The following is a 56362-nucleotide window of genomic DNA, read 5'->3' as shown; positions in this document are numbered from 1 at the left end:
CCCTGTTCGGGCTTTTCACGTCGAAGCGCATGCGCCGCTACGAGCCGGGCCGGCAGCGGGTGTACTCGAGACTCTGCGTGGCCACGCTGCTGATGCTCGCCCCGGCCGGTCTGGGCAACATCCCCACCTCGACCGGCTCCCTGCTGGCCAACACCCACCGCAACGGCCACGGTCCCTCGGTGTACTGGGGCGGTTTCGTGTTCTTCGGCGCCGAGCCGCTCGCCATCCTGTCGCTGGTCCCGATCCTCGCGATCGTCGTCTGCTGCGTCTGGCCCCGGCGGGCACCCGTCCGCACGCCCACCACGGCCTGAGCGCGAGCCTCACCGTCGCGCCGGAGCGGAGAGTTCCGGTTCCCCCGGCCGGCGGCCCGATGCCGGCTGGTCCGGTCTCCGTCCCGGCGCGATGACGATGAGCGCCACCCCCACGGCGATCAGCGCGGTCGCGATCAGCACCCGGCCGTCGAGCGGCTCGTCCAGCAGCCACCAGCCGAGCAGCACCGCGACGACCGGGTTCACGAACGCGTAGGTGCCGGCGATCCGGGCCGGGACGTGGTCGAGCAGCCAGGTGTAGGCGGTGTACGCGACGATGCTGCCGAACACGATCAGGTAGGCGAGCGCGGCCGCCGACCGCGGGCCGGCCTCGACCCGGCCCGGCTCGCCGGACACGATCGCGAGGACGGTGAGGATGCCGCCCGCGCACAGCATCTCGGCGGCGCTGGCCACCAGCGCGTGCTCGGGCCGCGGCGCGTGTGTCGCATAGACCGAGCCGAGACCCCAGCACAGCGCGCCGCCCAGGGCCACCGCGATCGCCACCACGTCGGCGGTGCCGGTCGGCCGGGTCAGCACGGCCACCCCGCCGAGCCCGGCCACGATGCCGAGGCCGACCGGCCAGCCGATCCGCTCGCCGTCGCTGAACCGGCGCCCGACCACGATCCAGAGCGGGATGGTGGCCAGGAACAGCGCGGTCACGCCGGACGGCAGCGTCTGCTCGGCCCACGCCGCCCCGCCGGTGCCCGCGGCCGGCAGCAGCAGACCCTGGATCGCGGCGGCGCGCCACTGACGGCGATCGGGGGACCGCCATCGGCGGAGGCGGCAGTACGCGTACAGCAGCAGCCCGGCGATCAGGAAGCGCACGGCGTTCAGCGTCAGCGGCGGGATCCCGTCGAGGCCCACCTTCTGGGCCAGATAGGTCGAGCCCCAGACGACGTACACGATGAGCAGCGGTCCGGTCGAGGTCATACCCCTTCCTTGCCCGCCCGGCGATGGCACTTCTGCCATACATGCCGCAGTTCATGCCATGATGGTCGGATGCTCACCGATGTGGCGGTGGTCGTCGCCGAGCCGGTGCCCGCGTTCGAGCTGGGCGTCGCCGCCGAGATCTTCGGACTGCCCGGGATCGACCCCGAGCTGCCCCGGTACCGGTTCTCCGTCTGCGCCGAGCGCCGGTCGCCGCTCCGGACCTCGACCGGCTTCGGCATCACGCCGACCGATGACCTGGGCCCGCTCGAGGAGGCCGACCTGATCATCGTGACCGGTTCCTCGGCGCTCGTTTCGATGCCGGTCAGCCCGGCGCTCACCGAGGCGCTGCGACGGGCGGCCGGGCGCGGCGCCACGGTGGCGGCGTTGTGCACGGGCGCGTTCCAGCTGGCGGCCGGCGGTCTGCTCGACGGACGAACGGCAACCACACATTGGGCGTACGCGGAGGAGCTCGCCCGCCGTCACCCGCGGGTGACCGTCGACCGCGACCGCATCTACGTGGTCGACGGCCCGGTGGCGACCAGCGCCGGCTCGTCGGCCGCCATCGACCTGTGCCTGCACCTGGTGCGCCGCGAGTTCGGCGCCGACGTCGCCGGCCGGGTCGCCCGCGAAATGGTCGTCCCCGCGCACCGCAGCGGCGGCCAGGCCCAGTTCTCCCGCGTGCCGGTGACGCCGCCGCCGACCGGGCCCGTTCCCGGCCTCGCCGAGCTGCTCGACTGGGCCGGCGACCACCTGCACGAGGACCTCTCGGTCGAGGCGATGGCGGCCCGGGCCGCGATGTCCACCCGCACCTTCATCCGCCGCTTCACCGCCGCGACCGGCTCGGCCCCCGCCGCGTGGGTCCGTGAGCAGCGCGTGCGCCGCGCCGAGCAGCTGCTCGAGCTCACCCGCACGCCGATCGCCGCGGTCGCGCGCCGGTGCGGGTTCGGCAGCCCCGACACGCTGCGCCGGCACTTCCGGCGGGTGCGCGGCGTGACCCCGGAGGCCTATCGCGCCGCCTTCCAGGGCCGCCCCTGACCCCAGGCCCGGCCGCCCGTCAGCGCCGCGCGCGTCTCATGGCCGGCTCAGGACGCCCCGCAGCGCCTCCCGCAGCGCGCCGGCCGGGTCGGCGGGCAGGCCCTCGCTGCGGAAACCGACGTGGTTGTCCGGGCGCAGCAGCACACAGCCCGCGTCGCCGACCTCGCGCAGCCGCGCCCAGTCGCCGTAGACGTCCTCGTAATCGGCGCCCGGCCCGATGGTGACGGCCGCGAGCGGCACGCCCAGCTCGTCGCCCACGGTCTCGGCCGCGGCCGCCCACGCCTCGCCCCCGACCCCGGTCAGCACCGTGAACCGGCCCTGCCCGCCGAGATCCAGCGTCGACACCGTCGCCCGGTCGCGCACCACCCACGCGTGCGGCACCTTGGCGCCCGGCGCGGTGGTGGCGTGGTGGAACAGCTCCGCGTCGCGGGGATTGACCGGCGGCTCGGTTCCGTCCGGGCGCACGGCGCTCGACGCGTACCGCTGATCGAGCTCGACGCCGTGGGTGTTGAATTCGTAGTTCTTGAACTCGATCGCCTCGCGCAACGCCCGCCGCTGCTCGGCCGCCTCCGGGGTGGCCAGCTTGCGCGCCGCCATGTTGCGGCGCAGCTGGTCCGGGTCGCCGGCCGAGAGCAGGCCGAGCGCCTCGAAGATGCGGGTGGTCTCGCCGATGCTGCGGTTGGCCCGGTCGACGATCTGCTTGCCGATCGGCGCCCGCTCGGCCGAGTAGGTGTCGAGCAGCCCGGGACCGGCCGCGCCGCGCAGCACCAGGGCCAGCTTCCAGGCGAGGTTGTAGGCGTCCTGGATGGACGTGTTCGAGCCGAGCCCGTTCGACGGCGGGTGCCGGTGGACGGCGTCGCCGGCGCAGAACACCCGGCCCCGCTGGTAGGTCTCGGCGTACATGTGGTTGACCGTCCACGCCGAGGACGACTTGATGGTGACCGGCACCGAGTCGTCACCGATCAGATGGTGGGCGATGCGCCGGGCGTACTCCTCGGTGAGGTTCGGTGGTTTGCCGTCGATGTCGTAACCCCACACGATCAGCCATTCGTGCCACGGCCGCACGCAGCGGACCAGGCCCATCCCGATGCCGCCCACGTCCGACCCGGTCTGCAGAACCCAGTAGAGGGTGCTGGGCCGGTACGCCGTGTACCTGGTCAGGTCGGCCTCGAAGACGATGTTGATGCTGCCGGCCACGCCCATCGTGCCGACCATCGGCAGCCCGATGTCCTCGGCCACCTTGCTGCGGCCGCCGTCGGCGCCGATCAGGTATTTCGCCCGGATCCGGTAGTCGTCGCCGCGCAGCCGGTCCCGGACGGTCGCGGTGACCCCGCCGGCGTCCTGCTCGAGCGTGAGGTACTCGGTCTGGTAGCGGAACGACGTGCCGCGGGCGATCGCGTTCTCGACCAGCACCGGCTCCATCAGGTGCTGCGGCATGTCGCAGATGCTCGACGGCGAGGCGAGATCGTGGTCGGCCCGCCGGGACGGGTGCGTGTACCAGGTGTGCAGCCGGCCCAGCTCCTCGCCGGCCAGGCTCGAGCAGAACGTGGTGTCGCCCATCAGCCGCTGCGGGGTGGCCCGGGCGACGACCTGGTCCTCGATCCCGGCGTCGCGCAGCACCTCCATCGTGCGCTGGTTGGTGATGTGGGCGCGCGGGGTGTCGGAGAGGCGGCCGTACTTGGTCACCACGATGTTCGCCACGCCGTACGTGCTCAGCAGCAGCGCCGCGGCCCCGCCGGCCGGCCCGCTCCCGACGATCAGAACATCGGTCTCGACTGTCTCCACCGGCCCAGTCTCGGCGCGGCGGCGGCCGGCGATCCTGCACGATCGTGCTGAGCCGGCTGCACGAAAGGCGCGTCACGCGCCTCGGCGGACCGCCCCCGGCGTGGTGTGCAGATGGGTGCGCAGCACCCGGCTCAGATGCTCCTGATGGGAGAAGCCGCAACGCTGGGCGACCTCGGCGATCGGCAGCCGGCCGGCCCGCAGCAGCCGGGCGGCCTCGTCGACCCGCCGCTGGATGAGGAACTGGTGCGGCGACTGGCCGGTGCGCGCCTTGAACTGCCGGGCGAACTGGCTCACGCTCAGCCCGGCCGCGGCGGCCATGACCCGCAGCGGCAGCGGCTCGGCCAGGTGCGCCTCGACCAGCTCGCGCACGGCGGTCAGCTGCCGGTCGGCGAGCCCGGCCCGGGTCGCGGCCGGCGTGGGCCCGGCGGCGGCGCCGACGCTGTGCCGGCGGGCGAGCTGGGCGGCGAGCGCGTGGCCGAGGTGGTCGACGTAGGTGCGGGCGGACGGCTCCCAGGCACGCAACACCCCGTCCAGGGTGAGCAGCAGCTGCTCCAGCAGCGGATCGAGCGCGCCCAGCTCCTCGGCCAGCTCGACCGGCGCCCCCTCGTGGGCTTCCTGAAGGGCGTCGTCGGTGAGGTATGCGTGCACCGTGTCCAGCGCCCCGCCCAGCTCGACCGTGAGATCCTTCCCCGCCGGATGCACGAAGAGCCCACCCGGCGGCACCGTCCGCGACCGGGTCAGCCCCAGATGCCCGCGGCGAACCGTGACCGGCCCGTTGAGGTGCAGGATCACCAGGTGGCTGGCGGCGCCGCCGAACGACGCCTGGTAGGCCCGCTCGCTCTGGGTCGAGACGTAGAGCCGCTCCCAGCCGAGCCCGCGGCTGGTCCGCTCGGGCCGCACCCAGGGCTGACGGAGAATGCCGTTGGTGTCGGCCACCGTGAGCTCGGCCATCGCCACGTCATATCCCCTTCACCAGCGGCGGGTCAAGGGCCGGCCCGGCCCCGGCGCCGCTCGACCCGGTAGACGGCCGCGCGCAGCAGGGGCTCGCGGCAGGCGTGGGCCCGGGCGTTGGGCGACTCCGGGCCGTGCCGGCGCAGCATGTCGGCCAGGCGGTCCTCGAACTCCATGCCGTGCCCGTTCGGGCCGACGGTCTGATCGGCGTAGGTCAGCGCGTCGGCGACGGCCGACCGCTCCCGCGGGAACGACCCGAGCCGCTCGGCCAGGCCGCGGACCTCGGCGACGCACCACGCCTCCGAGTGGTGGGCGACCAGCCCGGCGATGCGGTCCGGCCAGCCCGCGGCCCGCAGGTGCAGGCCGCCGTCGAGAGGATGGAAGCCGCTGTCGTGCAGCGCCTCGGCGTACCCGATGTCGTGCAGCCAGGCCGCCGCCACCAGCGACCCGGCGTCCGCGTCGGCGGGCAGTGTGCCGGCGAGCTGCTCGGCCCGGGCGGCGACGCCGGCGGTGTGCCGCCACCGTTCCGGCAGGCCGGCGAGAAGCGTCTCGGCCAGGTCCCGGGCGTCGAGCGCCAGCGTGACGTCGCGATAGCCGGCCGCCGGCGAGCTGCGCACGTGCCGCAGCCGGTGCCGCGCGACCCCGGCCGCGGTCAGCTGCTCGGCGAGCGTCGTCGAGCAGTGGTCGAGGAACACCACCACCCGGTGGTCGTCGCCGAGGTGGCAGGCGGCGGCCACGGCCCCGAGGTTGATCGGATCGAGGTCGTCGACGTCGGACAGGTTGACCACCAGGAGCCGGGGCCGGGTGTGGCGGATGGCCTCGATCAGCGTGCGCCGCAGCTCGGCGGTGCCCGTGACGTCGACCTGGCCGTGCGGCCGGATGACGAGGGTGCCATCAGATTCGGTGGTGACGTCGACCCGGCTGGTCGTCATCGATTTACCTTCCGTTACCCAACGCTTTCCGAGTCGTAAAGGCTAGGGTCTCTCGCGAAGCCGGTCGAGGTCTATGGGGAAAAGTTCATCTGGTCACGGCCGGGCAACAACGGTCGACTGTGGTGCGGTGCGGAACGGAGGCGGCATGGCGGGCGAGGACGCCAAGCGGGCGGCCCATCGGGCCCTGGTGGAGCGCATTCTGCGCGGGCCGGGCGCGACGACCCCGGAACAGCGAGCGAGCGCGTACGAGAACGTGGACGTCCCGCCGCCGCTGCGGCCACTGATCGGCAAGGTCGCCACCGACCCCACCCAGATCACCGACGCCGACTTCGACACCGGCCTCCCGGACGATCAGGTGGTCGAGCTGGTGATCGCGGCCGCGGTCGGACAGGCCACCCGGATGTACGAGTCCGGGCTCGCCGCCCTCGCCGAAGCGACCCGCGACCGATGAGGCCGGAGATCCTCGACCGGGGCTACAAGCCGGCCACCAAGCTGCTGTTCGGCGTCGTCCGGTTGTTCTCCGGGCAGCCGCTCCCGGACGCGGCCAAGATTGTCTTCTATCGGCCGGACTACTACGGCAACCGGGCGAAGGCGTTCACCCACGAGGCGATGCGCGGCCCGTCCGCGTGGTCGGTCGCCGAGCGGGAGCTGATGGCGGCCGTCGTCTCGCACGCGAACGACTGCGCCTTCTGCGTCGGCGCGCACTCGGCCACCGCCGGCCAGGCCTACGGGGACCGGACCAAGGTCGAGGCCGTGCTGGCCGACCTCGAGACGGCGCCGATCGAGGAGGGGCTGCGGGCGACCCTGCGCATGCTGCGAAAGCTGACCCTGGCGACGGTCGACGCCGGCGACATGCGGACCGTGCTGGCCGCCGGCGTCTCCCCACAGCAGATCGAGGACGCCCTGGCCGTGGCGACGGCCTTCAATATCACCAACCGGCTCGCGGACGCGTTCGACTTCGCGGTGATGACCGGCGAGGGCTTCGCGGCGGGCGCGAAATACCTACTCAAGCGGGGCTACCGCTGAGCGGTGGTACAGGGCCGCACCACCTCGCCGCCCGGCGCGGCTACGGTCGGTCGCATGACCTCACGCCGGAGCACCGACCCCGCGGTCGGCGACCGGATCCGGGCGCGCCGGCTGCTGCGCGGGTGGAGCGTCCGGTACGCGGCGAGCCGGGCCGGCGTCTCGCACGCCACCTGGAGCCGGATCGAGCGCGGCCTCCAGGCGGCCGACAACCGGTTCATGCTGGCCGGCATCGCCGGGGCGCTGGAGTGCGCCGCCGACGAGCTGGCCGGCGTCGCGGTGCCGGCCGCCGACCGGGCGACCACCGCGGCCCGGGCCGGCGTGCTCGGCCTGCGCCGGGCCCTGATCGACATCGACCTGACCGAGCCGTCGGCCGGGGACGCGCCGCCGGTGGCCGAGCTGGGCCGCCGGGTCGCCCTGGCCGACGCCCTGCACAACGAGTGCGACTACGCCGGCGCCGCCCGGCTGCTCCCCGAGCTGCTGCGCGACCTGCACACCGAGACGGCCGGCCCGGACCATCGGGCGGCGCTGCGGCTGCTCTGCGAGGCGACCCACGTCGCCTGCTCGGTGCTGCGCAGCCTCGGCCATCCGGCCGACGCCTGGCTGAGCGCGGAACGGTGCCGCGACGCGGCGGAGGCGGCCGGCGACCCGGTGCTACGCGGGTTCGCGGCGTACGCGCTGGCCCGCGCGGCCGTCGCCTGCGGGTCGCACCAGCGCGGGCAGACCCTCGCCGAGCGGGCCGCCGACGCCCTCGGCCCGCACCTCGCCCGGCCCGGCGCCCTCGAGGTCCTCGGCTCGCTGCACCTGGTCGCCGCGATGGCCGGCCGGTGCCGGGGACGGCTCGACGACAGCCGGGAGTGGCTGACCGCGGCGGCCGCGCTGGCCGCCCGCACCGGCCGGGTCGACACGCTGGGCCTGTTCTTCGGCCCCACCAACGTGGACATCTGGCGGATGAGCATCGAGGCCGGCGACGGCGACCCGGGCCGGGTGGTGGAGATCGCCCGGCACACCGACCCGGCGGCGATCCCGTACGGCGTCCGCCAGGTCTTCTACTACGCCGACACCGCCCGCGCCCTGACCCGCATCGGCGGCCGCGACCGCGAGGCGATCCGCTTCCTGCTCACCGCCGAGCGGATCGCCCCGCAGCACGTGCGCACGTCGGCCGAGGTCGCCGCGACCACCCGGATCCTGCTCGACCGGTCCCGCCGCCAGGCCGGCGGGACCGAGCTGCGTGGCCTGTGCGAGCGCCTGCGAGCGTGAACCCCGCTATCGCCGGATGACGGTGAAACCGCCGGGCAACACGGTCGCCCGCGTCGACGACGTCCCCCGGAGCACTCCCGACGAGTCGTAGGTCTCGATGGTCGCGGACCCCACGACCACGGTCTGCGGCGTGCGGGCGGCGCTCCGCAGCAGCGTGGTCGTGCCGCCTCCGCCCGCGATCGTGTAGCGGGACACCAGCGGCTCGAGCATGACGGCGTCGATCACGGCGTCGCCGCCGCTCGCCGTCGCGACCAGATCGGTGGCGCCCGCCGGCAACTCGCGGGCGAGGGTGATCGGAAGCAGCGCGCCGGGCGCCGGCGAGTCGCCCTGAGGCCCGCCGCGATGCCGGATCTGTCCCAGCGAGGACCAGTGGGTCACCGCCGCGCTTCCCGGCTGGAGATCGACCACGGGGATGACCAACCGAGACTGGTCGGAGGGAGGCAGCTGCCATCGCACCGACCCGCCCGCCGGCACCTGGACGTACTTCCCGTCGCCGTACTGGGACTCGCCCGTCCACGCCGAGGGGGGAGTGACCACGGTGGCGCCCCCGCCGAGCGCTCCCGTCTCGGCTTCCACCGTGGTCAGCCCCACCCGATCCACGGCGCTGCCCTGGCGGGCCAGGACGGCCACATCGGGGTGGGCGTCCAGGGCCAGCATGCTGAGCAGCCCGTGGATGGTGGACTCGGCGCCGGCGTTGTGGTTGACCGTCCCGTCGCCGGCGATCCCGTCGACCGTCCGCCCGGTCGCCGGGTCGTAGGCGGGGACGCCCGCCGCGTTGGCCCCGAAGTACCAGGACGCCAGGATCCCGGCGAGGCGGCGGAACCCGGTGCGGCCGGTGGCGCCGGCCACGGCCAGCAGCGACTGCAGGCGCGAGTCCACCCCGTACGCGATCTGGCTGCGGTCGATCCGCGTCGGCAGCCGCCCGTTGTCCGGCCCGCCCGAGGTGAGCAGCCACGGCGTGAAGACGGCCGCGTCGGTCACGGCCGGGCGCACCAGGCCGGGATCGCCCAGCACCTGACCGGCCCGGGCCAGCGCCGCCGGCATCTGCGACGCCCAGGCGTGCCAGTCCGACAGCGACAGCGCCCAGGGGAGGACCGCCCCGAACGGCCAGTGCCGGGCGTCGCCGCCGGAGAGCGCCGCGATCCCCTCGGCGAGCTGCCGCAGCGCGCGCCGGGCCGCCGCGGTGCCGCCCGCGGACACGTACGCGGACAGACCCAGCACCGCCTCCGCGCTCGCGTCCGCGCCGTCGACGATCAGCCAGGCCGGCCGGCGGCGCCCGTCGACGTTCAACCATTGGCCGTACCGGGAAAGGTCCAGCGCCGAGATGGCCAGGTCGAGTCGCTGCTTGAGGAACGCCGCGAACGCCGGGTCCGACGAGCGGAAAACCGCATAGCCCTCGCCGAGCGCCCAGATCGCGCGGGCCATCCAGTAGGACGGCCCGCTGTCCGACGGATCGGGCGCGTCCGGCGGGTTCGCGCTGGGGTGGATCGTTCCATCCGGCTGCATCCAGAGGACGAAGTTCCCGTTCGGGGACTGCAGGTAGGTCAGGCCGCGCAACAGCTCGTACGCGACCTTCCGCGACGACGACGAGCCGTGCCGCAGATAGACGACCGCGGCGCGGGCGATGTCGTCGGAGTTGAACGCCCCCTGCCCGTACGTGTCGGTGGCCGCGTCGTAGGCCCCGCCGCCGATCCGCCGGTAGGTCCCATCCGGATTCGGCTCCGCATAGGTCCAGAGCACCCCGATCGACGGCGACGAGACGAGCCGGTAGGTGGTGTGCCCGGCCTGCGCGGGCGGGGCGACCGTGTCCCGCAGGAAGTCGAGGTGGGCGAGGTTAGTGAGGCGAGTCGGTGTGGACTTCAGCAGCGGGCTGGTCAGGACGAGGCCGCTGCCCAACAAGACGGACCGGCGCTTCATCGCGCACTCCTTCGGTGATGCGATCCAGGCGAGCCACGCCGATCTTGGAGTCCGCCATGCCGTAGAAGACGTAGTGGACGCCGTCGACCTGCTCGATGGCGGTGGGGAAGACGACACCGGGGACGGTTCCGTGCTGCTCGTCCTCGGTCTCCGGGGCAAAGATCGGTTCGGCCGTACGGTCGAGGACGCGACCCGGGTCGGCCGGGTCGAGCAGCATGGCGCCGGCCGCGTACGTCACCCGCTGGTTGGTGGGATCGAAGCCGGGCGGGATGTAGCCGGTGACCCCGTGATGGATCAGCAGCCAGCCCTCGGGCACGCGCAGCGGCGGCGGGCCGGCCCCGATCTTCAGCTCCTCGAACGGGAACCGGGACAGCGCCACGCACCGGTGGCTCCGCGGCCGGACCAGCGCCGTGAGGTCGGCCCGGGCCTCGTCGGCCGGGATGTAGGAGATCCAGATGCCGGCCCGCTCGTCGGTCACCCCGGCCGGCAGGTGCACGCCCTCGCCGGGCCGGAACCAGCCGAGGTCCCACATCGGGCGGTGCAGCATCGCGTACGACGGGCGCCCGTCCGGCCCCGGCACCGGCTCGGGGAAGAAGACGGCGTCCTTGTTCGGGAACAGGTTGAGGTCGGTGTCCAGGTCCGGCTGGTAGGCGAACTGGACCGGCCCGAGCCGTTGCCACGCCCGCAGATCGGCGGAGACGGCGAGGGCGAGCCTCGGGCCCAGCGGACCGTAGGCGACATACGTCATCAGATGCTTGCCCAGGCTCGGCACCCAGGTGGTCCGCGGGTCCTCGACGCCCGCGTTGTTCTTGCCGCGCTCCCAGCCCTCGTCCGGCGCCAGCACGACCCCGCGCCGCCGCACTGCGGACGGGACGCCGTCGCGAAGCTCCACTTCGGCCAGCCCGACCCGGGAGACGTTGCCGCCGGCCACCATGCGCGGCAGCAGGTAGAGCCTGCCGTCGGGCCCGCGGCCGCTGGCCGGGTTGAGAACTCCCTCCGCCTCGAGGGGATTGCCGGGCTCGGGCGCCATCAGGACGCCGAGCCGGGTCATCGCGTAGGGAACCATGTCACCCTTTCACGCCGGAGCCGATGTCGGTGGAGATGAACTGCCGCTGGAACGCGATGAACAGCGCGACCGCGGGGGCGGCCAGCACGCAGGCGCCGGCCAGGATCGCGCCGAACGGGTTCGTGGCCCGCGCCGACACGTTGCTGATGTAGTTGGCCAGCGAAACCGCCAGCGGTTGCATGTCCGCCTGCTTGGTGACCAGGAACGGCCACAGGAACTCGTTCCACGGCCCGATGAAGGTGAGCAGCACCGCGGTCAGCAGCGCCGGGCGCACCAGCGGCAGCGCGACCGACCACAGGATCCGCACCTCGCTCGCGCCGTCCAGCCGGGCCGCCGCGAACAGGTCGTCCGGCAGCTGCAGGAAGAACTGCCGGAAGACGAACACCGCGGTCGTGTTGATGGCGAACGGCAGAATCATCCCGAGGTACGAGTCGGCCAGCCCGTAGCCGCGGACGATCAGCACGTACAGCGGGATCAGCAGCAGCTGGAACGGGATGACCTGCACCAGCAGGACGAGCACGAAGAGCGTGCCCCGGCCGCGGAAGCGCAGCCGGGCCAGGGCGTAGCCGGCGAGCACGCCGAACACGACCGTGCCCAGCAGCACGCCGCCGGTGAAGATGCCCGAGTTCACCAGCGAGCCGACCAGGTCGACCCGCGAGTTGATGTCGGCGTAGTTCTGCAGCGTCAGACCGTGCGTGGGGAAGGCGCCCTTCACCGACGTGTCCGGCTCGGCCTGCAGCGAGCCGATCAGCATGTAGTAGAAGGGAAACAGGAAGATGAGCGCGCCGAGGAAGAGGCCGGCGTAACGCAGGACTTTCATGTCAGTCCCTCTCGATGAACCGGCGGTTGAGGTACGCGACGACCAGCACCCCGATGACCAGGAGCACCCCGAGTGCGGCCGCGAAGTCGGGCTCGCCCTGCTGGAGGCCGCGCTGGTACATCACCAGCACCGGCGACGACGAGGCGCCGTCCGGGCCCCCGCCGCCGGTCAGCAGGTAGGGCTCGGTGAACAGGTTGGCGCCGGTGATGAGCGCCAGGATCACCACGAGCGCCGTGGCCGGGCGTACCGCGGGCACGGTGACCGACCAGAACCGGTTCCACGCTCCGGCGCCGTCGACGGACGCCGACTCGTACAGCTCCTTCGGCACGTTCTGCAGCGCCGCGAGGTACAGCAGGATGAAGAAGCCGAGCTGCTTCCAGGTCACGAAGACGGCGATGACCGGCATCGCCAGGTGCTCGTTGATGAGCCAGGACGGGTTCGGCGCCAGCGGGCCGAGCACCTGGTTGACCAGGCCGTCCGAGTTGAACAGGAACAGCCACACACCGACCACGGCGACGCTGGCCGTCACGTACGGGACGTAGAACGCCACCCGCAGGAACGCCCGCCCGTGCACCGCCCGGTTGAGCGCCACCGCCAGCAGCAGCGCCAGCGCGGTGGTCAGCGGCACGTTGATGACCAGGAACACCACGATGTTGCGGAACGCCTGGCGCACCCCGGGATCGGAGAGCACCGCCTTGTAGTTGTCGAACCCGACGAACGGATGGTCCACGATGGCCCCGGGCGCCGCGAAGAAGTAGTCGTGGAAGCTCATCCACACGGCGAACCCGAACGGGTAGGCGAAAATCACGGCGAGATAGACCGCGTACGGCGCGGCCAGCACCATCCCGACCGGGTGCCGCCCGAGCACCCGGTCCCGCGTGGCCGCCGCCATCAGGAGCCGCTGGCCAGCTGGTCGACCTTCGTGGCCGCGGCCGAGAACGCGTCCGGCACGGGCTGCTTACCGAAGATCACCGACGAGGAGTACGCGTCCCGGAACGCCTGCCAGATGGCGACCGAGTTGGGCACGTTCGGCACCTCGACCGTGCGCGCGGCCTGGTCGGCGAACTGCTTGTAGGCCGGGTTCTTGGTGAAGTAGTCCGGGTAGGCGGCGGCCACGTCCTTGCGCAGCGGCATCTGCCCGGTCTTCTCCAGCAGCGCGCCGTCCTGGTCCTTGCTGGTGGCGAACTTCATGACCTCCCAGGCGGTGGCCCGGTTCTGGCAGGCGCTGTACATGGCCACGTTCTTCGCGTCGCTGAACGTCTTGATCTCGGAGGCGGGCTTGCCGGTCGAGGTCGGCACCGGCACCGCGCCCCACTTCACCTTGCTGCCGTAGACGGCGATGGCCCACGGGCCGACGATCGCCATGGCGGCCTTCTTGTCGGCGAACGAGTCGCCGTTGTACGTCTCCTTGCCGGCCATGCCCTCGTCGTAGAGGGTCTTCCAGAACGCCGCGACCTTCTGTCCCTCGGGCGAGTTGAACTGGGCCTTGTTGTCCTTGACCAGCTGGGTGCCGCCGGTCTCGGCCAGGAACAGCGGGTAGAAGTCGAACCAGGACTGGAAGAACTCGCTGGTCGGCGCCGGGTAGATGGCGAACTGCGCGGCGTTCGTGGACTTGATCTTTCGCGCGGCCGCGAGCACATCGTCGTACGTGCTCAATGCCGGCTTCTCGGGGTCGAGGCCCGCCTTGGCGAAGATGTCCTTGTTGTAGAAGATCATGACGGGGTTGGACTTCCACGGCATCTGGTAGAACTTGCCGTCCGGCGACTTGTACTGCTCGGCCGTCTCGCCGGTGCGGTCGCTGATGTACTGCGCGGCGCCGTCGAAGGTGTCGAGCGCGACGAGGCCGCCCTGCTTCTGGAACTGCGGCACGGCGGCCGGCGACGTGTTGAAGATGAGGCAGGGCGCGTTGCCGGCGGTGATGGCGGCCCCGATGACCTCTTCCGAGCTCTTGCCGGCCGGGATCTCCTGCGCGGTGATCTTCTGGTCGGCGTGCTGGGCGTTCCAGGCCGCGACCATGGCCTTGCCCCAGGCGAGCTCCTCCTCGTTGTTGGAGAGCCAGACGTTGATGGGGCCGGTGGCGGCGTTGGCCTTCTTGGCGTCCCCGCCGCCGCCACCGCAGCCGGCGGCCGCGATCGCGAGGGTGAGGGAGAGACAGATGGCCGGGAGGGTGCGTTTCATGGTGTCTCCTAGGTGCGGCGTCTCCGGTGGGAGGTCGGTGGCGGCGCGGTGGACGCGCGGACGATGAGCTGGGCGAGGGGAGCGGGAACGTCGGCCGAGGCGCCGGGCTTCTCGATGAGCTGCAGCAGGGCCTCGGCGGCGGTCTTTCCCCAGAGGTACGGGTCGGTGCGCACGGTCGTGAGCGGCGGGCTCACGTAACCGGCCAGGTCGGTGTTGTCGAACCCGGTGACGGACAGCTCGGCCGGGACGGCGATGCCCAGCTCGAGCGCCACCGCGAGACCGGCGATGGCCATGAGGTCGTTGGCGTAGACGATCGCCGTGGGCCGGTTCCCGGCGGCCAGCAGCGTCCGGGTGGCCCGGGCCCCGCCGGCGGCCGTGAAATCGGCCTCGATCACCGGGCCGGCGTGGGCGCCCGCCGCGTCCGCCCAGGCCTGGCGCCGCCGGTGACCGTGCAGGAAGTGGGCCGGCCCGGCGACGTGCGCGATCCGCCGGTGCCCGAGCTCGGCGAGGTGACGCACGGCGGCCTCGATGCCCGGCCGGTCGTCGACCAGCACGGCCGGGAAGTCGCTGGGCACGTCCGGCCGGGCGATCGTCACCGCCGGCAGGTGCAGCGAGCGCAGCAGCGCGATGCGCGGGTCGGCGACGCGCAGGTCGAGCAGGAACACCCCGTCGACCCGCTTGGCGTCGGCCAGCCGCCGGTAGCCGGCCTCCTCCTCGTCCTCGGGCACGACCTGGAGCACGAGCGCCTGCCCGCGGTCGGAGAGGGTGCGCTCGACCCCCGCGATGAAGGCCGGGAAGAACGGGTCGGCGCCGAGCAGCTCGGGCGGTCGCGCGAGGACCAGCCCGACCGCGAAGGCCCGGGAGACGGACAGCGCGCGGCCCTGGTGGCTGGGTGTCCATCCGAGATCCCGGGCGGCGTCGAGGACGCGCTGCCGGGTCTCCTCGGCCACGCCCGGCCGCCCGTTGAGGGCGAACGAGACGGTGCCTTTGGACACCCCCGCGATCCGCGCTACATCGCGGATCGTGGGCCGTTCCGGCCTGGTCATCCCGCCTCCAGGGGGTACGTCTGAACCGGTTTGAACGTCAACCTAAACCGGTTTGAACGACCCCGCAAACGGAGACGGCGAAAATATTCGACCCGGTGATCGCCGCGCGTTTCGTTCAAGGCCGGGGCGGCGCGGGGGCATACGGTCGGAGGCGCTTCCCCACCCGACAGCGAAGGAGCCACGCCCGATGATCCTGGTCACCGGCGGCCTCGGCATGATCGGCGCGCACACCGCCGGCGCGCTCGCCGACCTCGGGCACAAGGTCGTGGTCACCGCTCATCACCGGGCGCAGGTGCCGTCCTTCCTGGCCGGCCGGGTCACGGTCGAGCGCCTCGACGTCACCGACCGGGAGGCGTTCCTCGCCGTCGCCGATCGCCACGACGTCGGCGACATCGTCCACCTGGCCGGCAGCATCCCGGCCGGGGACCCGGTCGGCTTCTTCCGCGCCGACCTGGCCGGGCTGCTCAACGCGCTGGACGCGGCCCGCGCCCGGGGCGTGCGCCGGTTCGCGGTGGCGAGCAGCCTCGGCGCGTACATCGGACGCGGCGAGATCCCCTGGCACGAGGGTCTCGCGCTGCCGGCCGCGTCGCTGCCGCACCCGATCATCGCGTTCAAGAAGGCCGTCGAGCCGCTCACCACGCACGGCCTGGCCGGCAGCGGCGTCCAGCCGGTGGTGCTGCGGATCGGGAGCACGTGGGGACCGCTGATGGACCCCGAGTCGCCGTTCAACTCCATCCCGCCCTTCATCAGCGCCGCGCTGCGCGGGGAACAGCCCCGGCCGACGTACGCCGGCGACGGTGGCGACTTCTGCTACGCGCCGGACGCCGGGCGGGCGATCGCCCTGCTGATGACCGCGGACGAGCTGCGGCACGACACCTACAACGTGTCCGGCGGACGGCCGTTCACCAACCGGGAGCTCGCCGACGCGGTCGAGGCGGCGATCCCCGGCCGGCGGATCGAGCTGCGGCCCGGGCGGCGGCACGGCCCCGGCGCCGACCCGTACGTCGACATCGCCCGGCTCACCGCCGACACGGGCTTCACGCCCGCCTTCGACGTGACCACCGCGGTGGCGGACTACGTCCGCTGGCGCGCCGGCAACGACCGCTGACAAGGGAGAATCCACATGGCCATCCAGCGCATGGACAACGTCCTCATCGTCGTCGAGGACATCGACGCCGTCATCGCGTTCTTCGTCGAGCTCGGCATGGAGCTCGAGGGCCGGGGACCGGTCGAGGGAAAGTGGGTGGAGCGCGTCATCGGGATCGACGACGTCCGGCAGGAGGTCGCCATGCTGCGGATCCCGGGCGCCCCCGGCGGCATCGAGCTGGCGATGTTCCACACGCCGAAGGCGATCCGGTCCGAGCCGGTCGACGCACCGGCGAACACGCTGGGCATCCGCCGCGTCATGTTCGCCGTCGACGACATCAACGACGTCGTGGCCCGCCTGCGCACCCACGGCGCCGAGCTGGTCGGCGCCGTGGAGCGCTTCGAGGACATCTTCCTGCTCTGCTACGTCCGCGGCCCCGAGGGCATCGTCGTCGGGCTGGCCGAGCAGCTCGAATAGGCCTTACTGACGGGCGATGGCGATGCGCAGGCGCTCCTCGGGGTCGATGGCGTGCCCGTGGTCGTCGTCGCCGACGTCGAGCCGCACCTGGTGGATCTTTCCGGTGAAGCGGCTGGTCGCGGTGGTGTAGGCGGGCGTGACCGGGGTGCCCGACTCGTAGCCGATGTCGGTGGTCTCGTCGGCCGAGAAGACCATCGGCTGGGTTGCTCCGACCCGGCCGGCGCCCACCTGCGTACCGTCATAGGTAAGGGTGACCGCGCCGCCCTTGGCCAGCCCGCCGCCGTCGTAGGCGAAATGCATGCGCACCTCGTGGCGTCCCGCGGGGATCGCCGTGTCGGCCTCGGTGACGAACTCCTGGATGCCGAGCACGTTGTAGACGAACCGGGCCCGGCCGTCGCGGACGTGCACGCACCAGCCGCCGAACCGGCCGCCCTGCGCGATGATCACGCCGGTGCCGCCGCCGTCGGGAACCGTGACGTCGGCGGTGATCGTGAACGACTTGTTCTTGACGCTCACCACGCTGTTCTCGGAGAGCCGCCCCATGCCCGGGTAGAACACCTGCGATCGGCCGCGGACCAGGGTCGGGCGCCCGGCCATCCCCGGGTCGATCCGCTCGGCGGTGCGGTCGTCGAGCGGCAGGGCGTTGTACTTCACCGCCTCGATCAGCCACAGCCGTTGCAGCCGGCCGAGCATCTCCGGCATCTTCGCCGCCAGGTTGTCGGCCTGGCTGTAGTCGTCGCTGCCGTCGTAGAGCTCCCACAGGTCGTCGTCGAAGGCCGGCATCGCCCCGCCGACCATGACCCACGGGGTGCGGTGCTTGGTCACCGCGCTCCAGCCCCGGTAGTAGACGCCGCGGTTGCCGAACATCTCGAAGTACTGCAGGTCGTGCCGCTCCGCGGCGCTCGCGTCGCCGAAGCTGTAGAGCATGCTCGTGCCCTCGATCGGCGACTGCTGCACGCCGTTGACCATCGTCGGCTCGGGCAGGCCGGCCGCTTCCAGAATGGTCGGCGCCACGTCGATGACGTGGGTGAACTGCGACCGCAGGCCGCCGCGCTCGGCGATGCCGGCCGGCCAGTGCACGATCGTGCCGTTGCGGGTTCCGCCCCAGTGCGACGCCACCTGCTTGGTCCACTGGAACGGGGTGTCCATCGCCCACGCCCAGCCGACCGAGTAGTGGTTGTAGGACGTCGGGGAGCCGAACTCGGCGACCTTGCCGAGCAGGAACTCGGGGGTCTCCAGCGCCGCCATCCCGTTGAAGTTGGCCATCTCGTTGAAGGCGCCGTTCATGGTGCCCTCGGCCGACGCCCCGTTGTCGCCGACGATGTAGTAGATCAGCGTGTTGTCGAGGATGCCGAGCTCCTCGATGGCGTCGATCACCCGGCCCACGTGGTGGTCGGTGTGTTCGAGGAAGCCGGCGTAGACCTCCATCTCGCGTGCCAGCACCGGCTTGAGCTCGTCCGGCATGTCGTCCCAGGCGGTGATCTCGGCGTGCCGCTCGGTCAGCCGGGCGTCCGCCGGGATGACGCCGAGCTCCTTCTGCCGGGCGAAGGTCCGCTCCCGCTGGACGTCCCAGCCCTCGTCGAACTGTCCCCGGTACCGGTCCGCCCACTCCGCGGGCACGTGGTGCGGCGCGTGGGTCGCGCCCGGCGCGAAGTAGACGAAGAACGGCTTGTCCGGCATCAGCGCCTTCTGCTGGCGGATCCAGTTGCGGGCGCGGTCGGCCAGGTCCTCGGTCAGGTGGTAGCCCTCCTCGGGGGTGGCCGGCGGCTCGACCGGGGTGGTGCCGTCGTAGAGCGCGGGATCCCACTGGTTGTTCTCGCCGCCGATGAAGCCGTAGAACGTCTCGAAGCCGCCGCCGGCCGACGGCCACGCGTCGAACGGGCCCATCGGCGAGGACTGCCAGACCGGCACCTCGTGGCACTTGCCGAACTGGGCCGTCGAGTACCCGTTCAGCTTCAGCGTCATCGCCAGCGGCGCCTTCGTGTTCGGCCGCAGCGAGCTGTTGCCCGGCGCCGACGTCGCGGTCTCGGTGATGCTGCCCATCCCCACCGAGTGGTGGTTGCGGCCGGACAGCAGCGCGGCCCGCGACGGCGCGCACAGCGCGGTGGTGTGGAAGCGGTTGAACTTGAGGCCGCCGGCCGCGAGCCGCTCGGCGGTCGGCGTCCGGCACGGGCCGCCGAACGCGCTGGACGCGCCGAAGCCGACGTCGTCGAGCAGCACGATGAGGACGTTCGGCGCCCCGGCCGGCGGCCGCAGCGGCTCGATCGGCGGGTACCGCGTGTCCGGGTCCTTGGCGTCGTAGGTCGTCAGGCCGGGCGCCGGGCGGTCGGGGATCGGCAACATCGTCCGCGCGTGGCGATCGGGTCCGTCGGTCATCATCGGCCTCCCGGCTCGGCTCGTGGTTTCGCCGAGTGTCCGGGCTGGACCGGGCCGCGTCCTCATCCGTCGCGGGTGAGGACGCCGGCCGCACCCGCCCGCGACGATTGCTGCCGTGGACCCGCACGCGTGCTGCACCCCGAGCCGGGGGCCGGATGCGCCGGCCACCGCCGTCCGCCGCGACCGCCCGCCCGTCCGGGGAACGCACGGCATCGAGCAGCGGCCCGTCCCGGCGCAGACCTTCCGGATGGGCGACCGGCACGGCGACGACCGGCACGGCGACGGCGAGACGCCGGCGCACGAGGTCACGCTGGGCGCGTTCGCCATCGACGCCACCACCGTCACGAACGACGACTTCGGCGCGTTCGTCGCCGACTCCGGATATGTCACCGAGGCCGAGCGGTACGGCTACTCCGCCGTCTTCCACGGCGCGGTGGCCGCCGACCACGCCGACATCATCGGGCCGGCCGGCGGGGCGCCCTGGTGGTTCGGCGTGCGGGGCGCCGACTGGCGGCACCCGGGTGGCCGGCGGTCGAGCCTGCACGGCCTCGCCGACCACCCCGTCGTCCACGTGACCTGGCACGACGCGGCCGCCTACTGCGCCTGGGCGGGCCGCCGGCTGCCGACCGAGGCCGAATGGGAGTGCGCCGCCCGCGGCGGCGTCGCCGGCGAGCGCTACCCGTGGGGCGACGACCTGGCCGCCGACTGGCCCTGCAACATCTGGCAGGGGGCGTTCCCCCGGCACAACTCCGGCGCCGACGGGTGGATCACGACGGCGCCGGTCCGGGCGTACCGGCCCAACGCGTACGGCCTCTGGCAGCCGGTCGGCAACGTCTGGGAATGGTGCGCCGACTGGTGGGACCGCGACTACTACGCCGTGTCGCCGGCGGCCGACCCGGCCGGCCCGCCGACGGGGGAGCAGCGGGTCATGCGCGGCGGCTCCTACCTCTGCCACGAGTCGTACTGCAACCGCTACCGCAACTCGGCCCGCTCGGCCAACACCCCCGACTCGTCGACCGGCAACACCGGCTTCCGCACGGTCACGGCTTGAGGACCACCTTGATGCAGCCGTCCTGCTTGTTCTTGAAGATCTCGTACGCGTGCGGCGCCTCCTCGAGCGGCAACCGGTGCGTGACCAGGTCGTCGACGCCGAGCGGGTCGTCGTCGCCGGTCAGCAGCGGCACGATGTCGTCGACCCAGCGCTTGACGTGAGCCTGGCCCATCCGCAGCGTGACGCCCTTGTCGAAGAGATCCATCATCGGGAACGGGTCGGCCTGGCCGCCGTACACGCCGATGATCGACACCGTGCCCGCCCGGCGCACCGCACCGAAAGCGTCGGTGAGCGCGGCCATCCGGTCGATGCCGAAGGTGTCGATCGCCTTCCGGGCCAGAGCGTCGGGGAGCTTGCCGGCCGCCTTGACCGCCGCCGCCTGCACCGGCGAGCCGTGCGCCTCCATGCCGACCGACTCGACGACACCGTCGGCGCCGCGCCCGCCGGTCATCTCCAGCACCGCCGCCGGGATGTCCTCGACCGAGGACGTGTCGAGCACCTCGATGCCGTGCCGGGCCGCCATGGCCAGCCGCTCGGGCACGTTGTCGGAGGCGATCACCCGCTCGGCGCCCAGGTGGCGGGCGATGCGGGCGGTCATCTGGCCGATCGGGCCGAGCCCGGTGACGAAGACGGTGTCGCCGGGCCGGATGTCGGCGTATCGGGCCGCCTGCCACGAGGTGGTGAGCACGTCGGAGAGGAAGAGGAACCGCTCGTCGGGGACGCCGTCCGGCACCTTGATCGGCCCGAAATGGGCCTGCGGGACGCGCAGGAGCTCGGCCTGGCCGCCCGGCACCTGGCCGTAGAGCCGGGTGTAGCCGAACAGCGCGGCGCCCTTGCCCTGGTCCTTGACCTGGGTGGTCTCGCACTGGGCGAAGTAGCCGCGGGAGCACATCCAGCAGCGGCCGCACGAGATGTTGAACGGGATGACCACCCGGTCGCCGGGCCGGATGTGGGTGACCTCGGGACCGACCTCCTCGACGATGCCCATCGGCTCGTGCCCGAGGACGTCGCCGGGGTCGAGGAACATCCCGAGCACGTCATAGAGGTGCAGGTCGGAGCCGCAGATGGCGGTCGAGGTGATGCGCACGACGGCGTCGGTCGGCTCCTGGATCTGCGGGTCGGGGACCGTCTCCACCGAGACCTTGCCGGTGCCCTGCCATGTCAAAGCTCTCATGGGTCTCCGGGGTGCCCCGGACCGGCCCGGTTATTCCGGTGTTTGCAATTGTTGTCATTGGGCAAGTTTAGGTTCGTGCAGCTGACCGAGGATCTGGACCTGGTGGCCGGCCGGTACCTGTCCGCCCGCGAGCAAGCCGGCGACCGGCGCCGGGAGCGGCTGCGGGACGAGTTCGTCGGCCACTGCCTGCCGCTGGCCGGGCGGCTGGCCCGGCGGTACGGCGGCCGCGGCGAGGCGGCCGAGGACCTGGAGCAGGTCGCCCGGCTCGCGCTGGTGAAGTCGGTCGACCGGTTCGACCCGGAGCGCGGCTCGTTCACCGCGTACGCGATCATCACGATCACCGGCGAGCTCAAGCGGCACTTCCGCAACCACGGCTGGGGCGTCCACGTGACCCGCCGCCTCCAGGACCTCATGCTCGAGGTAAGCCAGGCGACCCGGACGCTCACCGCCGAGCTGTCCCGCCGGCCCACCGACGACGAGGTCGCCGCCCGGATGGGCATCGCGGTGGAGGACGTGCGCGACGCCCGGTCGGTCGCCGCCGCCTATGCTCCCGGCTCGCTGAACGCCCCGGCCGAGGGCTACGAGGCGCGGGAGGTCGGCGACCTGCTCGGCGACCTCGACCCCGAGCTGAGCCGGATCGACGACCGGCTCACCGTCGAGCGGCTGATCTGCCACCTGCCGGCCCGCGAGCGGCGGATGCTGGCCCTGCGCTTCTACGGCAACCGCAGTCAGGCCGAGATCGCCGAGGAGCTGGGCATCTCGCAGATGCACGTCTCGCGGCAGCTCGGCCGGGCGCTGGCCTGGCTGCGCGAGGCGATGCTCGGCGACGAGATCCCGCCGTGGTCGGGCGTCGACCGCACCGATCGCCGGTTCGTCCTCGCCACCTCCTGGCACGGCAACGACCTGCGGCTGGAGGTGCGCGGCGAGGTCGACCGGGACAACGCCGGCCTCCTTCGCGACGAGCTGCTGGCGGTCGTGAGCGCCGAGCAGCGCCTGGTGGTGGATCTCTCGGGCGTGCCGGCGCTGGACGCGGCCGGCATCGGGGTGCTGGTGGCGCTGCACGAGGCGGCGCGGGCGCGGGGCGCGGAGGTGCGGGTCGAGGGACTTCGGCCGTACGCGTACCGGATCGCCGCCACCACCGGCCTGCGCGACGTCCTAGGGCAGTAGCACCAGCTTCCCCGCGGCCCGGTTCTCCTCCATGTGCCCGTGGGCGGCGGCCACCTCGTCCAGGGCGAACACCCGGTCGACGTGTGGCCGGTGGACGCCCGCCTCGACCTGGTCGACGATCCGCTGCAGCACGGCCGCGGCCCCCTTGAGGTCATCGCTGTGGAAGGCCGTGAGCCGCGTCCCCGACGGGATCATCGCGATCGGCTCGAAGTCCGGGACCAGCCAGCCGCTGAGCGAGCCCGCCACGCACACGGTCCCGCCCCGGCACACCCGCCGCAGCGAGTCGGCCACGGTGCGGGCCCCGACCAGGTCGAGCACGTGGGTCGGCCGGCCGGGCAGGGCTTCGCCCTCGAGGAAAATCCGCCCGCCCGCCTTGGCCGGCGACCGGGTGGTGGCCCAGACCTCGACGCCGGCCGCCGCCGCGATCGACGCGGCCGCCAGGCCGACCGACGACGTCCCGCCCCGGATCAGCAGCCGGTCGCCCGGTCCCGCCCCCAGCGCGTCGAGGGCGCCCCGCGCCGTCAGGTACGTCTCCGGCAGCGCCGCCAGCACCTCCCACGGCAACGTCGTGGCGACGGGCATGAGCAGCGGGTTCGGCAGCAGCGCGTACTCGGCGTAGCCGCCGTCGAACCGCCGGCCCATCTCGCCCATCACCGCCGCCACGGTCGTGCCCTCGAGCAGTGCCGGATCGGTCGAGGCGGCCACGGTTCCCACGCACTCGATGCCCAGCACCCGCGGGAACCGCACGCCCGGTGAATGCCCCTGCCGGGTCCGCAGCTCGGACCGGTTGAGCCCGGCGCCGCGCACCCGCACCAGGCTCCAGCCCGGCCGGACCGCCGGCACCGGCAGCTCACGAATCTCCAGGACCTCCGGGCCACCCGCCCGCACACAGACCGCCGCACGCATCGTCGTCATGCCTTGCACGGTCGCTCGCCGCCGACGTGGCCGTCCACCGGTAGAATGCCAAGTCATGCCCATAGCCCGCCAATCCCGGATCTGGCCATCCGGCGGCGTCCATCTCTGGCCGTCGGGCGGCGCCAGCGCCGAGCATTCCCACCCCCGCGGCCACCTCGTGTACGCGGCGAGCGGCGTCCTGGCCATGCACACCGAGCGCGGCACCTCGATCGTCCCGGCCAACCGCGTCGCCTGGATCCCGGCCGGTTCCGCCCACCACCACCGCGCGCACGGCGACACCGACATGCGCATCGTCTTCCTGCCGGCGTCCCTGGCCCGGCGCGCCCCCGGCGGTCCGGCCGTGTTCGCGACGTCCGGCCTGGCCCGTGAGGTGCTGCTCACGCTCACCGGCGACCGCACCTTCGACCGGGCCGCCCGGGGCCGCCTGCACCGGGTCCTCGTCGACGAGCTGCGCGAGGCCCGCGAGCAGCCGCTGCACCTACCCGCGCCGCGCGACGACCGGTTGCGGGCGGTGGCCCGCATCCTGGACGACGATCCCGCCGACAACGCGACCCTGGCCGCCTTGGGAAAGAAAGTGGGGGCGGGCGCGCGTACGCTCAGCCGCCTGTTCCGCGACGAGCTGGGCATGACGTTCTACGAGTGGCGCACCCAGTTGCGGGTCTGCCACGCGCTGGTGCTGCTGGCCGAGGGCCACGACACCACCCGCGTGGCCGCCGCCTGCGGCTGGGCCAACCCGAGCCACTTCATCGCCGCCTTCACCGCCATCGTCGGCACCACCCCGGGCCGCCACCGCACCGGCGGCTAGACCGCGCCGACCTGCTGGCGGGCGGCCAGCCAGCCGGCCGCGAACTCGTCGCCCGGGACCGGGCGCGACCACAGGAAGCCCTGGCCGTACTGGTAACCCATCTCCCGCAGCATGGCCGCCTGGGCGGGCGTCTCGATGCCCTCGGCCACCGAGCCGAAGCGCAGCGCCGTCGAGATCTGGCTCACCGCGTGCGCGACCGCCATCGGGCGGGCCTCGGTGGTGACCTCGCGGACGAACGAGCGGTCCAGCTTCAGCGCCGTCACCGGGCAGGTCAGCAGCAGGCCCAGCGACGACGCGGCGGTGCCGAAGTCGTCGAGCGCCACCGCGACGCCCAGCGCGCGCAGGTCGTGCAGGGCGGCCACGGCAGCGTCGTCGTCGAAGACGGCGCTCTCGGTGACCTCGATGGTCAGGCTCTCGCCGGTCAGGCCCGCCTCGGCGAGCGCGTCGCGCACCTCGGCCACGAAGCCGGGCTCGCGCAGCTGCCGGCCGGCCACGTTGACGCCGACCCGCATCGTCGCCGCGGCCGGGAACTCCCGCCGCCACGCCGCCATCTGCCGGCAGGCCTCGCGCAGCACCCGGCGGCCGAGCGGCACGATCAGGCCGCTCTCCTCGGCGATCGGGATGAACTCGTCCGGCGGCACCGTGCCCAGCTCCGGCCCCGTGTGCCAGCGCAGCAGCGTCTCGGCGCCGACCAGGCCGCCGCCGTCGAGCCGGACGATCGGCTGGAACACCAGGCGGAACTGGTCCGAGTCCAGGGCGTCGCGCATCCGGGCGGCCAGGTCGGCGGTGCGGCGGATCCGGCCGCCCAGCGACGGCGTGTAGCGGACCCAGGTCGCCCGGCCGCGGGACTTGGCCTCGTACATGGCGATGTCGGCGTCGCTCATCAGCTCGGCCTGATCCTTGACGCCGTCGCTGCGGGCCACGCCGATCGAGCAGCCCACGGTCGCGTCGTTGTGCAGCAGCGGGAACGGCCGGGCCAGCTCGGCCAGGATCCGCTCGGCGATGCCGTCCGCGTCGCCGCCGGTGACCAGCACCGCGAACTCGTCGCCGCCCAGCCGCGCCACCAGCTCGGTCTCCCGCACCACCGCGCGCATCCGGCCGGCCACCTCGACCAGCAGCGCGTCGCCGGTGGCGTGGCCCATCGTGTCGTTCACGGTCTTGAAGTGGTCGAGGTCCACCAGCAGCAGCGACACCGGTCCGGCCGCCATCGCCCGGGCCACCTCGTCGGTGAAGTGCACCCGGTTGGCCAGCTTGGTGAGCCCGTCGTAGAGGGCCTGGTCGCGCAGCCGCACCTCGTGCCGGCGCAGCTCGTCGATCAGCGCGGCGTTGTCCTGGAACGCGACCAGCTGCCGGGCCACGACCAGGGCCACCACGGCGATGGCGCCGGCCACCGAGATCCACACGCGGGTGCCGGCGCCATCCGGCAGGGTGGTGACCAGGGCGATGAAAACCACGATCACGGAGACGTACGGGGCGAGACTGTACGGCTTGCGACGGCGCGGCCCGAACGGGTTCGCCGCGTCGCGCAGGAGCAGCTGCTGGATCCGCGGTCCGGCCGCGACCAGCGGCGACGCCAGCAACTGCACGGCCAGCATGACGGTGGACGCGTGGTCGCCCGTCGGGGGGACGAGCAGCCCGGCGCACAGCAGGAGCGCGGCCGTGACCATCGGCGCCGCCGCGGCCCGGTGCATCGGCCCGTTGCCGGAGAGCACCATCTTGACCGCGGCGAACGTGGAGACGGCCGCGACGATCGCGGTGGCCATCGGCGCCGCCTCCGGGCGCCCGGACGGGCCGACCACGAAGCAGCAGGCCACGATGGTGCCACCGACCAGCACCGTGGCCGAGTCGAGCCAGCGCGCCAGCCGGGTCCGCCCGCGGTCGGCCACCGGGTGGGTGAGCATGGTGACCGTGACGGCGAGCTGGCCGACCGCGAGCAGCGCCGACTGCGCGACGCCGGGCGCGAGCGAGCCGGCCGGGTCGACCAACGCTTGGACCGCTTGGACGCTGTCGCCGACCACGAAGAGGGCGGCGGCCGCCGCCATCACCCGCCAGAACCGGCGGGTGGCCTCGCCGGTGACGGCCGCCACCCGCCAGGAGCACCAGGCGAACGCGAGGTCCATCGGCGGCTGGGCCACCCACAGGATCTGCGCCTGCCGGCTCGCCTCGCCGGACATGACGGCGAGCAGGACGACGGCGATCAGCGACCAGAGCGCGAGGAACCGCAGCAGCGGGTCTCGCGCGAGCGCTCTCCAGGGGGTCATGGAGCCTTCCGGGCGGGAACGGTTTCCAACCCCTGACATGTCGGCAGCGAGCACCCCGACCTGAGCGGTCAGTACGGGTCGCCGGTCCCGGGCAGCCGCCCGCGCAGCAGCCCGGCCGGTCGCCCGGGCCGGGCCGGATCGCCGGAGAGCGGCGGGCTCGGCGCGTGGGCCCGCTCGGCGATCCCGGCGACCAGCTCGCGCAGGGCCGAGACGGCGTCGTGGCGGGGCTGCCAGCCGAGCTCGCCGGTGGCCCGCCCGGTGGACATCAGCGGCGCGGCGAGGGCCAGGTGCACCCAGCCGGCGTCGACCGGTTGCAGCCGCAGCCACCAGGTGAGCGCGGCGGCGCCGGTCAGGGCGAATCCGGGCACGGGCACGCGTACGCCCTGGAAGATCCGGGCCGCCAGGCGCGGGTCGAGCACCGGATCGGCCGCCACGTTGTACGCGCCTCGCGCGTCGGACAGCACGATCCGGGCATACGCGTCGGCCACGTCGTCGGCGTGCACCGCCTGCAGCCGCAGCCGCGGATGCGCCGGGATCAGCGGCACCCGCTGGGGACGCAGCAGCGGGGCGGGCAGCAGCGGGCCGGCGAAGTACCGGGAGATCTCGGTGCCCGCCTCGCGCTGGAAGATGAGGCCGGGACGCACCCGGACCACCCGCATGGCGGGGTGGTCGGACTCGACCTCGTCGAGCATCCGTTCCACGAGCGCCTTGTGCCGGCTGTACGACGACCGCAGGACGCCCCGGCGCGGGTAGTCCTCGGTGACCAGGTCGTGCTTGGGGCCGGGCGAGTAGACGCCGACCGAGGAGGCCTGCACCAGCGCGTCCACCCCGGCGCGCAGGGCGGCCCGGGCGACCGCGGCCGCGCCGAGCACGTTGGTGCGGAACAGCCGCCGCTGGTCGTGGCTGGGCTGGATCTGCCAGGCCAGGTTGACCACGGCGGCGGCGCCGCGGAAGACGTCGGTGAGCCGTTCGTCGGCCCGTTCGCCCGCGACGTCCACCGAGTGCCACTCGACGCCGTGGTAGACGCCGGTGTCCTCGGGGAGCCGCCGGGCCACCCCGGCGATCTCGAGACCGGACTCCGTTCGCAGGCGGCGCAGGAGTGCCGTTCCCGTGTTTCCCGTCGCTCCGATGATCACTACGCGCATGGTCTCCGCTTACCCGGCCATCCGCGTCCGAACCACCCTCAGCCGGCCAGCGCCTTCTCCAGCTGCGCCTTCGTCATCGAGGAGCGGCCGTTGATGTTGCGCTTCTTCGCCTCGTTGTAGAGCTGCTCCTTGGTGCGGCCACCGGCCCCGGTGTGCGACCGCTTGCCGCCGCGGTGCCCGGAGGAGACGTCCTTGATCGAGGACCGGCTCGCCGTCTTCGACTCGCCGGCGCGGGCCCGCTCCTTGTTGACCGTGCGCGCCGCGATCTCCTTGGCCTGCTTCTCCGAGCCGCCGCGCTCCTCGACGCTCTCCTTGATGTGCTCGTACTGCCGCTCCCTCTTCGGGCTGGAACCTGCGGGCATGCGCACCTCCTTCGTCTTCCGCGAAGATGCCCCACGGTTCACTCGGCAAACCTCAGCCGAGCAGGGGGAAGCCCGCCACCAGCTGCCGCAGATGCATCACCTGACGGGGGATGAACTCGGCGATGGTCAGGCCCACCACGTCGGCCGCCGAGCTCAGGTCGGCGACGACCCGGCGCGCCTGGGCGCCGGTCAGCCCGTCCGGCTCGGCGCCCAGCCCGAGCACGACCTCGTTGCTGTCGACGGTGTCGACGTCGAAGTGCAGCGCGATCTTCGAGCAGCCGGTCGCCGCCAGCCACTCCAGCAGCGGCTGCGACGTCGTGCGCAGGTCGGCCGGGGCGAAGTCGTGCACGCCCCAGGCGTCGAGGTTGCGGTGCTCCTCCTCGTTCCAGGCGTGCAGGCCGGCCACCGCGACGCGGGACGGCGGCACGGTCGCCGGGAGCAGGCCCAGCACCTCCGGGTCGCCGTGGCCGGTCAGCGCGCCGAGCGCCATCGCGTGGAAACCCGGGTAGTCGCTGGCCGGCGTGCCGCAGTCGGGGTGTGAGTCGACCCAGACGATCGCCAGGTCGTCGCCGTAGCGGGCGGCGAGCGACGCGAACGGCGCCACGCTGACCGCGCACTCGCCGCCCAGCGTGACGATCCGCGCCGGGTCGTGCCGACGGATGACCTCGAGGGCCCCGGCCAGCTGGGTGACCACCACGTCCTTGGCCTCGATGCCGTCCCGCAGCCCGAGCCCGGTGTCGTCCATGGCGACCGGCACGGCGGCGGTCGGGCCGTCGTGCGGCGGCAGCACGGCGGCGAGCACCGCGGAGCCGACGGCGTAGCCGCGGCGGGCCACCTCGAACGGGAACTCGGGCGCAAGCTCGCGGACGCTGGACGTGCCGGCGCCCTGCCACTGCGGCCAGATCAGGCGCAACGTCGAAGTCATGCCTCGGTTCTACCCGCCCGGCGTGCGGACGGCGAGCCGGTCGGCGGCGCGGCGGCGGGGCAACAGCAGCGGGCTGGCCAGGATCAGCAGCCCGGCGAAGCCGATCGCCGCGCGCGGGCCGGTGACGCCGGCGAGCACCCCGAAGAGGGCGCTGAGCACGGCGATGGCGCCGCTGGTGCCGATCGACCAGGCGGTCAGCGTGCGGGCGACGAGCTCCCGCGGCGTCGCCTCGAGGCGGTAGGTGGCCAGCACCGGCGTGTACAGGCTCATGCCGATGATGATGGCGAGCTCGACGGCGATCACCGTGACCAGACCGGCGACGCCGGGCCGGATGAACACCAGGCCGATCAGCCAGACCGCGCGCAGCGTGCCGGCCACGCGCAGGACCCGGTCGCGGCCGTGGCGCGCCACGGTGCGGCGGGCCAGCCGCGAGCCGATCAGGCCGCCGAGGCAGGGCGCGGCGAAGGCGAGCCCGTACTGCCAGGGCGGGAAGCCGAGCGTGCGCAGCATCAGCACCGCCAGCAGCGGCTCGGTGGCCATGATGAGCCCGCTCACGACCAGCTGGTTGAGGTAGAGCGGCCGCAGATCGGGGTGGGTGAGGATGTGCCGCCAGCCGTCGAGCACGTCGCCGGGCCGCAGCCGGCCGGCCGGGCGCTGCGCCGGCTCCTCGCGGTGCCGGATGGCGGTGATGCCCAGCGCCGAGAGCAGGTAGCTGACCGCGTCGGCGAGCACGGTGGTGACCGGTCCGAACAGGCCGATCGCCGCCCCGCCCAGCGGCGGCCCGACCGCGATCGAGCTCCAGTTCGTCGACTCGAAGCGGGCGTTGGCGACGAGCAGATCGGCCGGCCGGACGAGCGCCTTGAGGTAGGCGCCACTGGCCGCGTTGAAGGCGATCTTTGCCGTCGCGACGACGGCCGACACAACCAGCAGTTGCGCGAACGAGAGACGATGCAGCGCGTACGCGAGGGGGATCGTCATCATCGCGGCGAAGCGCGCGAGGTCCGTCCCGATCATCACCGACCGCTTGCGCCGGAACTCCACCCACGGCCCGAGGGGCATGGCGACCAGCGCGCCGACCGCCGGGCCGACCGCCGAGAGAGCCGACACCTGGGCCGGCCCGGCGTGCACGACCAGCACCGCGAGCAGCGGGAGCGCGCCGAAGCCGAGACCCGAGCCGTAGGCGCTGACGGCGTAGGAGGCCCACAGCCACCCGAACGGCCGGCCGAGCGATCGTCGCGACATCGGGTGATCGAAGCAGGGCCGGCGGCCGCGATCAAACAACCGGCCCGGCGGCGAGCCACAACCGTACGTTGTCTGGCATGGTTTGCCGCATGGATCTCGACGCCGTGCGCACGTTCGTCGCCGTCGCGGACGATGGCCAGTTCCAGGAGGCCGCGGCCGCCCTGTCGATCACCCAGCAGGCCGTCTCGAAGCGGATCGCCGCGCTGGAGAAGGACCTCGAGGTGCGGCTGTTCACGCGCACCGCCCGCGGGGCCCGGCTCACCATCGACGGCCAGGCCTTCCTGCCGCACGCCCGCGAGCTGCTGCGGGCGGAACGACGGGCCGACGCCTCGGTGCGACCCGGCCGGCGCGCCCTGCGGGTCGACGTGCACAGCCGCCGGACCGCCCCCGGCGTGCTGCTGCAGGACTTCTACCGGGCCCATCCCGGCGTCGACCTGGACGTCGTGACGCTGCTCGACGCCGACGTCGGCGCGGCCACCGAGGAGGTCGCGGCCGGGACGATCGACGCCACCTTCCACGCCGTCACCCAGCCGCTGCCGCCCGGGATCGAGGCCGTGCGGGTCATCGACGAACGGCACGAGCTGCTGGTCGGGCCCCGCCACCCGCTCGCCGGGGCCGCGTCGGTCACGCCGGCCCGGCTGGCCGGCCACCGGATCTGGATGCCCGGCATGGCGCCCGGCACCGAGTGGTCCGACTACTACGACCAGCTCGCCGCCGCGTTCGGGCTCACCATCGACCGGGTCGGCCCGGTCTTCGGCTACGAGGCCCTGCTCACCGAGATCGCCGACTCGGCCGAGCTGGCCACCCTGGTCGGCGAGAACTCGCGCTACCTGTGGCCGGACCGCTACGACCTGCGCCGCATCCCGGTGCGCGACCCGGCGCCGATCTACCCGATGTCGCTGATCTGGCGGGCCGGCAACCCGCACCCATCGCTGGCACGCCTCCGCGACTACCTGGTCGCTCGGCTCGTGCCCGCACCCCCGGCGCAGCAATGGCTGCCCGACTGGGGTAGCCGGTGGTGCCATTGAAGCTGCCGCCGCCGCGGACATCCCCAGAACGTCCCGCCCACCGTCAGCCGGTGGTCAATCGCCGCCGCCAGCCGGCCAGCAGCACGCCGCACGACTCGGGCGACGGGTGCGCAAACCGGAAGTAATCACGGACCACCCGGTTGGAGGTCGCCTCGCACCGATCGATGCCCGACACCAGGTCCTGCGGGACCACGTAGTGGAAACCGCGTTCCTCGGCCCCCAGCACCGCGTACAGCGCGCAGCACTGTAGTTCCACCCCGCCGATCACCAAGCCATCGATGTCCCAGTCCGCCAGGACGTCGAGGAATTGATGACTCTGCCAGATGTCGAATCGGTGCTTGACCACGACGCGCGCCGCCGGAACCGGTGGCACGAACAGCTCGGCTCCGGCCGACCCCGCCACGCACATCGTGCTGCCGGCCTCCCACCGTCTCTGCCGCTCGGTCAGCCGATCCACGTCGCAGCTGGTCCACCCGGCTGACCACGTCGGCTTCGTCCACGCCGTCCATCCTCGCGCACGCGCAACCACGCAACGTCCCGCCACCAGCGGGTGGGGAACCGGGCGGGGCGGGTGGGTCAGTCGCGGGTCGGGGCGACCGGTGCGCTCAGGCCGACGGTGAACAGCCGCGCGTCGACCTCGTTGAGTGCCAGCCGCAGGGCGCCGAACGCGACGCTGTCGGCGCCGAGCGTGGACGCCCGCACCTCGGGCACGCGCAGGACCAGTTTCTCCAGCTCGCGTCGCAGCGGGTCGAGCACCAGGTCGGCCGAGCGGGAGAAGCCGCCGCCGAAGATGACGACCTGCGGGTCGAGCGCGAGCACCAGGGCCGCGGTGCCGACGGCTATGTCCTTCACGAAGCGGTTGACCGCCGTCCGGGCGTCGCGGTTGCCGTCGCGGGCGGCGTTGAAGACCCAGGCCGCGGCGTCGTCGGGGCTCACCGTGGCGGGCACGCCGGGGCACTTCTCGAGGTGCGCGGGAGCGGCCAGCCACCGGACGGCCTTGAGCGCCCCGATCTCGCCGGCGGCGCCCCCGAAGCCGCGCCGCAGCACGCCGTCGATGATCAGGCCGGCGCCCATGCGCATGCCGGCCAGCAGGTAGACGATGTCGTTCGCGTCGCGGGCCGCGCCCTGCCAGCGCTCGGCCAGCGCGGCGAGCTTGCAGTCGTTCTCGACCACCACCGGGCACGGGAAGCGACCGCTCAGGTGCGCGGCGAGGTCGACCGTGCGCCAGCCGGGCAGCGGGGTGAACAGCGTGGTCCGGCCGCTGTCGTCGACCGGGCCGGTGACGCCGACGGTGACGGCCCAGATGTCCTGCGCCGACTTGCCACTTTCGGCCAGGCAGGCGGCGAGGATCTGGTCGAGGGCGGCGAGACGCGCGGACGGGTCGGCGTCGGCGGCGACCGACACCCGTACGGTGTGCTCGACGTTGCCGTCCAGGTCGGCCAGCAGGGCCAGTATCTTGTGCGCGCCCACGTCCACGCCGATGACGTGCCCGGCCGTGGCGCGGAAGCGGTAGCGCCGCGCCGGCCGGCCGACCGTGCTGCTGCCGCCGGGCTCGACGATCGTCGCCCAACCGCTCGCGACCAGGCCCTGGGCGATCACGTCGACCGCGGGCCGGGAGAGCCCGGTCAGGTTGGCGAGCTCGGTGACCGTGGTCGGCGGCTGATCACGCAGCGCGCGCACGACGGTCAGGGAGTTGAGCTCACGAAGCCGCGTCAGGTCCGTTCCCGAGATGACCTGATCCGTCACCGGCCCACCCCTTGACGTGTCGTGGCGACTCCCGCCCAATATCGCTATGGAGTTTACAAAGTACCCGACGGTTGGCAAGCCCACGCTGGCGGTGGTGGGTGCGGGCATCCGCGGCCGGCAGTACTCCCGCCTCGCCGAGGAGAGCGGGCGGGGCCGGGTGGTCGCGGTGGCGGAGCCGGATCCGGCCCGGCGAGCGGCCTTCGCCGAGGCGTACGCGCTGCCGTCGTCCGCCGTTTTCGCCGGTTGGCGGGAGCTGGTCGCCGCCGGGCGGGTCGCCGACGCCGCCGTCATCACGACCCAGGACCGGCTCCATCTCGACCCGGCCGTGGCGCTCGCCGGTCAGGGCTACCACCTGCTGCTGGAGAAGCCGATGGCGCCGACCGAGCAGGAGGCCGCGCGCATCCGGGCCGCGGTCGACGAGGCCGGCGTCATCGGCGCGGTGTGCCACGTGCTGCGGTACACCGGCTACACCCGCCTGCTGAAGGACCTGCTCGACTCGGGCCGGATCGGCGAGCTGGTCAGCGTGCAGCATCTGGAACCGGTGGGCTGGTGGCATCAAGCGCATTCGTTCGTACGGGGTAACTGGCGCAACGAGGCCGAGTCCGGTCCGATGCTGCTGACCAAGTCCTGCCACGACCTCGACTGGCTCGCCTACCTCGTGGGGGACGCCCCGAGCGCGGTGGCGTCGTTCGGCGGGCTCGCCCACTTCCGCCCGGAGAAGCGCCCGGCCGGCGCCGCGGACCGCTGTGTGAGCTGCGCGGTCGAGCCGGACTGCCCGTACTCGGCGGTGCGGCTCTATCTCGGCTGCCTCGGCGACGAGCGGCGGACGGTGTGGCCGCTGGGCGCGGTGACCGGCGACGCGACCCGCGAGGGCGTTCTCGAGGCGTTGCGGGAGGGCCCGTACGGCCGATGCGTCTACGACTGCGACAACGACGTGGTCGACCACCAGGTCGTCGCCATGCAGTATCCGAACGGGATGACCGCGACGTTCACGATGACCGCGTTCTCGGCGATGGGCCGCCGCCAGACCCGCCTGTTCGGCAGCCACGGCAGCATCGAGGGCGACGGCCAGGTGCTGCGGGTGACCGATTTCCGCACCGGCGAGACCGAGACGCTCGACTCGGCCGGACCGGGCGACGGGCACGCCGGCACCGGCCACGACGGCGGCGACGGCGGCCTCGTGGAGGCGTTCCTCGCCGCCGTCGGGGCGGGCGATCCGGGTCTGCTCAGCTCCGACATGGCGACCAGCCTGGCGTCGCACCGGGTGGTCTGGGCGGCCGAGCGGGCCCGGAAAACGGGAACGGTGGTCAACCTCAGCTACTGACCGAGAAGCCGTCGACGGCGAGGACGTCGACGCACGGATCAAACCTCCACGCGAGGAGAGCGGGCGTCCTCGTCGGCATTCGATTACGCGGAGGTGTTGACAAAGTTTCCATGAGCTTCATCATTATTAGCGCCCGCCTCGAGCCCGCCGCAAGACGCAAACCTCGAAGATCTTCGATTGACGAAAAGAGGTCGGATCGTGACGCTCAACCCCGTCGCGGTGACCGTCCCGCCGGATGAGCCGCCCGCCGCCGTGGCCGCCACCGGCTCCCGCCGGCCACGCGACGACCGCCGGGTCGCCTGGCTGTTCCTGCTGCCGGTGCTGATCGGCTTCGCGGTGTTCTACCTGTACCCGACGATCCGTGGCGCCTGGTACTCGCTCACCGACTACAGCCTCCTCAGCGCCCCGAAGTTCGTCGGCGCCGACAACTACGCGCACCTCGCGACCGACCGCCAGTTCTGGGACTCGATGCGGGTGACGGCCTACTACGTCGTGCTGAACATCGGCTCACAGACGCTGCTCGCGCTGGGCCTGGCCGCGCTGATGCACCGGCTCACCCGCTCGCTCGTGCTGCGGGCCACGCTGCTGCTGCCCTGGCTGGTGCCGAACGTGACCGTCGGCCTGCTCTGGATGTGGCTGCTGGACGCGAATCTCGGCTTCGTGAACCACCTGCTGACCGCCGTCGGGCTGAGCAACCAGGGCTTCCTGACGTCGCCGGGCTGGGCGCTGCCGTCGATCGCGGCGATCAACAGCTGGGCCTACACCGGGTACACCGCGCTGCTGCTCTACGCCGGGATGCTGCAGATTCCCCAGCACCTGTACGAGAGCGCCGCGCTGGACGGGGCGGGCGAGCTGAAGATGTTCCGCAAGATCACACTGCCGCTGCTCCGGCCCGTACTGGCGCTGGTGCTCGTCGTGTCCTTGATCGGGTCTTTTCAGATCTTCGACACCGTCGCCGTCACCACCCAGGGCGATCCGGCGGGCGCCACCCGGGTCATCTACTACTACATCTACCAGCAGGCATTCACGTACTTCCACATGGGCTACGCCTCGTCCGTGGCCATGGTCCTGGTGGTCATCCTCGGCCTGCTGACCGCCGTGCAGATGCGGTTGCTGCGCGCCTCCCGATCCGATCTGACCTGAGGGGCAGCGATGCGACTCAACCCCGGCCGCATGGTCGCGTGGACCGTGCTGGCCGTCTTCCTGGTCGTCACGATCCTGCCGTTCTACTGGATGATCCGCACGGCCATCACGCCGGCCGGCGACATCTTCACCGACAGCACCAACCTGCTTCCCGCTCACCCCACGATGATCAATTTCTGGCGGATCCTGGGCCTGGTCGACGCGCAGACCGCGCGGGACGCCGGCGGCTCCGGCGCTCAGATCAACTTCCTGCGGTACACCCTCAACTCCGCCATCTACTCGCTGGTCATCGCCGGCGTGCAGACCTTCTGCTGCGCCATGGCCGGGTACGCGTTCGCGCGGCTCCGCTTCCCCGGCCGGGACGTCGTCTTCGCCGTCATGATCGCCGCGCTCATGGTTCCGCCGATCTTCACGCTGCTGCCGAACTTCACGCTCGTGAAGAACCTCGGCCTCATTGACACGTTCGCCGGCATGGTCGCCCCGGCGCTGCTGATGACCCCGTTCGCCGTCTTCTTCCTCCGCCAGTTCTTCCTCTCGGTGCCGCGTGAGGTCGAGGAGGCGGCGGTCATCGACGGCGCCGGCCGCTGGGGCATCTTCTGGCGGGTCGTCATACCGATGAGCCGCGGCCCGCTCATCACGATCGCGCTCACCACCTCGGTGTGGGCGTGGAAGGACTACCTGTGGCCGCTGCTCGTCGGCCGCGGGGAGCAGACCCGCGTGCTGACCGTCGCGCTCGGGGTGTTCCTCCAGCAGTCCCCGAACACCCAGCCGGACTGGACCGGGCTGATGGCCGCCTCCGCGCTGTCCGTCCTGCCGGTCCTCGCGCTGCTCGTCTTCCTGGGCAAGCGCCTCGTGCAGTCACTCAATTTCACCGGCATCAAGTAACTTCCCCGAAAGGAAACTCCCCGTGCTCCGTCGATCCCTGGCGGCGGCGCTGACCGCCGCTGCCCTCGCCACGTCCCTGGCCGCCTGCTCGGACGGATCCACCTCCGACGACTCCGGCCCCGTCACCCTCAACTACTGGCTCTGGGACGACAAGCAGTTGCCCGCGTACCAGGCCTGCGCCGACGCCTTCACCAAGGCCAACCCGGCCATCACCGTCAAGTTCACCCAGACCGCCTGGGACCAGTACTGGCAGAACCTCACCACCCAGCTGGCCAGCGGCAGCGCCCCGGACGTCTGGACCGACCACGCGTCCTACTATCCGCAATTCGTCTCGAGCAACCAGATCCTCGACATCCAGCCGTACGTGGACAAGGACAAGGTCGACCTGACCCAGTTCCAGGCGGGCCTCGCCGACCTGTTCGTCAAGGACGGCAAGCGATACGGGCTGCCGAAGGACTGGGACACGATGGCGCTGGTCTACAACACCAAGCTGGTCAAGGACACCAGCGGCCTGGACGGGCTGACCTGGAACCCCGCCGACGGTGGCACGTTCGAGAAGGCCATCGCGGCGGCGACCGTCGACGCCGCGGGGCACAATGGACTCGACCCCGCCTTCGACAAGGCCCACGTCAAGGTCTACGGCTTCCTGCCCGAGTGGGCGGACGGCGCGCAGGGCCAGAACGGCTGGGGTGACCTGGCCGTGTCCAACGGGTTCAACTACCTCGACAAGAACCCGTGGGGCACGCACTACAACTACGACGACCCGAAGCTGACCGAGACGATCGCCTGGTTCAAGCACCTCATCGACGCCGGCTACGCGCCCAAGTTCGACAAGCAGTCGACGCTCAGCCGGGACGCCGTCATGGAGTCCGGCACCGGCGCCTTCACCGTGGCCGGCTCGTGGACGATCGGCACCTACCTCGGCGACGCGGCCAAGCAGAAGTACGCGTTCGCGCCGCTGCCCACCGGCCCGGCCGGCCGCAAGACCGCCATCAACGGCCTGTCCGACGCCATCTACGCCGGCACCAAGCACCCCGACCAGGCGTGGGCCTGGGTGAAGTTCCTCGGCTCGCCCGGCTGCCAGAACCTGGTCGGCGACAAGGCCGTCGTCTTCCCCGCCATCAAGTCCGGCACCGACAAGGCCCTCGCCGCGCACAAGGCGGCCGGCCGCGACGTGCACGTGTTCACCGACGAGGCGACCGCCTCGGGCGGCACGTTCTTCCTGCCGATCACCGACCACGGCAACGAGGTGAGCCAGATCGTGCAGGACTCGATCCAGTCGATCGTGCTCGGGCAGGCGCCGCCGGCCGACGCCCTCAAGAAGGCCAACGACCAGGTCAACGGCCTGCTCCAGTAACTGCTCGGCACAACCGCACAAGGAGAATCATGGCTGAGCTCGTGCAGCTCGACGGACGTCCCTTCGCCTTCCAGCACTCCGGCGGCGGGACAGCGCGGCCCGCACCCGGCGGCGTCCTGCTCCCTCCGGGCCGCGTCGCGATCCTGCACGGGCTCGGCGATGCCTCGTTCTATCGCCACGGCCAGAACTCGTGGAGCCCGTGCGGGTGGCGGCGGCTGAGCGAGCCGCCGCTGCGCATCCCGAACCCGGAACGGATGGTCACCGCCGACGACCCGCGGTTCGACGACCCGGCCCGGCACCACGGCTCGGCGGTGGCGGCCCTGCGCGGCGAGGACGGGCGCACGCTGCTGCTCGGCGCGCTCGGCCGGGACACGCCACGGCTCACGGCCGACCGGGACACCCTGGCCGGCTGGTACTTCTCGGGGGGCGGGGACTGGTTCCTCGCGTACGGGGAGGAGGACGTTGTCTTTCGCTCGTACACCGACCTGCTGGCCGAGCGCTTCGGTGGCGTGCGGCGGCGGGCCGGGAACGTGTGGTGCAGCTGGTACGCCTACTACGAGAACATCACCGAGACCCAGCTCGCCAAGGACGTCGGCGACCTGGCCGGGCTGCCGTTCGACGTCGTGCAGATCGACGACGGCTGGGAGGAGACGGTCGGCGACTGGCGGCCGAACGCGAAGTTCCCCAGCGGGATGGACGCGCTGGCCGGCCGGATCGCCGACGCCGGTTTCACCCCCGGCCTGTGGCTCGCGCCGTTCATCGCACTGCCGCACTCCGAACTGGCCCGGGAGCGCCCGGACCTGCTGCGGCCCGAGGTGGCCGGCTACAACTGGGGCGGGCCCTATCACGCGCTCGACCTCGCGCTGCCCGAGGCCCGCGAGCACGTCGCCGCGCTGATCCGCACGGTCGTGCACGAGTGGGGCTTCCGCTATCTCAAGCTGGACTTCATCAACGCCGCCGCCCTGGGCGGCGAGGAGGTCTACCGCTCGGCGCTCGAACTGGTGCGCGAGGCCGCCGGCGACGACGTCTACCTGCTCGGCTCGGGCGCGATCCTGCTGCCCTCGCTGGGGCTGCTCGACGGCCTACGCAGCGGTCCCGACGTGGCGCCGATGTGGGACAACTACGCCTCGGCCGACCCGTCCGACGCCACCGCCCGCAACGCCGTCGTCAACAGCGTCCACCGGCTGTGGTGGTCGCCGCTGGTCGAGGTCGACCCGGACGTCGTCTACTTCCGCGGCAAGCTCAACCTGCTGACCCCGCAGCAGCTCGGCTGGCTGCGCGACCTGGCCGACATCTGCGGCTTCCGGGCCGTCTCCGACCCGCCCAGCTGGCTCACCGCGGCCGAGCTCGAACAGCTCCGGGAGTACCTTTCGGCGCGACCGGAGATTCGGCGGCTGTCCCGCTACCGGTTCACGGTCGGCGGCCGCGAGGTCGACTTCGGACCGGCGGTGTCCGGCGACAGCGGCGGCCAGCTCTATCCGATCTCGTGACGCTCTTGCCGGCGCTGCGCCACCGCCGCATCGTGGCGCTGCTGGAGCGCCGGGAGTACGCCACGGTGGCCGAGGTCCGCGCGGTGACCGGCACGTCGGCCGCCACGGCCCGCCGCGACCTGGCCCGGCTGGCCGCGGCCGGCCACCTGACCCGCGTCCACGGCGGCGCCATGCGGTTGAGGTTGCCCCACCCTGTTCGGGTGATGTCGCCGCCACTACCGGCCCGGACGGGCATCATGACCTGGTGACGGACACCTGGAACGCGATCCGCGCCGAACGGGCCGCGCTGGCCGACGCCCTGGCCGCACTTCCGCCGGACGCCTGGGATCATCCCTCGCTGTGCGCCGGCTGGTCGGTGCGCGACGTGGTGGCCCACCTCGTCGCCACCGCCCGGATGACCCCGCCGGCCTTCTTCGGCCGGATGATCGCCAGCGGCTTCAACTTCCAGGCGATGACCACGGCCAACATCCGGCGGGTGGCGGACGGCCGCGGCAACACCGATCTGGTGGCCGACTACCGCACGCTGGTCGACGCCCGCACCGGCCCGCCCGGCCCGGCCACGTCCTGGCTGGGCGAGACGATCGTGCACGGCGAGGACGTGTTCCGCGCCCTGGGCGGATACCGCGACCACCCGGCCGAGCACCTGGTCGCGGTGGCCGACTTCTACGCCGGCAGCAACATGCTGATCGGCGCCAAGACCCGCGTCGCCGGCGTCCACCTCCGGGCCACCGACGCCGACTGGTCGCACGGCGACGGCCCCGAGGCGGCGGGCCCGCTGGTCGCCCTCGTGCTGGCGATGACCGGCCGCGTCCAGCCGCTGGACGACCTCACCGGCGAGGCGGTGGCGGTCCTCCGCGGCCGGACGTGACCGGCCGGCCGCCGACTCAGCGACGGATGGCCTCGGGCAGCACGCCGGGGGCGATCGGGCAGGTGATGATGCAGCCACCGCCACCACCGCCACCACCACCGCCGCCGCCGCCTCCGCCTCCGCCGTTGAGGATGGCGGCGCACTGGTCGGTGGTCACCGAGGACTGGGCGGAGATGTGGATGAGGCCGACGGGCGGGTAGTAGCCCGCCGGGAAGTAGACCCACGCCTCGGCCGATGAGAGCCACGGGCCGGCGGCGCACGGGCCCTGCGGGTAGGTGTCGACCTCGCTGGTGTCCCAGTGGGCCAGGTAGGGCTGGGACTCGACGATGCCGCCCCAGTAGAGGGTGTGGGTCTGGGCGATCTCGGCGACCCGGTTGGTGCAGTGGGTGACGCCGGTGGCCACGACGATGGGGTAGCCGGCGCCGTCCGGGGCGGCGTAGGGCGCGCCGGTCGAGATGCGGCAGGTGATGGTGCGCGGGAGGTCCTCGCCGGCGGTGGCGGCGAAGCCGCTGTCGGCGACGGCCGTGATGGTCGTCGTGTCGGCCGCCTGCGCCGGATCGGCCAGGGCGACCGCGAACAGGGTGGTGGCCGCGCCGAGGGCGACGGCCAGGAGTCGTGCGGCTGTTCTCGACATATCGACAGGGTTGCGCCCGGCTCTGACGCGGCCCTGAAGCGAGCCTGAAAACGGTGGATGGCCCCGGCCTGCGCCGGGGCCATCGTTCACCGGGTCAGTCCGACTCGGCCGCCGGGACGAGCGCGCCCGGCACCTGCGCCGGGGCGACGATCGCCGACTCGCCCGGATAGGGCTTCTTCCAGTCGTGCGACTGGTACCAGGAGAAGTGGTTCATCTGGGCCGGGTTCGCGAAGTCGGCCTTCGCGGTCGGGCCGGTCAGCCGCTGCTGCACCCGCCACGCGTCCCACTGCGCCGCGATCTGCTTCTTGTCCGCCGGCACGACGCCGGTGGGTGCGGCGGCGGCCGTCGGGTCCTGCGCGGCCGGGACGTCGGCCCCGCAGGCCGGCAGGGTGGTGAGGCCGGCGGTCAGCGAGGTCCGGTTGGCCAGCGCCGTGAACGGCGTGTAGTTCGGCTTCGCGGTGAACGCCGCCGTCATCGGGGTGGCCGCGCTGTCCTTCTGGTTCATCGGGTGCACGCCGAGGATCTGCTCGATCGTACGGACCATGGTGATCTGCGAGTAGTAGTGGTTGTCCACGACACCGCGCTTGGCGTACGGGCTGATGATCTGGATCGGCGCCCGGTGGCCGTCGATGTGGTCGAGGCCCGCCTGGGAGTCGTCCTCGACCACGAAGATCGCGGAGTCCTTCCAGTACTTGCTGTGCGAGATGGTGTCGACCAGCTTGCCGACCGCGAGGTCGTTGTCGGCGACCTGAGCGGCGCCGTTCGGCGGGCCGCCGGTGTGGTCGCTGGAGAACCAGAACATGTTCAGGTTCGCGGGGCCGTTCTTGAGGAAGTCCTTCTTCCAGATCTCGTACCGGTAGAGGTCCGGCACGTCGGTGTCGAACTTCGGGAAGCCGGGCACCGAGACCGCGTTCAGCGACGGGATCGGCGAGGAGGAGACCAGCGGGTACGCCGTTTCCGCCCCGGTCGTCATGTTCTTGCTGTCGCAGTAGAGGTTCTGCCAGGTCGCGCCCGCCGGCTTGGTGAGGAACTGGTGGAACTCGCCGAAGTCGCGGACGGTCTTGCCGGCCGCCTGGGCGCCGGTCCAGATGAAGCCGGACTTCTGGTGGCCGAGCGCGTCGTCCTCGGTGTCGTAGCTGCGCAGGTACTCACCGGCCGAGGACTCGGTGTACTCGGGGTCGTCGGCCTGCATCAGCCAGTTGTGCCCCTCGGCCGAGTTGGTGCCGATGTCGTACGTGTTGTCGTAGAGCCCGAACTGCTGCACCAGCGCGTGGTTGTTGGGCGTCACGTTCTCGCCGTACTCGGCCAGGGCCGGGTCGCCGTTGCCGCTCGCGATGTCGCCGAACATCTGGTCGTAGGTGCGGTTCTCCTTGACGACCAGGAAGACGTGCTTGATCGTCGACGGGTCGCCGAGCCGTGCCGGGACCGGGGTCGCCTTGGTGTGGCGCGATCCGTAGGTGACCGAGCCGGGCGTCCAGCCGTTCTGCGCGAACACCTTGCCGGTCGACTCCCGGATGACCCGGTCGCTCGGCAGCGTGAACTTCACGACGCTGGAAGTGGTGTCGTGGGTGCCGTGCCCGGCGGCCGTGGTCGGCCGGCGGGCGTCGATGCCCCGCGTGTTGGAGACCAGGATGTCCTTGCCGACCGTGGCGAGCTCGGCCGGGAAGTAGTCGGCCGGCAGCAGGCCGATGTAGCTGACCGGGAACTGCGGGCTGAAGTAGCGGTAGACCGCGATCGCGTTGGCCCGGCCGAGCGACACCAGCAGGTGCCCGTCGCCGGTGAGCGTCACCGCGTCCGGCTCGTAGCCGACCGACGCCTCGGGCCAGGGCCGGGTGGCGATCGTCTGGACGACCTTGTTGCGGTTGGTGTCGATGACCGACACGTCGTTGGTGGCCGTGTTCGTGACGAAGACGGCGCCGCGCGCCGCGTACACGGCGGTCGGGTGCAGGCCCACCTTGATGCTCTGCACGGCCGCCGACGGGTTCGCCACGTCGATGACGCTGACCGTGCCGGTGGTCGTCGACGCGGTCACCGGGTCGGCCGGCACCGGGGTGTTGTACGAGTTGATGGTCGTGTCGCCGGCCTGCGCGGTGCGGCCGCCCTCGTTGCTGACGTAGAGCCGGTGGCCGACCATCGCGATGTCCCGCGGCGCGTTGCCGACGGCCCAGGTCCGGGTGATGGCGCCGGTGGCCGCGTCGATGGCGACGACCTTGTTCTGGCCGTTCACCGCCGAGTAGACGGTCGCGCCGTCGGCCGAGAAGACGGCCTGGGCCACGAGCGCCCGCTTGGCGCCGTCGGCCGCGATCGGCACGAACACCGGGTCGGCGAGGCTGCCGTCGGCGTTGACGGTGAACCTGCGGTAGCCGTCGGCCTGGCCGAGCCACAGCTGCGAGCCGTCGGGGGAGTAGGCGGGACCCTCCTGGCCGACATCGTTGCCGCTGATCTTCAGGTCGGCCTTGGCGTTGTTGCCGACCAGCTGCTGGACCTTCCACGACTTGAGGTCCACGATGGCCAGCGCCATCCCGCCGTCGGCCACGGCGGCCGCGAGGTGGGTGCCGTCGGGGCTGACCGACGACGACATGATCTTGCCGTTGTTGATGACGAGGCGGGTGCCGATGGGGTCGATGTACTGGTCGGCGGAGACGACCTGGCCCCGGTGGGTGACCTGGCCGACCTGATCGGTGCCGAACTGATGCGTCTGTGCGGACGCGATGCCCCCGCCGGCGACGACCACGAGAACGGTCGTGCCCACGGTGAGCAGAGATGTCCGGCGCCCGACGCGAGCGCGTCGACGGCGTGTTACCTGCATGGAGAGCTGTCCCTTCGGCTCAGTGGTGCAGCAGATCGACATTGCCGTCGAACTGCCAGAGCGGGTTCGGTGCGTCCCCGGACGGGGTGTGCACCAGGAAATAGCCGTTGACTTCTTTCGGCCCGTCGCCGTCGGCCATGTAGCGGCCGTCGGGGGTGAGGTCGAGCTGGTAGATGGCCTGTCCGGCGGCGTCCACCCCGGGCAGGCGCCAGGAGACGACGCAGCGCCAGTCGTTGCCGGCGCCCTCGGGGTCGAGCTTGCCGCCGCCTTTGGTGCACTCGGCCGTGGCCTGGAGCTGCTCCTCGGTGACGTCGGGGCGGTTCAGTTCCCCGGTCTGGATGCGGTAGAGGTGGGCGAACGCGGTGGCGACCGAGCGCTGCACCTTGTCCTGCTCGATGCCCGATCCGGTCGCGCCGGTGGTGACGGCGATCGCCCCGGCCGAGACGGCGAGCAGGACGACCAGCGGCAGCACGCCGTAGCGGAGGGCGCGGCGGCCGGATCCGTCGTACGCGAGGTCGGTGAAGTCGCGCCGCACGAACAGCAGATAGGCCAGGCCGGTCGCGACCACCGCCCAGAGCAGGCTCACGCCGACGCCGATCAGCAGCGGTCCGGTCTGGGCCGGTCCGGTGAACAGCCCGGTCCAGGAGAGGAACGCGTAGCCGGGCAGGGCCAGGCGCACGGCGACCGGCAGCGGCAGCATCTGGGCCAGCTGGAGGGCGAGCGCGACCAGCGCGGGCAGCAGCAGGCCCATCGGCGAGCGGCCGAGCATCACGGAGCCGAGCAGGCCGATCGCGGCCAGGGCCAGGGTCGGCGCCAGCGCGCAGACCCAGGCGAGCACCACCCGCGCCGCCGCGTCGCCGGCGCTCAGCAGATGTCCGTCCAGGCCGGTCAGCGGCCGGTCGCCGACCGCCAGGAGGCCGCCGATCGCGCTCGAGACGAGCAGCCCGGCCACCAGCAGCAGGATGACGGTGAGGCTGGCCAGCGCCTTGGAGACGAAGATGCGCCGGGGTGAGCGGACCGCCACCAGCAGATGCCGCCAGGTGCCGAGCCGGTCCTCGGCGGCGAAGATGTCGCCGGCCACCAGCGAGGTCAGCAGTGGCAGCGCGTAGAGGCCGGCGAAGCCGAGCATCACCAGCGGCGCGGCCCAGCCGGTGGCGTGCATCCAGCGGCCGAACAGGGTGTCGACCGGCAGCGTGCTCTGCAGGCTCACGGCGGCGACGAACAGGCCGGGCCCGAGCCAGCAGGCCAGGATCAGCAGCCGGATCCGCCATTGCGCGAACAGCTTCACCAGCTCGAAGCGGTAGCCGCGGGGCACCGACACGGGCCGGGCGGCGACGGCCGGGCGTTCGAGGGTCGTGGTCATGACGAGGTCTCCGTGAGGGCCAGGAACGCCGCCTCCAGCGGCGACACCACGGGCGTGAGCTCGCGTACGGCGATCCCGTCGCGAATCAGGCCGGCGACCAGCTCGTCGAGGGCCGGAACCAGCGCCTGTACGACCAGCGGGTCTCCGTCGGCGACCGTCACCCCGGCGATCCGCAGGGCCAGCGCCCGGGCGGCGGCCGGGTCGGAGGTGACCAGGCGGTAGTCGAGGGCGCGGTTCTCGGCGGCCAGCTTGGCCGGCGGCCCGGAGAAGGCGACCCGCCCGGTGGCGAGGATGGTGACCTCGGAGCAGAGCGCCTCGACGTCGTCCATCCGGTGGCTGGAGAGCACCACGGTCGCGCCCCCGGCCGCGAGCCCGGTGAGCACCCGGTGCACGTGCCGCTTGCCGGTCGGGTCGAGGCCGTTCGACGGCTCGTCCAGCACCAGCAGGCGGGGCCGGGTGAGCAGGGCGGCGGCGAGGCCGAGCCGCTGCCGCATGCCGAGCGAGAAGCCGTGCACCCGGTCGTCGGCGACGTCGGTGAGCCCGACCTCGCCGAGCACGTCGCCGATGTCGGCGGTGCGCCCGTCGCGGCCGCGCAGGCCGGCCAGCGCCGCGAGGTTCTGCCGGGCGGTGAGCGACGGGTAGAGGCCGGGACCGTCGACGAAGCCGGCGACGCCGTCCGGGGCGTCCAGCGCCCGGCGGACCGGCGTGCCGAGGATCTCGAGGCTGCCGCCGTCGGCGACGGCCAGGCCCAGCATCAGGCCGAGCAGCGTGGTCTTCCCGGCGCCGTTGGGGCCGACCAGGCCGTGGATCTGGCCCTGGGCGACGTCCAGGTCGACGCCGTCGAGCGCCACGACCTCGCCGAAACTCTTCGTGACCCCGCGCGCCCGGATAGCCCGGACAGTCTCCATGCGCCGCCCCTCCTACGAACCGTAGGAATAGATGTACATCGCAGGAAGCGGCGGGCGGTTGAACGCAGAAGGAACAAGAACGGAAAAGGGCATCCGTCCCCGTCTATTTTAGACGGCGATCGAATCAGCGCTGGATCGTGGTGAGGTCGTCCATCCCGGCGATGGTCAGGACCGGGCTCAGCAGCGGCGTCGCGAGCAGCCGCAGGTTTTCGACGTGCGGGAACAGCGCGGCCAGCCCGGCGCTGTCGATGTACTCCACCTGGGTGAGGTCGACCACGAACGGGCCCTCGCTCGCCCGGCCGGCCTCGTTCAGGGCGTCGCCGAAGGTCTCGGCGTTGCTCATGTCGATCTCGCCCACGGCGACCAGGACGATGGTGCCGTCCTTGCGGCGATCGGTGGCGAGAGTCAGCGCAGTGCTCATCCCGGAATCCTCGTGTGCAGGTCGACGATGGTGCCGGCGGCGCCGGTCGTGATGGTCACCTCGGTCATCAGCGCCCGCATCAGCATGAGGCCGCGGCCCCGGTGCGGGTTGGCCTCCGGCTGCGGGGTCTTCCAGCCGCCGCTGTCCGAGACGGTCAGGCGCAGGCTGCCGGCGGTGGCCGCGGCGACCAGGCGGATCCGGCCGCGGGTGACGTTGCGGTGCCCGTGCTCGATCGCGTTGGCGCACGCCTCGCCGGCCGCGACCAGAACGTTCTGGGTCGTGGTGGTGTCGATGCCGCAGCGGGCCAGCCAGCCGCGCAGCGACGAGCGCACGGTGGCGAGCCGGCTCGGCTCGGCGTCGAAGTCCAGCTCGAGCGGGCCGGGCTGGCGGTACAGCAGCAGGGCCACGTCGTCGTCGAAGCCGCCGTCCGGCGCCATGCCGGCCATCACGTCGGTGGCCAGGTCCTCGAGCGTGGCGGACCGTCCCTGCTGGACGGCGGCGGCGACCCGGTCGATGCCGGCGGTCAGCGGCTGCCGGCGGCGCTCGACCAGCCCGTCGGTGTAGAGCAGCAGGGTCGCCCGGGGCGGCACGGTGTAGCGGGCGTCGGGCCGGTCGGTGACCGAGCGGACCCCGAGCGGCCGGGACCGGCCCTGGTCGAGCAGGTCGATGGTGCCGTCGGCGCGGCTGACCACGGCCGGCGGATGCCCGGCGCTGGAGTACGCGAGGTCGCCCGTCGCCGGGTCGAGCACGCCACAGAAGACGGTCGCGCACATCGCGCCGGGCAGCTGCGCGGCGAACCGGTCGAGCGCGGCCAGGGTCCGCGCCGGCTCGGGGTTCTGCAGCAGCAGGGCCCGGCACGCGCTGCGCAGCTGGCCCATGACGGTGGCGGCCTGGAGCCCGTGCCCGACGCAGTCGCCGACCACGATGCCGATCCGCCCGTCGGCGAGCGCGACGGTGTCGTACCAGTCGCCGCCGACCTTCAGCGGGCGGGTCGCGGGCGCGTACCGGACCGCGAAGCCGATCGGCAGCTGGGCCGGGCCGAGGATGGCCCGCTGGAGCGCGAGCGCGGTCTCCCGCTGCTGGTCGATCTGGTGAATCCGGTGCAGGCCCTGCGCCAGGTGGCCGGCCAGCAGCGCGAGCAGGGTGCGGTCCTGCTCGGTGAACGGACGGTTCTCGGCCAGCTCGACGCGCAGCGCCATCGTCCCGTCCGGATGCTCGAGCGCCACCCCGGCCCCGCCGGTCTGCTCGGCCACCGGGGCGAGCAGCGGCGCGTCCCGCAGCCAGTCCAGCGCCCGGCGGCGCGGCTCGTCGAGGTCGTTCCAGGACTGCTCGGGCTCGGTGGTGAGCAGGGCGGGCACGTCCGAGCCGCCGAACACCGCCGCGTACACCTTCGTCGCCTGCCACAGCCCGGCCAGCTCGGCCAGCACGCTGCGCATCGCGCCGGTGAGGCTCTCGGCCTGGGCGAGGCGCACGCTCAGCGCGGCGAGGGCGCTGTCGCGCTGGACGGCGTAGTGCTCGGCGGTGACGTCGCGGAACGTGCCGACGATGACGTTGCGGCCGGTGTCCGGGTCGGCGACCTGGTTGAAGGACGCCGCCGCCCACAACACGTGCCCGTCGCGGTGCAGAAGCGGGACCGTGTACGAGCCCCGCTGCTGGGTCCGGAGCAGGTCGAAGGCGGCGACGACCTGCCGGTAGCCGTCGGGGTCGGCCCGCTGGTCCGGCCACCAGGGGTGGACCGGCGCGTACGGCAATCCCTCCGGCCCGTAGCCGAGGATGTCGGTGAAGGTCGAGTTGATCTCGATGACCGAGCCGTCCTCGTCGCAGACGAAGAACGCCTCCTGGAGCGAGTCGATCAGCGCCGTGCGCCACCGCGCGTGGTGGTAGCGCAGGCGGGACAGCTCCACGTTGGCCTGCACCCGGGCCAGCAGCTCGGCCGAGGAGAACGGCTTGACCAGATAGTCGTCGGCGCCCGCCTCGAGGCCCTCGATCGAGGCCTCCTGCCCCGCCCGCGCCGACAGCAGCAGCACCGGGGTGCCGGCCGTCCGCGGGTCGGCGCGCACCGCCGCGACCAGCTGAAGGCCGTCCAGCACCGGCATCATCACGTCGCTGACGATGAGGTCGGGCTTGCGGATGCGGGCGGCGTCGAGCGCGGCCTGGCCGTCGGCCACCGCCTGCACGTCGTGGCCGGCCGAGCGCAGCAGCCGGGTCAGGTAGTCGCGCATGTCGGCGTTGTCGTCGGCGACCAGCAGCCGGGCCGGTGTGCGGGCGGCGCGGCCGTTCACGGTCTCGGTCGGCGCCTCGTCGTCCTGCCCGGCCCAGCGCAGGGCCTCCTGCACGTAGGGGTCGGCGGTCGCCGACACGGCGCCGGCGCCGCCGGCCGACACCAGCGTCCCGGCCGGCAGGTGCCCGATCCCGAACGGCACCCGGATGACGAACGTGGTGCCCACGCCGGCCACGCTGTCCGCGGTGATCGTGCCGCCGTGCAGCTCGACCAGCTCCTTGACCAGGGCCAGGCCGATGCCGCTGCCCTCGTTCGAGCGGGACCGCGCGTTCTCGATGCGGTGGAACCGCTCGAAGAGGCGGGGCATCTCCGGCCCGGGAATGCCGATCCCGGTGTCGGTCACCGTCACGACGGCGTGCGCATCCCCGGCCCGTACGCCGATCCGGACACTCCCGGCGAAGGTGAACTTCAGCGCGTTGCTGAGCAGGTTGAGGACGATCTTCTCCCACATCCCGCGGTCGAGGTACACCGGCTCGTCCAGCGGCGGGCAGTCGACCTCGAAGGTCAGCCCGGCCCGCTCGACCGCCGAGCGGAACACGCTGGCCAGCTCCGCGGTGGCGGTGGACAGGTCGACCGGCTCGTAGCGGGCCTGCATGCGCCCGGCCTCGATGCGGGAGAAGTCGAGCAGCGTGTTGACCAGCTTGCCCAGCCGCAGCCCGTTGCGGTGGATGACGTCGAGCTCGGCGCGCACCCAGTCGTCGCCGATCGAGGCCCGGGTGCGCAGCTCCTCGACCGGGCCCATGATCAGGGTGAGCGGGGTGCGGAACTCGTGGCTGATGTTCGAGAAGAACGCGGTCTTCGCCCGGTCGAGCTCGGTCAGCTCCTCGGCCCGGCGCTGCTGGGCCTCGTAGCCACGGGCGCTGCCGATGCCGGCCGCGACGTGCCCGGCGGCCAGCTCGACGAAGCCGCGATAGCCCTCGTCCAGGGCCCGGTATCGGTTCAGCGCGGCCACCGTGAAGCCGTACGGGGAGTCGCCCTGGCGCAGCAGCGGCACCAGCAGCGCCTGGGTCGGCGGGTCGGGCCAGTCCCCGGCCGGCAGGTCGGCGATGCCGTCGAGCGGCACCAGCACCGACTCGCCGCCCCTCGGCGCCTGCGGCAGCCAGCGCGCCGGGTCGCCGGCCGGGTGCCCCGCCGCGATGCCGGTCGAGCCGGCGAGCCGCGCGCCGCCGCCGTCTCCGTCGAACAGGTAGGTCAGCGTGAACGGCAGGTCGCGCGGGTTGCGGGCGAGCTGAGCCCCGGCGAACGCCAGCACCTGCTGCTCGGTGCGGATCGCGCTGGGGTCGGAGCCGAGGTCGCGCAGCGTCGCCATCCGCCGCTCGCCGATCACCCGGTCGGTCTCCTCGCTGACCACGCACAGGAAGCCCACGACCGCGCCGTCGTCGTCGCGCAGCGGGCTGTAGGAGAACGTGTGGTACGTCTCCTCGGGGTAACCGGACCGCTCGAGGAACAGCAGCAGCGCCTCGTCCCAGGTCGCCTCGCCGGTGGCCAGCACCGACTCGATGCGGGGACCGATGTCGCCCCAGATCTCGGCCCACACCTGGCTCGCCGGCCGGCCCAGCGCCCACGGGTACTTGCGGCCCAGCGTGTCGCGCCGGTAGGCGGCGTTGCAGAAGAAGGTGAGCTGCGGGCCCCACGCCATCCACATCGAGAAGCGCGAGGACAACAGGATGCTGACCGCGGTGCGCAGGCTCTGCGGCCAGCCGCCCGGTGGGCCCAGCGGGGTCGCCTCCCACACCACGGTTTCCAGGTCGCTGCCGACATCACCACCCCCGGCGAACACCTGCCGCACGTCCTCGCTCATCGCCCGTGCTTTCCCCGATCATCGCCCGCCCATGCCTGCCCGGCACAGCATGCCAAACATCGACGGCAAACCGCTGGTGCCTACCACGTCCGGGGCATACCAAGCGCGAAAATCCGGCGATTTCTCCTTGAGTCGGCGCGCCCGCCGCCGATGCGGCACGGCATGAGTTCCGGTCTGCGCCACCTCGCCGTCGTCTCCGCCGTGCTCGCCGGGTCGCTCGGCGCCGCCGCGCCCGCGCTGGCCGCCGCCACGTCGCCGGCCGGCGCCACCGCCGGCACCGTCGCGCAGGTCATCGGGGCCGACGGCAGCATCGACTTCGTCCCGGTCCAGGGGCGGACGGTGGCCGACGAGGTGCGGATCGCCGACTCGCTGCCCGGGTCGATCGGGCACGCCTTCGAGCAGCCGGTCTCCGTCGAGGCGGCGACCAGCAACGACACGTACCGCGGCGCCGAGTGGGACATGGACACGCTGCACGTGGACGACGTGAAGCCGTACCTCTCGGCGCTGAGCGGGCAGATCGTGGCCGTCATCGACTCCGGCGTGAACGCCGGCATGGCCGACTGGAACCCGGGCCAGATCCGCTGCGACCTGGGCGCCGACTTCGCGAACGACGCCTACACCACCAGCTCGGGCGGCAACGGCTGCGTCGACCCGCACGAGCACGGCACGCACGTGGCCGGGACGATCGGCGCGGTGGGCGACAACGGCGTCGGGGTGGAGGGCGTCGCGTCGGGCGTGCAGATCATGCCGGTACGCGTCCTCGACGCCACCGGCAGCGGCAACAGCACCACGACGGCGCAGGGCATCGTCTGGGCCGTCGACCACGGCGCGACCGTGCTCAGCATGTCGCTCGGCGGGGGCTACTCGGCGTCGTACGACACGGCGATCCAGTACGCCACCGACCACGGCGTCACGGTGGTGGCGGCGGCCGGGAACAACGGCGCGCAGGACAACGCCAAGATGTGGCCGGGCGCCTCGCCGGGGTCGATCTGCGTGACCGCGACCGACCGGACGAACGCGATCGCCTCGTTCTCCAACCACAGCGGCACGGCCACGATCGCGGCGCCCGGGGTCTCGATCCTCAGCTTCGATGCCAAGACCGGGTCGTACGCCTCCATGTCCGGCACGTCGATGGCGACGCCACACGTGTCGGGGGCCGCCGCCCTGTACCGGGCCGCGCACCCGTCGGCGACGCCGGCCCAGGTGACGGCCGCGCTCAAGACGTCGGCAACCGACCTCGGCGCCGCCGGGTGGGATGCCTACTTCGGGGCGGGGCTGCTCAACCCGTACCGGCTGATCACCGGTGTTGATTTTGGCGCCACGCCCGCGCCCACGGTGACCCCGACCGCCCCTCCCAGCACTGCTCCGACCACCGCGCCCACCTCCGGGGCTCCGACCACCGCGCCCACCTCCGCGGCTCCGACCACCACGGCCCCGAAGCCCACTCCCACGCCGACCACGCCGGCGCTCTCCGCTCCCGCCGCGCCCTCCCGGCTGACCGCGACCTCCGCCGCCGGCGCGGTGAGGCTGAGCTGGACCAAGGTCACCGGAACGACCGCCCGGCCGCTCACCGGATACCGCGTCTACCGCGGCTCGACGCTGCTGGCGACGGTCTCCTCGACCACGGTCGGCTTCACCGACAAGGTCGCGGCCGGCGTCACGTACACCTACACCGTCCGTTCCATCGGACCGGCGGGGCTCTCGGCGCCGGTGACCGTGCGCGCCGCGGCGAAATACCCGGCCGGCACCATCAGCGCGTCGGCCGGCTCGAAGATCGCCGTCAAGGGCGCGAACCTCAAGCCCGGCACGAAGCTCACCGTCCAGGAGACCTACGGGAGCAAGACGGTGACGCTGGGCTCGGCCACGGTCGGCGCGAACGGGACCGCCGCACTTTCGGTCACGCCGGCCAAGACGAAGACCGGGACGCTGGTCGTCAGCGGGACCGACCGCAACAACGGCGCGGTGAAGTCGCGCATGACCGTCACGCGGAAGTGATTAAGGTTCACTCATGAATCTTGGTCTGGCGGGCAAACGGGTAGTGGTCACCGGCGCGGGCAAGGGCATCGGCCTGGCCATCGTGCGCGGCTTCGTGGACGAGGGCGCGACGGTGATCGCCGGCTCCCGTCGCATCACGCCCGAGCTGGCGAAGCTGGACGGGGTCACCGCGGTCGAGGTCGACCTGGCCGACCAGGCGGGGCCGGCCGCGCTCGTGGCCGCCGCCGGCGACCGGATCGACGTGCTGGTCAACAACGTCGGCATCGCGCCGCCGCGGCCGCAGGGCTTCCTCGAGGTCACCGACGACATGTGGGCCGCCACCTGGAACCTCAACGTGATGTCCGCGGTCCGCGCGGTCCGCGCGGCGCTGCCGATCATGCTCGCCGGCGGTGGCGGCGCGATCGTGAACACCGGCTCGGTCAACGCCCGGCTCGCCGACCCGCTGGTGATCGACTACTCGGCGGCCAAGGCGGCGCTCACCAACTTCGCCAAGTCGCTGTCGAAGGAGTTCGGCGGGCGCGGGATCCGGGTCAACACGGTCGCGCCCGGCCCGGTCGCCACCGACCTGTGGCTCGGCGGCAACGGGGTGGCCGCGACCGTGGGCGCCGCGCAGGGCATCGACCCGGCCGACGTCGAGGCGGGCGCCAAGGCGGCCATGGTCACCGGGCGCTTCACCCGGCCCGAGGAGGTCGCCGACCTGGTGTTGCTGCTGGCCAGTGAGCGTTCCGGCAACGTCACGGGGGCCGAGGTGACGATCGACGGCGGCATGATCACGACGGTCTGAGGCGCTCTGTCCACAGGGGTGCCCGCCGCGCGCCGATCCGGCGTAACCTCCCGGGAAACTTCCGCGGGGGAGGTGTGGCATGTTCGCACTGGTCTGGGGCGCCGTCCGCACCCGCCGTGCGCAGGTGCTCACGGTCCTGATCCTCACCGCGCTGGCCGCCGCCGTGGCCGCGGCCGGTCCGTGGTTCGCCGCGGCCGGCGGCGCCCGGGCGGCGGCCGCCGACGTCGCGGGCGCCCCGGCCGGCGACCGCACCCTCTCGATCCGCAAGATGGTCGACACCCGGGGCGACCCGCAGGGCGCGATCGACCAGTTCGCGGCCGACACGCGCGGGCTGCTCCCGCTGCCGGCCACCGACCCGATCAGCGGGCTGGTGCTGCCGCTGATCATCACGCGCGGCTCCGACACGCCCTCGATGGCGATCGCCTACCGCGACGGGCTCTGCGACCACCTGCGGCTGGCCGGCCGCTGCCCCGAGGCGGCGGGCGAGGCGGCGATCAGCGTCAACGCGGCACAGACCCTCGGCCTCGGCCCCGGCGGCCGGCTCGAGCTGCGCACGGCGCCCGACGCGAAGCCGCTGGTGCTGCGGGTCGTGGCGACCTACGCGCTGGACGATCCGGGCGGCGCCTATTGGAGCAACCCGCTGTTCCAGGCCGGGGGCGGTCTCGACCCGGCCTTCACCCCGGTCGGCACGTTCCGGTCCGCGGGGCTGACATCACCCACGATCACGTACGACGTGCAGGTCCCCGACCGGCTGGTTCGCGGCGACGACGGCTATGACCTGGGCGGCGTGCTGCGGGCCGCCCATCGGGACCTCAGCGCCGCCCAGCTGCTCCTGGTCAACTCGACCGGCCCGCTGCTGACCGCGATCGCCCGCGACCGGCAGGCGATCGACCGCGGCGTGTTCGTCGCGGTGCTGCAGGTGCTGGTTCTGGCCTGGTTCGCGATCGGGCTGGCCGGCCACTACACGGGCCGCGACCGGCGCGGCGACACGGCCCTGCTCAAGCTGCGTGGCAGCGGCCGGGGCGCGATGCTCCGGCTGGCCTGGGGGCAGCACCTGGTGCCGCTCACCCTCGGCGCGCTGGCCGGCGTGCCGCTCGGCTACCTGCTGGCCCAGCTCCTGGCCGGGCGGGTCGAGCGGGCGGCCGACCGGCACGACGCGCTCGTGCTCTCGGTCGCGGCGGCCGCCGCCGTGCTGGTCGGCGGCCTGGCCGTGCTCGCCCTGATCGAGGCGGCCGCGCTGCGCCGTCCCGTCGCCGAGCTGCTCCGCGAGATCACCGGCGGCCGCGGCGACTGGCGCGGCGGCCTGGCCGACCTGCTGCTGCTCACCGTGGCCGTCGCCGCGATCTACCAGGCCCGGGCCGGCGCGGCCGTCGGCGGGCTCGCGCTGGCCGCCCCCGCCCTGGTCGCCCTCGCCGTGGCTCTGCTGCTGGCCCGCCTGCTCGGCCGCCTGGCCGACCGCGGCGGTGGCGCCGCCGTCCGCACCGGCCGCCTGCGCCTGGGCCTGACCGCCGTGCAGGTGTCCCGCCAGCCCGGCAGCGACCGCGTCTTCGCCCTGATCGTGGTCGCGGTGGCCGTCTTCACGACCGCCGTCGGCGGCTACGCCGGCGAGCGCACGGCCCGGCTCCAGCGCGCCGCCGCCGAGCTGGGCGCGTCCCGCGTCCTGACCGTCCAGGCCCCCAACCGCACGGCCCTGCTGGGCGCCGTCCGCCGCGCCGACCCGTCCGGCCGCCAGGCGATGGCCGCCGTCGTCGACACCAGCACGAGCCCGCCGATCCTCGCCGTCGATGCCTCCCGCCTGGCCGCCGTCGCCCGCTGGCGTCCGGAGTACGGCCCGGTCGGCGCCCTCCCCGCCCCTGCGCCCTCCCCGCCCGATCCCGGGCCGGCCTCGGGTGGTGCCGGGCCTGCCTCGGGTGGTGCCGGGCCGGCCTCGGGTGGTGCCGGGCCTGCCTCGGGTGGTGCCGGGCCGGCCTCGGGTGGTGCCGCCCCCGCCTCGGATGGCGCCGCGTCCGCCTCGGGTGGTCCGTCCGCCTTTCCGGCGGTGACCGGGGGTGGGCTGGCGGTGCGGGTTCGGTATTCGGGGTCGCGGGCGGCCGAGCTCACGCTGACGTTGCAGCACGAGGGGAGCGGCGCGCCCGTGCCGGTGCGGTTCGGGCGGCTCGCGGCGGGGGAGCAGACCCTGCGGGCGTCCGCTCCCGGCTGTGCGGTGGCGCCGGGGTGCCGCCTGCTGCGGTGGGATCTGACCGGGACGGCCGATCCGGCCGGGCGGGTCGGGTCGCTGCCGCCGGGGACGTCGGTCTCGGTGCGCGGGCTCGAGCAGGCCGGCCCGCCCGCGGTGATCCTCGACCGGGCCCGGCTCGGTGACATCGCGCTCTGGCGGTCGGGCAGCTCGGGAACGGCCCTCGATCTGGCCGCCGCCGGCGGGGTGCTGACCCTGTCGACCGCCGCCGGGCCGGGACAGCCGGGCACCGCGGCCTATGCGGTGGACACCGAGCTGCCACTGCCCGTCGTGCTGGCCGGGCCCGCGCCGCCGCACTGGCAGTTCGGGGAGCCCACGTTGCTCGCGTTCGGGCGGGAACCCACGCCGGTCCGGGTCGTCGGTGGCGCCTCGGGGCTGCCGGTGGTCGGGCGGCAGGGCGTGCTCACCGATCTCGACGCGACCCGGCGGATCATCGGCGACGGGGTTCCCCCTGGAAGGTTCCAGGTGTGGCTGGCCGACGACGCGAGGGAGGGAATCGTGGCGGCGCTCGAGCGTGAGGGGCTGACCGTCGCCGCCGACGAGTCGATCGGGGAACGGGCCGCCGGGCTGGCCGACCAGGCGCCCGCAGTGGTCACGCGCTTCTCGCTGGTCGCGGGGCTGGTCGTGCTGCTGCTCGGGGCCGCGGCGCTCGCGGTGGCCGGCACCGTGGACCGGCGGTTCCGGCTCGAGCAACTGCGGGCGCTACGGGTGCAGGGCCTGGCCGGGCCGGTCGCGGTCGTCACCGCGTACGCGGGAATCGCCTCTCTGATCGTCGCCGGCCTGGCCGGTGGGCTGATCGCCGCCCTGCTCGCCCGGCCGATCGCGCGCATCGCCGTGCCCGCGTTCGCCGACGGCTGGGACGTGCTGCCCCCGCCCGGCGCCCTCGGCCCGGTGGCGCTCGCGCTCGCCGCCGTGATCGCGCTGCTCGTGCTCGGCCTCACCGGATGGCTCGCGCTGCTGCCGCTGACCCGTCCGCTGCGCCGCGAGTCCGCCGGCGCGCCGCCCGCCCTTCCCGCCCGCCGTGCTCGCCCGGAGGCCGGCCGATGATGTC

The 56362-nt window shown here is 73.0% G+C and carries 47 protein-coding genes (1 of these 47 only partly in view); 21 read left to right on the top strand and 26 right to left on the bottom strand.

Going from position 1 to position 56362, the window contains the following annotated elements; translation table 11 throughout:
- Positions 1-311, top strand: the 3' portion of a protein-coding gene (locus ACZ6TB_RS30545) for a hypothetical protein (RefSeq protein ID WP_465559756.1). Its footprint begins 760 nt before the window's first position; only the last 311 of its 1071 coding nucleotides appear in the window; its start codon lies beyond the left edge, outside the window; the stop codon is at positions 309-311.
- Positions 312-320: 9 nt separating this feature from the next.
- Here the strand turns inward: ACZ6TB_RS30545 and ACZ6TB_RS30540 are convergent, their stop codons facing one another.
- The gene (locus ACZ6TB_RS30540) at positions 321-1238 is read right to left on the bottom strand and encodes an EamA family transporter (RefSeq protein ID WP_465559754.1); all 918 of its coding nucleotides are present in this window, start codon (positions 1236-1238) and stop codon (positions 321-323) included.
- A gap of 69 nt (positions 1239-1307) precedes the next feature.
- Between ACZ6TB_RS30540 and ACZ6TB_RS30535 the strand changes: the two genes are divergently transcribed.
- On the top strand, positions 1308-2273 hold the full coding sequence (locus tag ACZ6TB_RS30535) for a GlxA family transcriptional regulator (RefSeq protein WP_465559751.1): 966 nt from the start codon (positions 1308-1310) through the stop codon (positions 2271-2273).
- Positions 2274-2309: 36 nt separating this feature from the next.
- Here ACZ6TB_RS30535 and ACZ6TB_RS30530 read toward each other — a convergent pair whose 3' ends face one another.
- The 3 genes from ACZ6TB_RS30530 to ACZ6TB_RS30520 all read right to left on the bottom strand — a co-directional run bounded on the left by ACZ6TB_RS30530 (position 2310) and on the right by ACZ6TB_RS30520 (position 5941).
- A complete protein-coding gene (locus ACZ6TB_RS30530; RefSeq protein ID WP_465559748.1) occupies positions 2310-4058 on the bottom strand; it encodes an FAD-dependent oxidoreductase in 1749 nt (582 codons plus the stop codon).
- Positions 4059-4130: 72 nt separating this feature from the next.
- Positions 4131-5009: a helix-turn-helix domain-containing protein gene (locus tag ACZ6TB_RS30525; protein WP_465559745.1), complete on the bottom strand. Its 879-nt coding sequence runs from the start codon at positions 5007-5009 to the stop codon at positions 4131-4133.
- A gap of 32 nt (positions 5010-5041) precedes the next feature.
- Positions 5042-5941, bottom strand: a complete 900-nt coding sequence (locus ACZ6TB_RS30520; RefSeq protein ID WP_465559742.1) for an STAS domain-containing protein — start codon at positions 5939-5941, stop codon at positions 5042-5044.
- 145 nt (positions 5942-6086) lie between these two features.
- Here ACZ6TB_RS30520 and ACZ6TB_RS30515 point away from each other — a divergent pair, with 145 nt between their 5' ends.
- The 3 genes from ACZ6TB_RS30515 to ACZ6TB_RS30505 are packed head-to-tail and all read left to right on the top strand — an operon-like array spanning position 6087 to position 8224.
- Entirely contained in the window at positions 6087-6392 is a 306-nt protein-coding gene (locus tag ACZ6TB_RS30515; protein WP_465559739.1) for a hypothetical protein, read from the top strand.
- Entirely contained in the window at positions 6389-6967 is a 579-nt protein-coding gene (locus ACZ6TB_RS30510; RefSeq protein WP_465559736.1) for a carboxymuconolactone decarboxylase family protein, read from the top strand. Before ACZ6TB_RS30515 ends, ACZ6TB_RS30510 begins: the two co-directional genes overlap by 4 nt.
- A gap of 54 nt (positions 6968-7021) precedes the next feature.
- Complete coding sequence (locus ACZ6TB_RS30505; protein ID WP_465559733.1) at positions 7022-8224, top strand: helix-turn-helix domain-containing protein; 1203 nt, start codon at positions 7022-7024, stop codon at positions 8222-8224.
- Positions 8225-8230: 6 nt separating this feature from the next.
- On the opposite strand, the gene ACZ6TB_RS30500 is transcribed toward ACZ6TB_RS30505, so the two are convergent.
- Genes ACZ6TB_RS30500 through ACZ6TB_RS30475 form a run of 6 tightly spaced genes read right to left on the bottom strand, consistent with a single transcriptional unit; the run spans position 8231 to position 15251 of the window.
- Positions 8231-10141, bottom strand: coding sequence for a hypothetical protein (locus ACZ6TB_RS30500; protein ID WP_465559730.1), 1911 nt, complete (start codon positions 10139-10141; stop codon positions 8231-8233).
- On the bottom strand, positions 10059-11207 hold the full coding sequence (locus tag ACZ6TB_RS30495; protein WP_465559727.1) for a glycoside hydrolase family 130 protein: 1149 nt from the start codon (positions 11205-11207) through the stop codon (positions 10059-10061). Before ACZ6TB_RS30495 ends, ACZ6TB_RS30500 begins: the two co-directional genes overlap by 83 nt.
- A gap of 1 nt (position 11208) precedes the next feature.
- The gene (locus ACZ6TB_RS30490; protein ID WP_465559724.1) at positions 11209-12027 is read right to left on the bottom strand and encodes a carbohydrate ABC transporter permease; all 819 of its coding nucleotides are present in this window, start codon (positions 12025-12027) and stop codon (positions 11209-11211) included.
- 1 nt (position 12028) lies between these two features.
- Entirely contained in the window at positions 12029-12919 is an 891-nt protein-coding gene (locus tag ACZ6TB_RS30485) for a carbohydrate ABC transporter permease (protein WP_465559722.1), read from the bottom strand.
- Positions 12919-14205, bottom strand: a complete 1287-nt coding sequence (locus ACZ6TB_RS30480) for an extracellular solute-binding protein (RefSeq protein WP_465559719.1) — start codon at positions 14203-14205, stop codon at positions 12919-12921. Before ACZ6TB_RS30480 ends, ACZ6TB_RS30485 begins: the two co-directional genes overlap by 1 nt.
- Positions 14206-14213: 8 nt before the next feature.
- Positions 14214-15251: a LacI family DNA-binding transcriptional regulator gene (locus ACZ6TB_RS30475; protein WP_465559716.1), complete on the bottom strand. Its 1038-nt coding sequence runs from the start codon at positions 15249-15251 to the stop codon at positions 14214-14216.
- A gap of 187 nt (positions 15252-15438) precedes the next feature.
- Here ACZ6TB_RS30475 and ACZ6TB_RS30470 point away from each other — a divergent pair, with 187 nt between their 5' ends.
- Together ACZ6TB_RS30470 and ACZ6TB_RS30465 are read left to right on the top strand one after the other, a co-directional pair.
- Positions 15439-16359 carry an NAD-dependent epimerase/dehydratase family protein gene (locus ACZ6TB_RS30470; protein WP_465559713.1) on the top strand — a complete coding sequence of 307 codons (921 nt, stop codon included), beginning with the start codon at positions 15439-15441 and terminating at the stop codon, positions 16357-16359.
- A gap of 15 nt (positions 16360-16374) precedes the next feature.
- Positions 16375-16815, top strand: a complete 441-nt coding sequence (locus ACZ6TB_RS30465; RefSeq protein WP_465559710.1) for a VOC family protein — start codon at positions 16375-16377, stop codon at positions 16813-16815.
- A 3-nt stretch (positions 16816-16818) separates the two neighbouring features.
- Here ACZ6TB_RS30465 and ACZ6TB_RS30460 read toward each other — a convergent pair whose 3' ends face one another.
- Positions 16819-19191 carry a sulfatase-like hydrolase/transferase gene (locus tag ACZ6TB_RS30460; protein WP_465559707.1) on the bottom strand — a complete coding sequence of 791 codons (2373 nt, stop codon included), beginning with the start codon at positions 19189-19191 and terminating at the stop codon, positions 16819-16821.
- 115 nt (positions 19192-19306) lie between these two features.
- Here ACZ6TB_RS30460 and ACZ6TB_RS30455 point away from each other — a divergent pair, with 115 nt between their 5' ends.
- Positions 19307-20242 carry a formylglycine-generating enzyme family protein gene (locus tag ACZ6TB_RS30455; RefSeq protein WP_465559704.1) on the top strand — a complete coding sequence of 312 codons (936 nt, stop codon included), beginning with the start codon at positions 19307-19309 and terminating at the stop codon, positions 20240-20242.
- Here the strand turns inward: ACZ6TB_RS30455 and ACZ6TB_RS30450 are convergent.
- Positions 20232-21416, bottom strand: coding sequence for a zinc-dependent alcohol dehydrogenase (locus ACZ6TB_RS30450; RefSeq protein WP_465559702.1), 1185 nt, complete (start codon positions 21414-21416; stop codon positions 20232-20234). The genes ACZ6TB_RS30455 and ACZ6TB_RS30450 overlap by 11 nt on opposite strands.
- 75 nt (positions 21417-21491) lie before the next feature.
- On the opposite strand from ACZ6TB_RS30450, the gene ACZ6TB_RS30445 reads away from it, so the two are divergent.
- A complete protein-coding gene (locus tag ACZ6TB_RS30445) occupies positions 21492-22583 on the top strand; it encodes a sigma-70 family RNA polymerase sigma factor (RefSeq protein WP_465559699.1) in 1092 nt (363 codons plus the stop codon).
- Here ACZ6TB_RS30445 and ACZ6TB_RS30440 read toward each other — a convergent pair.
- Positions 22572-23498, bottom strand: coding sequence for a zinc-binding dehydrogenase (locus tag ACZ6TB_RS30440; protein WP_465559697.1), 927 nt, complete (start codon positions 23496-23498; stop codon positions 22572-22574). The two genes, ACZ6TB_RS30445 and ACZ6TB_RS30440, sit on opposite strands and share 12 nt — an antisense overlap.
- 55 nt (positions 23499-23553) lie before the next feature.
- Between ACZ6TB_RS30440 and ACZ6TB_RS30435 the strand changes: the two genes are divergently transcribed.
- Positions 23554-24303, top strand: coding sequence for an AraC family transcriptional regulator (locus tag ACZ6TB_RS30435; protein ID WP_465559694.1), 750 nt, complete (start codon positions 23554-23556; stop codon positions 24301-24303).
- Here the strand turns inward: ACZ6TB_RS30435 and ACZ6TB_RS30430 are convergent.
- The 5 genes from ACZ6TB_RS30430 to ACZ6TB_RS30410 form a co-directional block, all read right to left on the bottom strand.
- Positions 24300-26564, bottom strand: coding sequence for a putative bifunctional diguanylate cyclase/phosphodiesterase (locus ACZ6TB_RS30430; RefSeq protein WP_465559691.1), 2265 nt, complete (start codon positions 26562-26564; stop codon positions 24300-24302). The genes ACZ6TB_RS30435 and ACZ6TB_RS30430 overlap by 4 nt on opposite strands.
- Before the next feature lie 68 nt (positions 26565-26632).
- Entirely contained in the window at positions 26633-27709 is a 1077-nt protein-coding gene (locus tag ACZ6TB_RS30425) for an NAD-dependent epimerase/dehydratase family protein (RefSeq protein ID WP_465559688.1), read from the bottom strand.
- A 38-nt stretch (positions 27710-27747) separates the two neighbouring features.
- The gene (locus tag ACZ6TB_RS30420) at positions 27748-28071 is read right to left on the bottom strand and encodes a plasmid stabilization protein (RefSeq protein WP_465559685.1); all 324 of its coding nucleotides are present in this window, start codon (positions 28069-28071) and stop codon (positions 27748-27750) included.
- A gap of 52 nt (positions 28072-28123) precedes the next feature.
- On the bottom strand, positions 28124-28996 hold the full coding sequence (locus tag ACZ6TB_RS30415) for an arginase family protein (protein ID WP_465559682.1): 873 nt from the start codon (positions 28994-28996) through the stop codon (positions 28124-28126).
- A 9-nt stretch (positions 28997-29005) separates the two neighbouring features.
- A complete protein-coding gene (locus tag ACZ6TB_RS30410; protein WP_465559680.1) occupies positions 29006-30238 on the bottom strand; it encodes an MFS transporter in 1233 nt (410 codons plus the stop codon).
- An 89-nt stretch (positions 30239-30327) separates the two neighbouring features.
- Between ACZ6TB_RS30410 and ACZ6TB_RS30405 the strand changes: the two genes are divergently transcribed.
- Entirely contained in the window at positions 30328-31266 is a 939-nt protein-coding gene (locus tag ACZ6TB_RS30405) for a LysR family transcriptional regulator (protein WP_465559677.1), read from the top strand.
- 43 nt (positions 31267-31309) lie between these two features.
- Here ACZ6TB_RS30405 and ACZ6TB_RS30400 read toward each other — a convergent pair whose 3' ends face one another.
- The gene (locus tag ACZ6TB_RS30400; RefSeq protein ID WP_465559674.1) at positions 31310-31723 is read right to left on the bottom strand and encodes a cysteine hydrolase family protein; all 414 of its coding nucleotides are present in this window, start codon (positions 31721-31723) and stop codon (positions 31310-31312) included.
- 119 nt (positions 31724-31842) lie between these two features.
- Positions 31843-33012, bottom strand: a complete 1170-nt coding sequence (locus ACZ6TB_RS30395) for an ROK family transcriptional regulator (RefSeq protein ID WP_465559671.1) — start codon at positions 33010-33012, stop codon at positions 31843-31845.
- A 46-nt stretch (positions 33013-33058) separates the two neighbouring features.
- Between ACZ6TB_RS30395 and ACZ6TB_RS30390 the strand changes: the two genes are divergently transcribed.
- The 7 genes from ACZ6TB_RS30390 (at position 33059) to ACZ6TB_RS30360 (ending at position 40079) form a co-directional block, all read left to right on the top strand.
- Positions 33059-34336, top strand: coding sequence for a Gfo/Idh/MocA family protein (locus tag ACZ6TB_RS30390; RefSeq protein WP_465559668.1), 1278 nt, complete (start codon positions 33059-33061; stop codon positions 34334-34336).
- 198 nt (positions 34337-34534) lie between these two features.
- A complete protein-coding gene (locus ACZ6TB_RS30385; protein ID WP_465559665.1) occupies positions 34535-35479 on the top strand; it encodes a carbohydrate ABC transporter permease in 945 nt (314 codons plus the stop codon).
- Between the two features lie 9 nt (positions 35480-35488).
- Positions 35489-36364, top strand: a complete 876-nt coding sequence (locus ACZ6TB_RS30380) for a carbohydrate ABC transporter permease (protein ID WP_465559662.1) — start codon at positions 35489-35491, stop codon at positions 36362-36364.
- A 22-nt stretch (positions 36365-36386) separates the two neighbouring features.
- Positions 36387-37721 carry an ABC transporter substrate-binding protein gene (locus ACZ6TB_RS30375; protein ID WP_465559659.1) on the top strand — a complete coding sequence of 445 codons (1335 nt, stop codon included), beginning with the start codon at positions 36387-36389 and terminating at the stop codon, positions 37719-37721.
- Positions 37722-37750: 29 nt separating this feature from the next.
- The gene (locus tag ACZ6TB_RS30370; protein ID WP_465559656.1) at positions 37751-39211 is read left to right on the top strand and encodes a glycoside hydrolase family 36 protein; all 1461 of its coding nucleotides are present in this window, start codon (positions 37751-37753) and stop codon (positions 39209-39211) included.
- A complete protein-coding gene (locus ACZ6TB_RS30365; RefSeq protein WP_465559654.1) occupies positions 39208-39459 on the top strand; it encodes a DeoR family transcriptional regulator in 252 nt (83 codons plus the stop codon). Before ACZ6TB_RS30370 ends, ACZ6TB_RS30365 begins: the two co-directional genes overlap by 4 nt.
- The gene (locus ACZ6TB_RS30360; RefSeq protein ID WP_465559651.1) at positions 39456-40079 is read left to right on the top strand and encodes a maleylpyruvate isomerase family mycothiol-dependent enzyme; all 624 of its coding nucleotides are present in this window, start codon (positions 39456-39458) and stop codon (positions 40077-40079) included. The genes ACZ6TB_RS30365 and ACZ6TB_RS30360 overlap by 4 nt, the downstream gene beginning before the upstream one ends.
- 16 nt (positions 40080-40095) lie before the next feature.
- Here ACZ6TB_RS30360 and ACZ6TB_RS30355 read toward each other — a convergent pair whose 3' ends face one another.
- From ACZ6TB_RS30355 to ACZ6TB_RS30330, 6 genes are all read right to left on the bottom strand, one after another.
- A complete protein-coding gene (locus ACZ6TB_RS30355; protein ID WP_465559649.1) occupies positions 40096-40713 on the bottom strand; it encodes a hypothetical protein in 618 nt (205 codons plus the stop codon).
- A 94-nt stretch (positions 40714-40807) separates the two neighbouring features.
- The gene (locus ACZ6TB_RS30350) at positions 40808-43465 is read right to left on the bottom strand and encodes a bifunctional YncE family protein/alkaline phosphatase family protein (RefSeq protein ID WP_465559646.1); all 2658 of its coding nucleotides are present in this window, start codon (positions 43463-43465) and stop codon (positions 40808-40810) included.
- A 76-nt stretch (positions 43466-43541) separates the two neighbouring features.
- On the bottom strand, positions 43542-44885 hold the full coding sequence (locus ACZ6TB_RS30345) for an ABC transporter permease (protein ID WP_465559643.1): 1344 nt from the start codon (positions 44883-44885) through the stop codon (positions 43542-43544).
- A complete protein-coding gene (locus tag ACZ6TB_RS30340; RefSeq protein WP_465559640.1) occupies positions 44882-45793 on the bottom strand; it encodes an ABC transporter ATP-binding protein in 912 nt (303 codons plus the stop codon). The genes ACZ6TB_RS30345 and ACZ6TB_RS30340 overlap by 4 nt, the downstream gene beginning before the upstream one ends.
- A gap of 124 nt (positions 45794-45917) precedes the next feature.
- Positions 45918-46214, bottom strand: coding sequence for an STAS domain-containing protein (locus ACZ6TB_RS30335; RefSeq protein WP_465559637.1), 297 nt, complete (start codon positions 46212-46214; stop codon positions 45918-45920).
- Positions 46211-50296 carry a SpoIIE family protein phosphatase gene (locus ACZ6TB_RS30330; RefSeq protein ID WP_465559634.1) on the bottom strand — a complete coding sequence of 1362 codons (4086 nt, stop codon included), beginning with the start codon at positions 50294-50296 and terminating at the stop codon, positions 46211-46213. The genes ACZ6TB_RS30335 and ACZ6TB_RS30330 overlap by 4 nt, the downstream gene beginning before the upstream one ends.
- 162 nt (positions 50297-50458) lie before the next feature.
- Here ACZ6TB_RS30330 and ACZ6TB_RS30325 point away from each other — a divergent pair, with 162 nt between their 5' ends.
- The 3 genes from ACZ6TB_RS30325 to ACZ6TB_RS30315 all read left to right on the top strand — a co-directional run bounded on the left by ACZ6TB_RS30325 (position 50459) and on the right by ACZ6TB_RS30315 (position 56358).
- Positions 50459-52291, top strand: a complete 1833-nt coding sequence (locus ACZ6TB_RS30325) for a S8 family serine peptidase (RefSeq protein ID WP_465559632.1) — start codon at positions 50459-50461, stop codon at positions 52289-52291.
- 13 nt (positions 52292-52304) lie between these two features.
- Positions 52305-53075 carry an SDR family NAD(P)-dependent oxidoreductase gene (locus ACZ6TB_RS30320; RefSeq protein ID WP_465559629.1) on the top strand — a complete coding sequence of 257 codons (771 nt, stop codon included), beginning with the start codon at positions 52305-52307 and terminating at the stop codon, positions 53073-53075.
- A 79-nt stretch (positions 53076-53154) separates the two neighbouring features.
- Entirely contained in the window at positions 53155-56358 is a 3204-nt protein-coding gene (locus tag ACZ6TB_RS30315) for an FtsX-like permease family protein (protein ID WP_465559627.1), read from the top strand.
- Positions 56359-56362: the final 4 nt, after the last annotated feature.

Source organism: Actinoplanes sp. NPDC051537 (genome assembly GCF_055586105.1).
The sequence above is the reverse complement of the archived record's forward strand: the minus strand, read 5'-3'. Positions and strand labels throughout refer to the sequence as shown.

What these genes read in the sequence shown, in the direction of transcription:
- ACZ6TB_RS30475 (WP_465559716.1), bottom strand. Translation starts at nt 15,251, where the DNA reads ATGACCAGGCCGGAACGGCCCACGATCCGCGATGTAGCGCGGATCGCG.
- ACZ6TB_RS30405 (WP_465559677.1), top strand. Translation starts at nt 30,328, where the DNA reads ATGGATCTCGACGCCGTGCGCACGTTCGTCGCCGTCGCGGACGATGGC.
- ACZ6TB_RS30320 (WP_465559629.1), top strand. Translation starts at nt 52,305, where the DNA reads ATGAATCTTGGTCTGGCGGGCAAACGGGTAGTGGTCACCGGCGCGGGC.
- ACZ6TB_RS30430 (WP_465559691.1), bottom strand. Translation starts at nt 26,564, where the DNA reads ATGACCCCCTGGAGAGCGCTCGCGCGAGACCCGCTGCTGCGGTTCCTC.
- ACZ6TB_RS30325 (WP_465559632.1), top strand. Translation starts at nt 50,459, where the DNA reads ATGAGTTCCGGTCTGCGCCACCTCGCCGTCGTCTCCGCCGTGCTCGCC.
- ACZ6TB_RS30500 (WP_465559730.1), bottom strand. Translation starts at nt 10,141, where the DNA reads ATGAAGCGCCGGTCCGTCTTGTTGGGCAGCGGCCTCGTCCTGACCAGC.
- ACZ6TB_RS30355 (WP_465559649.1), bottom strand. Translation starts at nt 40,713, where the DNA reads ATGTCGAGAACAGCCGCACGACTCCTGGCCGTCGCCCTCGGCGCGGCC.
- ACZ6TB_RS30440 (WP_465559697.1), bottom strand. Translation starts at nt 23,498, where the DNA reads ATGACGACGATGCGTGCGGCGGTCTGTGTGCGGGCGGGTGGCCCGGAG.
- ACZ6TB_RS30525 (WP_465559745.1), bottom strand. Translation starts at nt 5,009, where the DNA reads ATGGCCGAGCTCACGGTGGCCGACACCAACGGCATTCTCCGTCAGCCC.
- ACZ6TB_RS30340 (WP_465559640.1), bottom strand. Translation starts at nt 45,793, where the DNA reads ATGGAGACTGTCCGGGCTATCCGGGCGCGCGGGGTCACGAAGAGTTTC.
- ACZ6TB_RS30460 (WP_465559707.1), bottom strand. Translation starts at nt 19,191, where the DNA reads ATGACCGACGGACCCGATCGCCACGCGCGGACGATGTTGCCGATCCCC.
- ACZ6TB_RS30465 (WP_465559710.1), top strand. Translation starts at nt 16,375, where the DNA reads ATGGCCATCCAGCGCATGGACAACGTCCTCATCGTCGTCGAGGACATC.
- ACZ6TB_RS30370 (WP_465559656.1), top strand. Translation starts at nt 37,751, where the DNA reads ATGGCTGAGCTCGTGCAGCTCGACGGACGTCCCTTCGCCTTCCAGCAC.
- ACZ6TB_RS30450 (WP_465559702.1), bottom strand. Translation starts at nt 21,416, where the DNA reads ATGAGAGCTTTGACATGGCAGGGCACCGGCAAGGTCTCGGTGGAGACG.
- ACZ6TB_RS30335 (WP_465559637.1), bottom strand. Translation starts at nt 46,214, where the DNA reads ATGAGCACTGCGCTGACTCTCGCCACCGATCGCCGCAAGGACGGCACC.
- ACZ6TB_RS30495 (WP_465559727.1), bottom strand. Translation starts at nt 11,207, where the DNA reads ATGGTTCCCTACGCGATGACCCGGCTCGGCGTCCTGATGGCGCCCGAG.
- ACZ6TB_RS30470 (WP_465559713.1), top strand. Translation starts at nt 15,439, where the DNA reads ATGATCCTGGTCACCGGCGGCCTCGGCATGATCGGCGCGCACACCGCC.
- ACZ6TB_RS30480 (WP_465559719.1), bottom strand. Translation starts at nt 14,205, where the DNA reads ATGAAACGCACCCTCCCGGCCATCTGTCTCTCCCTCACCCTCGCGATC.
- ACZ6TB_RS30345 (WP_465559643.1), bottom strand. Translation starts at nt 44,885, where the DNA reads ATGACCACGACCCTCGAACGCCCGGCCGTCGCCGCCCGGCCCGTGTCG.
- ACZ6TB_RS30410 (WP_465559680.1), bottom strand. Translation starts at nt 30,238, where the DNA reads ATGTCGCGACGATCGCTCGGCCGGCCGTTCGGGTGGCTGTGGGCCTCC.
- ACZ6TB_RS30390 (WP_465559668.1), top strand. Translation starts at nt 33,059, where the DNA reads ATGGAGTTTACAAAGTACCCGACGGTTGGCAAGCCCACGCTGGCGGTG.
- ACZ6TB_RS30315 (WP_465559627.1), top strand. Translation starts at nt 53,155, where the DNA reads ATGTTCGCACTGGTCTGGGGCGCCGTCCGCACCCGCCGTGCGCAGGTG.
- ACZ6TB_RS30330 (WP_465559634.1), bottom strand. Translation starts at nt 50,296, where the DNA reads ATGAGCGAGGACGTGCGGCAGGTGTTCGCCGGGGGTGGTGATGTCGGC.
- ACZ6TB_RS30535 (WP_465559751.1), top strand. Translation starts at nt 1,308, where the DNA reads ATGCTCACCGATGTGGCGGTGGTCGTCGCCGAGCCGGTGCCCGCGTTC.
- ACZ6TB_RS30425 (WP_465559688.1), bottom strand. Translation starts at nt 27,709, where the DNA reads ATGCGCGTAGTGATCATCGGAGCGACGGGAAACACGGGAACGGCACTC.
- ACZ6TB_RS30520 (WP_465559742.1), bottom strand. Translation starts at nt 5,941, where the DNA reads ATGACGACCAGCCGGGTCGACGTCACCACCGAATCTGATGGCACCCTC.
- ACZ6TB_RS30415 (WP_465559682.1), bottom strand. Translation starts at nt 28,996, where the DNA reads ATGACTTCGACGTTGCGCCTGATCTGGCCGCAGTGGCAGGGCGCCGGC.
- ACZ6TB_RS30380 (WP_465559662.1), top strand. Translation starts at nt 35,489, where the DNA reads ATGCGACTCAACCCCGGCCGCATGGTCGCGTGGACCGTGCTGGCCGTC.
- ACZ6TB_RS30510 (WP_465559736.1), top strand. Translation starts at nt 6,389, where the DNA reads ATGAGGCCGGAGATCCTCGACCGGGGCTACAAGCCGGCCACCAAGCTG.
- ACZ6TB_RS30435 (WP_465559694.1), top strand. Translation starts at nt 23,554, where the DNA reads ATGCCCATAGCCCGCCAATCCCGGATCTGGCCATCCGGCGGCGTCCAT.
- ACZ6TB_RS30540 (WP_465559754.1), bottom strand. Translation starts at nt 1,238, where the DNA reads ATGACCTCGACCGGACCGCTGCTCATCGTGTACGTCGTCTGGGGCTCG.
- ACZ6TB_RS30490 (WP_465559724.1), bottom strand. Translation starts at nt 12,027, where the DNA reads ATGAAAGTCCTGCGTTACGCCGGCCTCTTCCTCGGCGCGCTCATCTTC.
- ACZ6TB_RS30485 (WP_465559722.1), bottom strand. Translation starts at nt 12,919, where the DNA reads ATGGCGGCGGCCACGCGGGACCGGGTGCTCGGGCGGCACCCGGTCGGG.
- ACZ6TB_RS30505 (WP_465559733.1), top strand. Translation starts at nt 7,022, where the DNA reads ATGACCTCACGCCGGAGCACCGACCCCGCGGTCGGCGACCGGATCCGG.
- ACZ6TB_RS30420 (WP_465559685.1), bottom strand. Translation starts at nt 28,071, where the DNA reads ATGCCCGCAGGTTCCAGCCCGAAGAGGGAGCGGCAGTACGAGCACATC.
- ACZ6TB_RS30515 (WP_465559739.1), top strand. Translation starts at nt 6,087, where the DNA reads ATGGCGGGCGAGGACGCCAAGCGGGCGGCCCATCGGGCCCTGGTGGAG.